At 36.7% G+C, this 57211-nt stretch carries 69 protein-coding genes (2 of these 69 only partly in view); 26 read left to right on the forward strand and 43 right to left on the reverse strand.

Translation table 11 applies throughout. The annotated features are described in order from the left end of the window. Together AAGS61_RS08620 and AAGS61_RS08625 are read right to left on the reverse strand one after the other, a co-directional pair. Nucleotides 1–104 carry the 5' portion of an XtrA/YqaO family protein gene (locus AAGS61_RS08620; protein WP_391370147.1) on the reverse strand. Its footprint begins 94 nt before the window's first position, so only the first 104 of its 198 coding nucleotides appear in the window; the start codon lies at nucleotides 102–104; its stop codon lies off the left edge, out of view. 85 nt (nucleotides 105–189) lie between these two features. Beyond that, nucleotides 190–408, reverse strand: coding sequence for a hypothetical protein (locus tag AAGS61_RS08625; RefSeq protein WP_391370148.1), 219 nt, complete (start codon nucleotides 406–408; stop codon nucleotides 190–192). A gap of 84 nt (nucleotides 409–492) precedes the next feature. Between AAGS61_RS08625 and AAGS61_RS08630 the strand changes: the two genes are divergently transcribed. Continuing rightward, a complete protein-coding gene (locus AAGS61_RS08630) occupies nucleotides 493–705 on the forward strand; it encodes a hypothetical protein (protein ID WP_391370151.1) in 213 nt (70 codons plus the stop codon). 207 nt (nucleotides 706–912) lie between these two features. Here the strand turns inward: AAGS61_RS08630 and AAGS61_RS08635 are convergent, their stop codons facing one another. From AAGS61_RS08635 to AAGS61_RS08680, 10 genes are all read right to left on the reverse strand, one after another. Then, nucleotides 913–1413, reverse strand: a complete 501-nt coding sequence (locus AAGS61_RS08635) for a hypothetical protein (protein ID WP_391370153.1) — start codon at nucleotides 1411–1413, stop codon at nucleotides 913–915. Beyond that, nucleotides 1413–1862 carry a hypothetical protein gene (locus AAGS61_RS08640; RefSeq protein ID WP_391370156.1) on the reverse strand — a complete coding sequence of 150 codons (450 nt, stop codon included), beginning with the start codon at nucleotides 1860–1862 and terminating at the stop codon, nucleotides 1413–1415. The genes AAGS61_RS08635 and AAGS61_RS08640 overlap by 1 nt, the downstream gene beginning before the upstream one ends. A 36-nt stretch (nucleotides 1863–1898) precedes the next feature. Continuing rightward, a complete protein-coding gene (locus AAGS61_RS08645) occupies nucleotides 1899–2171 on the reverse strand; it encodes a hypothetical protein (RefSeq protein ID WP_391370159.1) in 273 nt (90 codons plus the stop codon). 142 nt (nucleotides 2172–2313) lie between these two features. Continuing rightward, nucleotides 2314–2433: a BH0509 family protein gene (locus tag AAGS61_RS08650; RefSeq protein WP_391370162.1), complete on the reverse strand. Its 120-nt coding sequence runs from the start codon at nucleotides 2431–2433 to the stop codon at nucleotides 2314–2316. A 20-nt stretch (nucleotides 2434–2453) separates the two neighbouring features. After that, a complete protein-coding gene (locus tag AAGS61_RS08655; RefSeq protein WP_391370165.1) occupies nucleotides 2454–3323 on the reverse strand; it encodes a DnaD domain protein in 870 nt (289 codons plus the stop codon). Further along, a complete protein-coding gene (locus AAGS61_RS08660) occupies nucleotides 3320–3961 on the reverse strand; it encodes an ORF6N domain-containing protein (protein WP_391370168.1) in 642 nt (213 codons plus the stop codon). Before AAGS61_RS08660 ends, AAGS61_RS08655 begins: the two co-directional genes overlap by 4 nt. 54 nt (nucleotides 3962–4015) lie before the next feature. Next, nucleotides 4016–4192 (reverse strand): hypothetical protein, encoded by a 177-nt coding sequence (locus tag AAGS61_RS08665; protein WP_391370170.1) that lies wholly within the window; start codon nucleotides 4190–4192, stop codon nucleotides 4016–4018. A gap of 93 nt (nucleotides 4193–4285) precedes the next feature. After that, on the reverse strand, nucleotides 4286–4651 hold the full coding sequence (locus AAGS61_RS08670) for a hypothetical protein (RefSeq protein WP_391370172.1): 366 nt from the start codon (nucleotides 4649–4651) through the stop codon (nucleotides 4286–4288). Nucleotides 4652–4667: 16 nt separating this feature from the next. Next, complete coding sequence (locus tag AAGS61_RS08675) at nucleotides 4668–4934, reverse strand: helix-turn-helix domain-containing protein (protein ID WP_391370175.1); 267 nt, start codon at nucleotides 4932–4934, stop codon at nucleotides 4668–4670. Nucleotides 4935–5108: 174 nt separating this feature from the next. Continuing rightward, nucleotides 5109–5372, reverse strand: a complete 264-nt coding sequence (locus AAGS61_RS08680; RefSeq protein ID WP_391370371.1) for a DNA-binding protein — start codon at nucleotides 5370–5372, stop codon at nucleotides 5109–5111. A gap of 96 nt (nucleotides 5373–5468) precedes the next feature. Between AAGS61_RS08680 and AAGS61_RS08685 the strand changes: the two genes are divergently transcribed. Continuing rightward, nucleotides 5469–6011 (forward strand): hypothetical protein, encoded by a 543-nt coding sequence (locus AAGS61_RS08685; RefSeq protein ID WP_391370178.1) that lies wholly within the window; start codon nucleotides 5469–5471, stop codon nucleotides 6009–6011. Here the strand turns inward: AAGS61_RS08685 and AAGS61_RS08690 are convergent. From AAGS61_RS08690 to AAGS61_RS08705, 4 genes are all read right to left on the reverse strand, one after another. Beyond that, on the reverse strand, nucleotides 6008–6184 hold the full coding sequence (locus AAGS61_RS08690) for a hypothetical protein (RefSeq protein WP_391370181.1): 177 nt from the start codon (nucleotides 6182–6184) through the stop codon (nucleotides 6008–6010). The two genes, AAGS61_RS08685 and AAGS61_RS08690, sit on opposite strands and share 4 nt — an antisense overlap. A gap of 223 nt (nucleotides 6185–6407) precedes the next feature. Beyond that, the gene (locus AAGS61_RS08695; RefSeq protein ID WP_391370374.1) at nucleotides 6408–6827 is read right to left on the reverse strand and encodes a class I SAM-dependent methyltransferase; all 420 of its coding nucleotides are present in this window, start codon (nucleotides 6825–6827) and stop codon (nucleotides 6408–6410) included. Nucleotides 6828–6891: 64 nt separating this feature from the next. Then, nucleotides 6892–7062 carry a hypothetical protein gene (locus tag AAGS61_RS08700; protein ID WP_391370183.1) on the reverse strand — a complete coding sequence of 57 codons (171 nt, stop codon included), beginning with the start codon at nucleotides 7060–7062 and terminating at the stop codon, nucleotides 6892–6894. Nucleotides 7063–7131: 69 nt separating this feature from the next. Beyond that, nucleotides 7132–7347, reverse strand: coding sequence for a helix-turn-helix domain-containing protein (locus AAGS61_RS08705; RefSeq protein WP_391370185.1), 216 nt, complete (start codon nucleotides 7345–7347; stop codon nucleotides 7132–7134). A 156-nt stretch (nucleotides 7348–7503) separates the two neighbouring features. On the opposite strand from AAGS61_RS08705, the gene AAGS61_RS08710 reads away from it, so the two are divergent. The 3 genes from AAGS61_RS08710 to AAGS61_RS08720 all read left to right on the forward strand — a co-directional run bounded on the left by AAGS61_RS08710 (nucleotide 7504) and on the right by AAGS61_RS08720 (nucleotide 10282). Next, on the forward strand, nucleotides 7504–7872 hold the full coding sequence (locus AAGS61_RS08710; protein WP_391370187.1) for a helix-turn-helix domain-containing protein: 369 nt from the start codon (nucleotides 7504–7506) through the stop codon (nucleotides 7870–7872). Between the two features lie 90 nt (nucleotides 7873–7962). Continuing rightward, nucleotides 7963–8226 carry an excalibur calcium-binding domain-containing protein gene (locus tag AAGS61_RS08715; RefSeq protein WP_391370190.1) on the forward strand — a complete coding sequence of 88 codons (264 nt, stop codon included), beginning with the start codon at nucleotides 7963–7965 and terminating at the stop codon, nucleotides 8224–8226. Nucleotides 8227–8353: 127 nt separating this feature from the next. After that, a complete protein-coding gene (locus tag AAGS61_RS08720) occupies nucleotides 8354–10282 on the forward strand; it encodes an ATP-binding protein (RefSeq protein ID WP_391370193.1) in 1929 nt (642 codons plus the stop codon). A 21-nt stretch (nucleotides 10283–10303) separates the two neighbouring features. Here the strand turns inward: AAGS61_RS08720 and AAGS61_RS08725 are convergent, their stop codons facing one another. Next, the gene (locus tag AAGS61_RS08725) at nucleotides 10304–11530 is read right to left on the reverse strand and encodes a DNA cytosine methyltransferase (protein WP_391370196.1); all 1227 of its coding nucleotides are present in this window, start codon (nucleotides 11528–11530) and stop codon (nucleotides 10304–10306) included. Nucleotides 11531–11694: 164 nt separating this feature from the next. On the opposite strand from AAGS61_RS08725, the gene AAGS61_RS08730 reads away from it, so the two are divergent. The 3 genes from AAGS61_RS08730 to AAGS61_RS08740 are packed head-to-tail and all read left to right on the forward strand — an operon-like array spanning nucleotide 11695 to nucleotide 13774. Beyond that, nucleotides 11695–12198, forward strand: coding sequence for an ImmA/IrrE family metallo-endopeptidase (locus AAGS61_RS08730; protein WP_391370199.1), 504 nt, complete (start codon nucleotides 11695–11697; stop codon nucleotides 12196–12198). Between the two features lie 45 nt (nucleotides 12199–12243). Further along, a complete protein-coding gene (locus AAGS61_RS08735) occupies nucleotides 12244–12633 on the forward strand; it encodes a helix-turn-helix domain-containing protein (protein ID WP_391370202.1) in 390 nt (129 codons plus the stop codon). After that, entirely contained in the window at nucleotides 12614–13774 is a 1161-nt protein-coding gene (locus AAGS61_RS08740) for a tyrosine-type recombinase/integrase (protein ID WP_391370204.1), read from the forward strand. The genes AAGS61_RS08735 and AAGS61_RS08740 overlap by 20 nt, the downstream gene beginning before the upstream one ends. A 208-nt stretch (nucleotides 13775–13982) precedes the next feature. Here AAGS61_RS08740 and AAGS61_RS08745 read toward each other — a convergent pair whose 3' ends face one another. The 3 genes from AAGS61_RS08745 to AAGS61_RS08755 all read right to left on the reverse strand — a co-directional run bounded on the left by AAGS61_RS08745 (nucleotide 13983) and on the right by AAGS61_RS08755 (nucleotide 17206). After that, a complete protein-coding gene (locus tag AAGS61_RS08745) occupies nucleotides 13983–14837 on the reverse strand; it encodes a phage terminase large subunit family protein (protein ID WP_391370206.1) in 855 nt (284 codons plus the stop codon). Next, nucleotides 14806–15387: a hypothetical protein gene (locus AAGS61_RS08750; RefSeq protein ID WP_391370209.1), complete on the reverse strand. Its 582-nt coding sequence runs from the start codon at nucleotides 15385–15387 to the stop codon at nucleotides 14806–14808. The genes AAGS61_RS08745 and AAGS61_RS08750 overlap by 32 nt, the downstream gene beginning before the upstream one ends. Nucleotides 15388–15727: 340 nt before the next feature. Next, the gene (locus AAGS61_RS08755; protein ID WP_391370212.1) at nucleotides 15728–17206 is read right to left on the reverse strand and encodes a P-loop ATPase, Sll1717 family; all 1479 of its coding nucleotides are present in this window, start codon (nucleotides 17204–17206) and stop codon (nucleotides 15728–15730) included. A 676-nt stretch (nucleotides 17207–17882) separates the two neighbouring features. On the opposite strand from AAGS61_RS08755, the gene AAGS61_RS08760 reads away from it, so the two are divergent. Then, nucleotides 17883–18857 (forward strand): hypothetical protein, encoded by a 975-nt coding sequence (locus tag AAGS61_RS08760; RefSeq protein ID WP_391370215.1) that lies wholly within the window; start codon nucleotides 17883–17885, stop codon nucleotides 18855–18857. Nucleotides 18858–19299: 442 nt separating this feature from the next. Here AAGS61_RS08760 and AAGS61_RS08765 read toward each other — a convergent pair whose 3' ends face one another. From AAGS61_RS08765 to AAGS61_RS08790, 6 genes are all read right to left on the reverse strand, one after another. Next, complete coding sequence (locus AAGS61_RS08765) at nucleotides 19300–19884, reverse strand: tyrosine-type recombinase/integrase (protein ID WP_391370218.1); 585 nt, start codon at nucleotides 19882–19884, stop codon at nucleotides 19300–19302. Beyond that, on the reverse strand, nucleotides 19881–20324 hold the full coding sequence (locus tag AAGS61_RS08770; RefSeq protein WP_391370221.1) for an ArpU family phage packaging/lysis transcriptional regulator: 444 nt from the start codon (nucleotides 20322–20324) through the stop codon (nucleotides 19881–19883). Before AAGS61_RS08770 ends, AAGS61_RS08765 begins: the two co-directional genes overlap by 4 nt. A gap of 13 nt (nucleotides 20325–20337) precedes the next feature. Continuing rightward, nucleotides 20338–20517 (reverse strand): hypothetical protein, encoded by a 180-nt coding sequence (locus tag AAGS61_RS08775; RefSeq protein WP_391370223.1) that lies wholly within the window; start codon nucleotides 20515–20517, stop codon nucleotides 20338–20340. 130 nt (nucleotides 20518–20647) lie between these two features. Beyond that, nucleotides 20648–21268 (reverse strand): hypothetical protein, encoded by a 621-nt coding sequence (locus AAGS61_RS08780; protein WP_391370226.1) that lies wholly within the window; start codon nucleotides 21266–21268, stop codon nucleotides 20648–20650. 39 nt (nucleotides 21269–21307) lie between these two features. Beyond that, a complete protein-coding gene (locus AAGS61_RS08785) occupies nucleotides 21308–21490 on the reverse strand; it encodes an XtrA/YqaO family protein (protein ID WP_391370229.1) in 183 nt (60 codons plus the stop codon). Between the two features lie 281 nt (nucleotides 21491–21771). Further along, entirely contained in the window at nucleotides 21772–21939 is a 168-nt protein-coding gene (locus AAGS61_RS08790; RefSeq protein WP_391370232.1) for a hypothetical protein, read from the reverse strand. A gap of 741 nt (nucleotides 21940–22680) precedes the next feature. Between AAGS61_RS08790 and AAGS61_RS08795 the strand changes: the two genes are divergently transcribed. Further along, nucleotides 22681–23547, forward strand: coding sequence for a hypothetical protein (locus tag AAGS61_RS08795; RefSeq protein WP_391370235.1), 867 nt, complete (start codon nucleotides 22681–22683; stop codon nucleotides 23545–23547). A gap of 20 nt (nucleotides 23548–23567) precedes the next feature. Here the strand turns inward: AAGS61_RS08795 and AAGS61_RS08800 are convergent, their stop codons facing one another. Beyond that, the gene (locus AAGS61_RS08800; protein ID WP_391370238.1) at nucleotides 23568–23726 is read right to left on the reverse strand and encodes a hypothetical protein; all 159 of its coding nucleotides are present in this window, start codon (nucleotides 23724–23726) and stop codon (nucleotides 23568–23570) included. A gap of 995 nt (nucleotides 23727–24721) precedes the next feature. On the opposite strand from AAGS61_RS08800, the gene AAGS61_RS08805 reads away from it, so the two are divergent. From AAGS61_RS08805 to AAGS61_RS08815, 3 genes are all read left to right on the forward strand, one after another. Further along, nucleotides 24722–25408, forward strand: a complete 687-nt coding sequence (locus tag AAGS61_RS08805; protein WP_391370241.1) for a YetF domain-containing protein — start codon at nucleotides 24722–24724, stop codon at nucleotides 25406–25408. Between the two features lie 375 nt (nucleotides 25409–25783). Further along, nucleotides 25784–26206 (forward strand): ferritin-like domain-containing protein, encoded by a 423-nt coding sequence (locus AAGS61_RS08810; RefSeq protein ID WP_391370244.1) that lies wholly within the window; start codon nucleotides 25784–25786, stop codon nucleotides 26204–26206. A gap of 120 nt (nucleotides 26207–26326) precedes the next feature. Beyond that, entirely contained in the window at nucleotides 26327–26539 is a 213-nt protein-coding gene (locus tag AAGS61_RS08815; protein ID WP_391370247.1) for a hypothetical protein, read from the forward strand. Nucleotides 26540–26638: 99 nt separating this feature from the next. Here AAGS61_RS08815 and AAGS61_RS08820 read toward each other — a convergent pair whose 3' ends face one another. Then, nucleotides 26639–28051, reverse strand: a complete 1413-nt coding sequence (locus AAGS61_RS08820) for a polysaccharide deacetylase family protein (protein ID WP_391370250.1) — start codon at nucleotides 28049–28051, stop codon at nucleotides 26639–26641. A gap of 275 nt (nucleotides 28052–28326) precedes the next feature. On the opposite strand from AAGS61_RS08820, the gene AAGS61_RS08825 reads away from it, so the two are divergent. Both AAGS61_RS08825 and AAGS61_RS08830 read left to right on the forward strand, forming a co-directional pair. Further along, a complete protein-coding gene (locus AAGS61_RS08825) occupies nucleotides 28327–29094 on the forward strand; it encodes an NRDE family protein (RefSeq protein ID WP_391370252.1) in 768 nt (255 codons plus the stop codon). Nucleotides 29095–29106: 12 nt separating this feature from the next. Then, complete coding sequence (locus AAGS61_RS08830) at nucleotides 29107–29877, forward strand: ABC transporter substrate-binding protein (RefSeq protein ID WP_391370255.1); 771 nt, start codon at nucleotides 29107–29109, stop codon at nucleotides 29875–29877. A gap of 142 nt (nucleotides 29878–30019) precedes the next feature. Here the strand turns inward: AAGS61_RS08830 and AAGS61_RS08835 are convergent, their stop codons facing one another. After that, complete coding sequence (locus tag AAGS61_RS08835) at nucleotides 30020–30901, reverse strand: TetR/AcrR family transcriptional regulator (protein WP_391370257.1); 882 nt, start codon at nucleotides 30899–30901, stop codon at nucleotides 30020–30022. A 158-nt stretch (nucleotides 30902–31059) separates the two neighbouring features. Between AAGS61_RS08835 and AAGS61_RS08840 the strand changes: the two genes are divergently transcribed. Beyond that, nucleotides 31060–32532 carry a DHA2 family efflux MFS transporter permease subunit gene (locus AAGS61_RS08840; protein ID WP_391370260.1) on the forward strand — a complete coding sequence of 491 codons (1473 nt, stop codon included), beginning with the start codon at nucleotides 31060–31062 and terminating at the stop codon, nucleotides 32530–32532. A 40-nt stretch (nucleotides 32533–32572) separates the two neighbouring features. On the opposite strand, the gene AAGS61_RS08845 is transcribed toward AAGS61_RS08840, so the two are convergent. The 6 genes from AAGS61_RS08845 to AAGS61_RS08870 all read right to left on the reverse strand — a co-directional run bounded on the left by AAGS61_RS08845 (nucleotide 32573) and on the right by AAGS61_RS08870 (nucleotide 40164). Beyond that, nucleotides 32573–33238, reverse strand: coding sequence for a hypothetical protein (locus AAGS61_RS08845; protein ID WP_391370263.1), 666 nt, complete (start codon nucleotides 33236–33238; stop codon nucleotides 32573–32575). Nucleotides 33239–33515: 277 nt separating this feature from the next. Then, nucleotides 33516–35093 carry a Na/Pi cotransporter family protein gene (locus AAGS61_RS08850; RefSeq protein WP_391370266.1) on the reverse strand — a complete coding sequence of 526 codons (1578 nt, stop codon included), beginning with the start codon at nucleotides 35091–35093 and terminating at the stop codon, nucleotides 33516–33518. A gap of 114 nt (nucleotides 35094–35207) precedes the next feature. Then, on the reverse strand, nucleotides 35208–35414 hold the full coding sequence (locus AAGS61_RS08855; protein ID WP_391370269.1) for a thymidylate synthase: 207 nt from the start codon (nucleotides 35412–35414) through the stop codon (nucleotides 35208–35210). Nucleotides 35415–35468: 54 nt separating this feature from the next. Next, on the reverse strand, nucleotides 35469–35996 hold the full coding sequence (locus AAGS61_RS08860; protein WP_391370272.1) for a tubby C-terminal domain-like protein: 528 nt from the start codon (nucleotides 35994–35996) through the stop codon (nucleotides 35469–35471). A 464-nt stretch (nucleotides 35997–36460) separates the two neighbouring features. Further along, nucleotides 36461–37819, reverse strand: coding sequence for an aspartate kinase (locus AAGS61_RS08865; protein ID WP_391370275.1), 1359 nt, complete (start codon nucleotides 37817–37819; stop codon nucleotides 36461–36463). 272 nt (nucleotides 37820–38091) lie between these two features. Next, on the reverse strand, nucleotides 38092–40164 hold the full coding sequence (locus tag AAGS61_RS08870) for a DNA topoisomerase (protein ID WP_391370278.1): 2073 nt from the start codon (nucleotides 40162–40164) through the stop codon (nucleotides 38092–38094). Nucleotides 40165–40270: 106 nt separating this feature from the next. On the opposite strand from AAGS61_RS08870, the gene AAGS61_RS08875 reads away from it, so the two are divergent. From AAGS61_RS08875 to AAGS61_RS08885, 3 genes are all read left to right on the forward strand, one after another. Next, complete coding sequence (locus AAGS61_RS08875) at nucleotides 40271–41890, forward strand: MFS transporter (RefSeq protein WP_391370281.1); 1620 nt, start codon at nucleotides 40271–40273, stop codon at nucleotides 41888–41890. 202 nt (nucleotides 41891–42092) lie between these two features. Continuing rightward, entirely contained in the window at nucleotides 42093–42491 is a 399-nt protein-coding gene (locus AAGS61_RS08880; protein WP_391370283.1) for a glucosamine 6-phosphate synthetase, read from the forward strand. 127 nt (nucleotides 42492–42618) lie between these two features. Then, nucleotides 42619–42921 carry a hypothetical protein gene (locus AAGS61_RS08885; protein WP_391370286.1) on the forward strand — a complete coding sequence of 101 codons (303 nt, stop codon included), beginning with the start codon at nucleotides 42619–42621 and terminating at the stop codon, nucleotides 42919–42921. A 124-nt stretch (nucleotides 42922–43045) separates the two neighbouring features. Here the strand turns inward: AAGS61_RS08885 and AAGS61_RS08890 are convergent, their stop codons facing one another. Continuing rightward, nucleotides 43046–43552, reverse strand: a complete 507-nt coding sequence (locus AAGS61_RS08890; RefSeq protein WP_391370289.1) for a sigma-70 family RNA polymerase sigma factor — start codon at nucleotides 43550–43552, stop codon at nucleotides 43046–43048. A 503-nt stretch (nucleotides 43553–44055) separates the two neighbouring features. Here AAGS61_RS08890 and proB point away from each other — a divergent pair. Then, on the forward strand, nucleotides 44056–45141 hold the full coding sequence (gene proB / locus AAGS61_RS08895) for a glutamate 5-kinase (protein ID WP_391370292.1): 1086 nt from the start codon (nucleotides 44056–44058) through the stop codon (nucleotides 45139–45141). Nucleotides 45142–45152: 11 nt separating this feature from the next. Beyond that, nucleotides 45153–46415, forward strand: coding sequence for a glutamate-5-semialdehyde dehydrogenase (locus AAGS61_RS08900; RefSeq protein ID WP_391370295.1), 1263 nt, complete (start codon nucleotides 45153–45155; stop codon nucleotides 46413–46415). 32 nt (nucleotides 46416–46447) lie between these two features. Here the strand turns inward: AAGS61_RS08900 and AAGS61_RS08905 are convergent, their stop codons facing one another. Then, nucleotides 46448–46759 (reverse strand): hypothetical protein, encoded by a 312-nt coding sequence (locus AAGS61_RS08905; protein WP_391370298.1) that lies wholly within the window; start codon nucleotides 46757–46759, stop codon nucleotides 46448–46450. A gap of 99 nt (nucleotides 46760–46858) precedes the next feature. Here AAGS61_RS08905 and AAGS61_RS08910 point away from each other — a divergent pair, with 99 nt between their 5' ends. Next, a complete protein-coding gene (locus AAGS61_RS08910) occupies nucleotides 46859–47761 on the forward strand; it encodes a DMT family transporter (protein WP_391370301.1) in 903 nt (300 codons plus the stop codon). A 169-nt stretch (nucleotides 47762–47930) separates the two neighbouring features. On the opposite strand, the gene AAGS61_RS08915 is transcribed toward AAGS61_RS08910, so the two are convergent. Together AAGS61_RS08915 and AAGS61_RS08920 are read right to left on the reverse strand one after the other, a co-directional pair. Beyond that, nucleotides 47931–48143: a helix-turn-helix domain-containing protein gene (locus tag AAGS61_RS08915; protein ID WP_391370304.1), complete on the reverse strand. Its 213-nt coding sequence runs from the start codon at nucleotides 48141–48143 to the stop codon at nucleotides 47931–47933. Between the two features lie 11 nt (nucleotides 48144–48154). Next, nucleotides 48155–48793 carry a DUF2975 domain-containing protein gene (locus AAGS61_RS08920; RefSeq protein ID WP_391370306.1) on the reverse strand — a complete coding sequence of 213 codons (639 nt, stop codon included), beginning with the start codon at nucleotides 48791–48793 and terminating at the stop codon, nucleotides 48155–48157. A 153-nt stretch (nucleotides 48794–48946) separates the two neighbouring features. Between AAGS61_RS08920 and AAGS61_RS08925 the strand changes: the two genes are divergently transcribed. From AAGS61_RS08925 to AAGS61_RS08935, 3 genes are all read left to right on the forward strand, one after another. Beyond that, complete coding sequence (locus tag AAGS61_RS08925) at nucleotides 48947–49651, forward strand: ABC transporter ATP-binding protein (RefSeq protein WP_391370309.1); 705 nt, start codon at nucleotides 48947–48949, stop codon at nucleotides 49649–49651. Continuing rightward, the gene (locus tag AAGS61_RS08930; protein ID WP_391370312.1) at nucleotides 49639–50379 is read left to right on the forward strand and encodes a hypothetical protein; all 741 of its coding nucleotides are present in this window, start codon (nucleotides 49639–49641) and stop codon (nucleotides 50377–50379) included. The genes AAGS61_RS08925 and AAGS61_RS08930 overlap by 13 nt, the downstream gene beginning before the upstream one ends. A 125-nt stretch (nucleotides 50380–50504) precedes the next feature. Next, a complete protein-coding gene (locus tag AAGS61_RS08935; protein ID WP_391370315.1) occupies nucleotides 50505–51935 on the forward strand; it encodes a bifunctional metallophosphatase/5'-nucleotidase in 1431 nt (476 codons plus the stop codon). 49 nt (nucleotides 51936–51984) lie between these two features. On the opposite strand, the gene AAGS61_RS08940 is transcribed toward AAGS61_RS08935, so the two are convergent. Together AAGS61_RS08940 and AAGS61_RS08945 are read right to left on the reverse strand one after the other, a co-directional pair. Beyond that, entirely contained in the window at nucleotides 51985–53499 is a 1515-nt protein-coding gene (locus AAGS61_RS08940; protein WP_391370317.1) for a hypothetical protein, read from the reverse strand. Next, nucleotides 53492–54019, reverse strand: coding sequence for a sigma-70 family RNA polymerase sigma factor (locus AAGS61_RS08945; RefSeq protein WP_391370320.1), 528 nt, complete (start codon nucleotides 54017–54019; stop codon nucleotides 53492–53494). Before AAGS61_RS08945 ends, AAGS61_RS08940 begins: the two co-directional genes overlap by 8 nt. Nucleotides 54020–54217: 198 nt before the next feature. On the opposite strand from AAGS61_RS08945, the gene AAGS61_RS08950 reads away from it, so the two are divergent. Next, entirely contained in the window at nucleotides 54218–55060 is an 843-nt protein-coding gene (locus tag AAGS61_RS08950) for a DegV family protein (protein WP_391370322.1), read from the forward strand. Between the two features lie 104 nt (nucleotides 55061–55164). Here AAGS61_RS08950 and AAGS61_RS08955 read toward each other — a convergent pair whose 3' ends face one another. Both AAGS61_RS08955 and AAGS61_RS08960 read right to left on the reverse strand, forming a co-directional pair. Then, nucleotides 55165–56286, reverse strand: a complete 1122-nt coding sequence (locus AAGS61_RS08955; RefSeq protein WP_391370324.1) for a conserved virulence factor C family protein — start codon at nucleotides 56284–56286, stop codon at nucleotides 55165–55167. 12 nt (nucleotides 56287–56298) lie between these two features. Continuing rightward, on the reverse strand, nucleotides 56299–57211 hold the end of the coding sequence (locus tag AAGS61_RS08960; protein WP_391370327.1) for an ABC-F family ATP-binding cassette domain-containing protein. Its footprint extends 974 nt past the window's final position; 913 of the gene's 1887 nt are visible here — the last part of the coding sequence; the start codon falls outside the window, past its right edge; the stop codon is at nucleotides 56299–56301.

Raw genomic sequence — 57211 nt, forward strand, 5'->3', positions numbered from 1 at the left:
TTGGCTTTGCCTTTTGACAATATAATCACACAACTGTCAGGCAATTCCATTATATCAAGTGCGAGCTTCCCATCAACATTTATTTTCAATTCTTGCATTCTCATACAGACACCCCTCTGATATAATTAAATTGACGCAATCAAAGGGTTGTCCTAAATCATAGCTACGGTTCCCGCCGTAGCTTTCTTTTTAACTGCTTACTAATAACCAACTCAAAAATTGATAGCAACCTATTTTATCCTTAAAGCCTAGGTGCACATCGTCGTTCTCCACTTCATAGAATTTGTCAGTTAAACGGACTGTGTGAGCATCTATTAGAATTTCATCATCTGGCTGGAGCTGCTCTAACTTTTGATACACGGGATCATCATGCAAACCAATTATTTCGTAAATATTTAGGTTATCCATTACGCTATTCCTTTCTTTGGCTTATTTGCTACAGACAATCAATTATTAAATAAATCAATAGTTATACTGAAGGAGGATTTTATTATGGCTACATATAAACAAATCCAAGAATATGTTAAGAACTATTCTGGATATACTCCAAAAACTTGTTGGATTGCACATATGAAAGAAATTTGTGGTTTACAACCAAAGATGTCAGCACGAAGATATTCTCCTGATTCACGAGTGCACCCTTGTCCAGAATCAAAACAAAACGATATAAAAGCAGCCTTCCGACATTTTAATATGATTCCATAATTTAAGGAGGATAATCCTCTTTCTTTTCCAATTCATAGTACCTATTAATTTTGCCTTAACACACTATGTTGTCCCCAAATCCCTGTCGAAATTTTAGGTAAACTAACTTTTTGCGATTGGTGGTTTAACATCTTTTCCCGTAGGAAATTTCTTAGTAATTGTTACTTTATTATTTGACATAAATAACCTCTTCTTTTGACGGAATGCTTAGTTAGCTTCATAACGAGCGACTTCTGTGATAATACAATCCGCTAAATTTGGGTAATCTGACTTGAATTTTTCAATGGCTTGTTGCTCGTTAGATGCCGAAACAAATCCATGCATACTATGGTTCGGGAAACCTTCTAAATGAAACGTCAATTGCCATCCCAATATGCATGATTTTAAAACCTGGAAGAAATCTTCTTGCGGTATATTGTAAAAGCGTTTAATTTCAGCTAAATTCGGATGATTATCTAGGATTAAATCCTCCAACGTACAAAGTTCACCATTTTCAACTTCGACAAAATCATTATCCATATCATATTTAATTTGATGAAATGCTTTCTCTTCCACGATGTACTCAGGTAACGTGTATGCATCATAAGCTGGACGTGGTAAATAAACCACATTACCGTCAATCATATAGCTAGTACACTTTTCTAAACCTGTGATTAAACATTTATCCGGTGCTGCATCAAGCGCCACCTTCATTTCTTCTGTTGACATTATTTCTTGCTCCCTTCATTTTCAGATTTTCTTTGTGCGTCAATACGTTCAAGAATTCTGCCATTTACAAACTTTGCACCATAAAATCTAGTTAACTCCGCCAACATAAACGGCTCGTCACAGCATGGACAAATTGGATGCATTTGATTGTTGCCAGCACGCGTCTTACTTTCAAGTTCTTTGATGATTTTTAAATGAGGCTTGTAATTGTCTAAATCTTTCTTTTGCTGTAAAGACTTTTCAAGTCGTTCATTTATTTCATCAAATCTTGCTCCCATCGCTGAAACCACTTCAAACGGATCTCTTTCAGCTTGGCAATGTTGGCAATATAACTTGCGATTTTTTGTATCAATTGTTACGTGCAAGCTGTTACATTCACACAACTTGTTCCTATTTCGTTCAAATTTTATTAAATCAATACTCATGACGTTCTCTGGTAACTGTTCCAAAAAAATCACTCCTTACTTACTCCACAAAATGTTTTATCAAAGTGCATTTTTTAACGTTTCTACAGCTGCATCTTCGTCGTAGCGTTCTGTAATTAATTCGATAGCTTCCTCAATCGCCTGCCTTAAAATACTTTTGTCAGTGCGTAAATCGAAATTATCCTCTTTTTCAGCCTGGAGTTCAGCTTTCAAATCACTTAATTCCTTGATCGCATCAATGCCTTTTTGCAATACAATAGGGATTAAATAATCAAACGCCTCGTTTTCTTTAATTAACTTTTCTAACACCTCAATACAGACTTGTTCGTCCATTTCGTCTGCTCCCTTCCTAAGCAAAATGTTTCTTATACCACTCATTATCTGAATAAATTTAACTGTGCAATTACCACCGTCTCACCACCTAGCAAACCCTATAAAAGAAACAATTTGGAAGTGCATTTCAAAAAAATATACGCTACACATCGTTGTACATCTTTAGCAGTTCTTCATCCGACATATTGCGTAACATTTCCTCTGCATAGTTTTTACGTAGAATGATGATTGCAATTAGCTCCTCGCGTTCTTCTTTAGACAATTCCACTCACCCCTTGGCTATTAATCTCCTAGCTTGGCCAACACCTTTTGACGTTCTCGTTCAAAGTCAATGTCTGCATTTGTTGCTATTCCCGAAGCAGGTGCAGCTGGTTGTTGTTCGTTACGATTAGCAAACCATTCTGGGACAACTTCTTGGCGTCCTTGTTGTTTACGTGGTGGCTGCTGCCTACGTTGTTGTTTTTGTGCCTCGTAACGAAGTTTATCGGCTTGGACATCGCTAATTGTTTTTAAGCGTTTGTTACTCCAGTCTTTTAAAATTGTTTCGACGTAGTTCCAGCGTATAGCATTGTTTTCTATCGCTAGTTTCATAGCATGTATGACAAGCTCCTCGGATAAATCATCTAACCAAGCATTCATTTTTTCTAGCACGTATGCAGATAAGGCACCGAATCCGTTTTGCTCGTAAAATGCAAATGCGTTTAATTTTTTCGGTTGTTGGGGCGTAGCCTTATCATCATCATAATTATTTAGTAAATTATTATTTAGTTTATTATTACTTATTAGTGACGAGTTTTCCGTTAACGGTTGTTCCGTTGTCGGATTTACCGTTAACGGATTTTCAGTTGACGGCTGTTTGTTTGGTGTTTCGAAAACTAAAAATACCGTCTGTCCAAATTTCCCGCGCTCGCTACGTGACTGCTCCTTCTGGATGTACCCTGCTTCCTGCAACTCCTTCACAATCGCTTTTGTGGCATCTCTACCGTTCTTGCTACGAGTGGTTAAGTCTGCGATGTTAAACGTCCAATCGTTTGGTAGCGAGAGCATATATGCAAGTAACCCCTTTGCCTGCCAACTGATCTGAGGATTATTTAAAAACCCCTTGTCTAACACGACAAAGTTTTCGGTCTTGTTGATTCTAAAAGTTGTCACAGTACGGCTCCCCCTTCCCAACTCGCAATAAAGCACAAAGCATCCTGCAATTGATGCTGCTTAATATCTCGATAGGAATCCACGTGGTATCTCACTTTGAGCGATGAGTATAGCTTGCTAAAAAGTGCCGGACGTTGTGAAGCTGTTTTACAAAGCTGATATACTCGCTCTCCTACTGCTCTTTGCACACGCTTTTGTTCACCTGAATGCAATGTCATTTGCTGCTCAATTTGTAATACACGATTTTCCAATGCAATCAACCTCTTTTCGTCATACGGCAATGCCTGTGTTTGTACTTGTTGCAGTTGCTGTGTCACCTTGTAATACTGTGAAACAAGCATGTTATACGCTTGCCATGCCTTATCCGTGTTCAAAGACTTAGCAAGTAAAAATGCTCCCTGTTCGGTCCACAAATAAAGCACTGATACGAATTTAAGGGTGGCGTCATTTTGTCGCTCGCCTTTGAATTGCTTTAACTCATCACCAGATAACGAAAAATAATGTAACCCATGCTCAAACCGATCTTTGTTGCGTTGGAAGTTGCGATTAACAGTTTTCGTCTCTGCTTCGTATGCATCAGCAATTTGAGCTGTCGTTAAAACACGCTGCCCTTCTCGCTCAATTACGTATAAATCCATGACAATCTCCTTTCTTGAAGGGTAACGACAATTCGTCGCCACCCCTGAAACGATTTATTTTTCTTCTAACATCGCAATTGTGTCTTTAATGCCTGAAACACGAGCCATTTGAACGCTGTATGCTGCTTTGGTTTTTGCATATTCAAAGTCCGTTTCTGCATTTGCAACATCCAGTGCAAGATCCGTTAGCAATTCCTGCTCATCAGCTAAAAATTGTTTAATTTTATCCATGGTTGTACCTCCATTAATGATTTGATATAATGGAAGAACATAGTATGAACTGATTCCTCGTGCAAAAGTTATCAGTCTGGCGCAAGTACTCCTCTAAAGTGCTTGTGCTTTTTTATGTTCTTCACTTGTTTTAAGCTCACATGCAGTGAGTATAATTCCATCAATAACAACACTGTAATGAATCCAACATTCTCCGTTGCTGTTTATTTCCCGTGTGTTTACATCCGTTAAACCTAAGGCATGGAATGCGCTATTACTAAAATGCACTTGTAGCCCCTCTAACCCTTCTATTATGCTAAGTATCCCGATTTCTCTAGCTCGATCCGTAACTTCATTTTGCAAACGGATATAAATTTGATGACTACTAAATAATTCGAGTTCCATCGACCTCTCAAAAGCTTCTTTAATCTGTTTTTTCATATCCTCTGCGTATTCAATAAATGCCTTAATTTCCTCCATCCCTATCACTCTCCTTTTATAAAAACCAAATTACTAGTCCACCAATAACCGGCAGTAATTGCTGTAAAATTGTGATCCCGTCCATACCATACATAAATGCAATAGCAACCTCTTGGGCATTCGTTTGACGGAACCAGTCAGCAAATGTAAGTGCATCAGGTACTTTATGGTCATTCTCAAACTTGGAAATACATGCTTGTGTACGATTCATCCGATGTGCCAACTCTTCCTGTGAAAGTTCAGCACGTTCGCGACAAGCCTTCATAATTGCGCCTAGCTTCACCGCATACACCTCCTTTCATTCCAAGTTGGAATACCATATTCAGTTCAACAAAGTTAAAATTTTTTATAAGAAGAAACTCTATATCCTCTAGATCCCTCTCAATAATTCCCGCATAAATACCCTCGCAAAAAACCATTTATATAGGGTTGCGACAAAGTGTCGTGCCCCTCCCCATTAACTAATTGCTTTAAACGACTTCGCATTTTTGTTAATCCATTGCGTATTGTCCTCAATCCATCGCATTAGCAAATGCGTGGGAATCAAGGTACCAGCTTCACGAAGTACTGGAAAATCAGCTCGGGCTAATAACTCTGCTGCTTTTGTATCTTTAATATGGAAAAGCTCTTTTAACTCTTCTTTTGTTAGCAATGGTGGCAATTCCTTAATCTGAATTGGTTTTTGAGCTGCTAGTCCGATTTGAACTTCTTCACGGATCATCTCGCGAAATGCTGTTGTATCGAATTGAAAATTAATCACTCCAACCACCTCCTTCCAAATATTTGCTATAATCACCTTGAAAGTGAGGTGATTATTTTGGAGTGGTTTAACAATTTGGACATATCAAATAAAATTGCAATTGTCAGTGCATTAGCAACTTTTTCGGTGTCTATTATCTCTACAATTATTGCTTTATTAGCACTTAGGACTACCAAAAAATCAATAACTGAGGCAAATAGACCCTATGTTGTTATAGCTATTGAAACCATTGAAACTGGCTTCTACGCAAAATATCTAGTTATAAAAAATTACGGAACAACTGGAGCCTATATAGATTTCGTGAAAACAAATCATGAATTTAAAAATACCTACTTTAATAACTTCATAAAAGATTTAACAACGAGATTTATAGCACCAGGCCAAAGTTTTGTCTCGTACTTAGATATAGAACCAGAAGAAGCTCAAATGGAATTTGAAATTCAATATTCAAGCCCCTTAGGGAAATATCAAGAACGGTTTACCTTAAATGAAAAACTGTATAAACATCAAGTTCGAAAAAGTGTTAATCAATCACAATTAAGTGAACTCTCAAACGTCCTAAATAATGTTTTTCATGCACAAGATAAATCAAAAATTTAGTTTTCTTGAACAAAATATCGTTTACTAATTTTAAATTGGATATTCAACTGATCTATATTTATTCGAGCTTCTTTTTGAAGCTCGTCTAAAAAGTCATTTATAATTTCACTAACACTCTCATTCACCCCAATGAGAAACTCTACATTAACATTTGTTGAAATTTTATTATTCATTAAAGTCATCCTCTTCACCCCTTCCAAATATTCAGTAGGATTCCCCATCCTATCGCCGAACTATGTTTAACAAGGATCGTGATTTCGTAATGAAACTTGTTTATAACGTAGTCGACAACCACAAATCTTTTTGGGTTACTGTTTCTTTCACAACTACCCGTTTTAAAGTTAGATGTACATGCCACAAAAAGACTGAGGAAAATCTTATATTAGCTCTAAAAATTCATTTCATAAAAACTAGCCAATGTGTTTTGCTGCGCTTATTCCCAAACAACGGTTTTTTATTGAAACATTTCAGTATATCTTTTAGAGATATTTGCTCCTCGTTCCATTTGAATATTAAAGTGCCGTTCGTTTTTAAAACCCGCATACATTCTGCAAATCCTTTTGTGATATCCTCTTGCCAAGTATGCTCATCTAACTTTCCATATTTCTTGGCTAACCATGAATTATCACCAACACGTATGAGATGTGGGGGGTCAAACACAACTAAATAGAAACTTTCATTTGGAAAAGGCATGTCTCTGAAATCGCCAATAATATCTGGTTTTACAATCAATTTGCGACCGTCACATAATTCAGTTTCTAATTCACGCTGATCCATAAAAACGGTGTCTCCATTTTCTTTATCAAACCAAAACATTTTGCTACCACAGCAGGCATCTAAGATTTTATCCAAAATATCCACCGCCTTTTTAAACTTCAAGCTAAGTATTTTTCACCAAATTCACTGCCTCATCTAAAGGCATCTTTTTTAAGTAACATTGGTAACCTAATTCAAGTGTCCATACAGTTGCTTCACTAAAAAGATAATCAGCTTGTATTTCTTCTAAAGTACGGCCACTATCTCTTTCCATCAAATATTGTTCAATTGTCATGCTCTCTCACCTCCTTCCAAGGTTGGCGACAAATTGTTGTTCACCCTAGACGATTACCAATTTGGTAATTTAAATTTCAAAAAAAAGCTCGTTAATTGAGACATTTAATATTACAGATATTTTAGCAATATCATCTGCACTCATTTTACGAATACCACTTTCTTTATAGTAGTAACCTTGATAACCTTTATAGCCCATAATTTTCGACATTTCTTCTATTGAAATATCATTTTGACTTCTAAGTTGCTTAATTAAATCAAGGTTAACTACCATTGGTTTTTTCATATTAAGCACCCCCCTAGAATTACCAATTCGGTAACCTTAAATACAATATATATTACCATTTAGGAAAAGTCAACAACATTTTACCTTTTTGGTAATACTCTTTTTTACCGCTTTGGTAAATGTTAAAATAGCAATATGATATGTGAGGTGTATATATTGACATCACTAGGAATTAGAATTAAACACTTACGTGAAAAAAATAATATTTCTCAAATTGACTTTGCGAAAAAAATAGGTGTTTCAAACACAGTACTTTCTAGATATGAATCAGGAGATAGAAAACCTGATTATGACACTTTACAATTAATAGCTGATTTCTTTGAAGTCAGCACCGATTATCTTCTTGGTCGCACAGACACCACAGAACCTACAACAAAGTCGCAAGATGATGAAAAAGAATTTCAAGCATTTATAAATGATCCTGAACTTGGTGTTTGGTACAAAGAGTTACCAAGATCTAGTGAAGAGGAATTACGTAAGCTACGTACTATATGGGAAATGATTAAAAGTGAACAAAAAAAATGAGAGCATGCTAATTAGCACGTTCTTATTTTTTACATACACAATGTAACAATTTAACTATTATGGATAATTTATTTTAGGAGGATTTTATTAATGAAAAAATTAGCTATGGCAGTTATTGCAGGCGCTGTATTACTTGGTGGCACAGTTGGCGCTCCAGCACAAACAGATGCTGCTACAAAAACTTATAAAAACTGCACTGAGTTAAACAAGGACTATAAAGGTGGAGTCGCAAAAGATGCAAATGTAAAAAATAAAGGTGGTAAAACAAAGCACGCCCCTTTCGTCTCAGCTGAGTTATATAAAGCAAATTCTTCAAAAGATCGGGATAAAGATGGCATTGCGTGTGAAAGATAAAAATTAGGCATGTTACTTATCTATATGGTAACTGATTAAAAATGAACAAAAGAAATAGGCATATCATTCAGATGGCTGCCTATTTTTCAAAAAACTGCTTTATAAAATTTTTATTAAAGGTGATTATATGACAATCTTACAAATGTCCTTTGACTTAAAAACTATCGATCATTTAGGAGTAAAATTATACAACACATTTCCTCCCGTAATTGCGGAATTAGTCTCAAATTCATATGATGCTGATGCGGAAAATGTAAAAATTTTCATTGATTATGAAAATAAATCTGCAAAAGTAGAAGATGATGGACATGGCATGACACTAGATGAAATTAACAATCAATTTTTAGTAATAGGTAGAAACAGACGATTATCTGAAAATAGTAGCTTTTCCAGAAAGAAAAAGAGGAAAGTTACTGGAAAAAAAGGGCTCGGAAAACTTGCTGTTTTTGGGATTACTGAAGAAATCGTTATTCACTCAGTTGCAAAAAATTTAAAGAATTCATTTTCTATGAATTATTCAGATATTAAAACAGTTGAAGATTCTACCTATTTTCCAAAAGAAATACATAAAAATATACCTGTAACTGATGAAATAGGAACTACTATCGAATTAAACAAAATTCGTCAAAAAACAATTACAGATATCCATACACTAGCGGAAGGACTCTCTTCCAGATTCCAGATTTTTGATAGTGAATTTAATGTGGAAATTATTAATGTCAACACAGGAGAAAGTGAAACTGTGACAAATGAAACCTTTCATTCTAAAGTAGATTTTGAATTCTCATGGAACTTTCCAGAAGATTTTTCATCTGCGATTACGTCAAGTGAAAATTTGAAATGGTTAAACGAGAAGGAAGTCACTGGAAAAATTTTAACAACCCCTACTCCTTTAAAAGAATCTCATAAAGGTATTATTATTTATGCACGAAAAAAATTAGTACAAGAAAAAACATTTTTTAACGATCGCTCTAACGACTTTTTTAATACTTATGCAACTGGTTATTTTATAGCAGATTTCATTGATGATAGTAACAGTGAAGATATTATTTCGACTGACCGAAAATCAATTTTATGGGATTCTAATGACGAATTAAGAAAGTTAAAAATCGCATTAGATGAGGTAGTAAGAAATACTTCTACTTCTTGGAGAACGAAAAGAGATAGTAAGCGAAAAGATGAAATAAAAAACTGCTTACCAAAAGACTTTTATGACGATATGACTAAAACAGATAAATCAATATTAAAAAATGTTGAAAGGCAACTTTTGACCAAACTCTCATCTGCAAATGATACTTTTCAAGCAGCTAATTTACTTCAAGCATTTAAACACCAATTTAAGTTTGAGAGCTTTAAAGATTATGTAGAAGAGATGCACGAAACAGAAATCACCATTGAAAACATGGAGAAATTAAGCTCCGATTGGGAAAAAATAGAAATAAATGAAATGGCTAAATTAGCTTTAGGTAGAGTTAAAACTATTCAAAGCTTTGAAGAATTCATAAATGGAAATGCTTCAGAAACAAAAGTTATTCAACCATTTTTAGAAAAATTCCCTTGGATTTTAGAACCGCGTATGTCTGTTTTCGATAGAGAGGTAACATTTAAAAAAATTTTAAAAGAAAATTTTCCAGATGAAGAATTACAAGAATCAAACCGAAGAATAGATTTCTTATGTTCAAATGTAAATGGTGATGTTGTAATTATTGAATTGAAAAGACCTAATATTAAGTTATCTTCTAAGGAAATCTCTCAAGCACGAAAATATGAAAGATTTTTACTAGAAAAAAGACAAAACCAAATAAAATCCATTAAAACTTACTTAATTAGTGATAGATACGATATGGATGAAGAGGCTAAAGATATGTATGAATCTCATTTAGCTTCTGGAAAATTATTCATTAAAACCTATACCGAACTTATCGATCAAGCTAAACAATATCATAAACACTTTATTGAAATGCAAGAAGATATAAATTCTTTGAAATCTGAAATGACTGCTGCACAAACTCAGATTCAACAAACTTTATCAGAAGTTGCTTCAACAGACAAATAATATAGAAAACATTCAACGAAATTAATATCGTTGAATGTTTTCTTTAATTATATGTGCTATCTCTTTTGCCATTAAAGGTGGTACTGCATTTCCAATTTGCTTAAACGCTGCTGATCTAGAATCTTCGAAGTAGAAGTCATCTGGAAACGACTGTATTCTAGCAGCTTCTCTTACTGTTAAAGATCTGTTTTGCTTTATATCAGGATGGATATAATAGTGACCATCTTTGGAGATATGAGCTACAATCGTGTGAGAAAGTGTATCATATTTTACGTTTTTGTATCTGTCTAAAAATATCTCGTCGTTTTTGTGTGTTTTTAAATCTTGTGGAAGCTCATTATACTTTAATGCCTTATTTTCATTGTTCCAAGCTTCTACAACTAATCTATAAATAGTTAAGTCTTTGTCATTATTTGGTCTTGCAATATGTTGAGTAAGGATATTCCAATTCCTTTGTCTGATTCCACTTATTGCTTCGTTGGTATCTATAACGTATTGATTCTCTCCACTCAAAGACTCACCTGCATTAATTCTTGGCAAATCTTCAAATAGAGTTCTAATAGTTGGGGGAACTAATTCAAGATTAAATTCTGGATATTTAAACGGTAAATCTTTTTTCCAACCAATAATGATAACGCGTTCTCTAAATTGAGATACCCCAAAATCACTAGCGTTTAATATTCGGTAGCCTACCTTATAACCAGCATTACTCATATTTCTTTTGATATTCTTAAACACTTTTCCTTCCTGAGCTGTCAAAATACCTCTCACATTCTCAAATACAAATATCTTCGGTTGATATTTCTTTAAAAATCGGACATAGTAGCGATAAAAATAGTTTCGAGGATCATCCTTCATTTTATTGGGGTCTCTAGCTTTACCAGCAGTTGAGTAAGCTTGACACGGTGGACCACCAACTACTAAGTCTATAGTTTCTTCACCAATTAATTCATCAATTTTTTTGAAAATCATTGGGATTGTTTTATTGCTTATTTCGGCCTCAATCACTTTATCCAAAATTTCTTTTGGAATAAAACTATACAATTCTTTTCTTGTAATATTCTGTAATAGATAATCTTTGTATATATTTAATAGATTTTGATTTTTTAAATAATAATATGCTTCTCTTGTTCTGAGAGTATTGCATGCACTTTTATCCATTTCTACGTGGGCAAGGATTTCATAATTTTCTTGTCTAAAACCTTCAGATAAACCTCCTGCACCTGCAAATAAATCAATTACTTTCACCTTGCTCACCTCCTAAAAAAATTATACCAGGTTTCGTAACATAAACAACTAATTATTTCAATATCTTTAGGTTTATACTATTTTCTTCTTTTATTTTATATTCCTATCAACTACAATATACCAAAGAACATTTGTTCTTATTTGGTATTAATGGAGTTGATTGGATGACACCTAGTTGGACTTACACAGAATCTTATGTAAAGGAGTTGTATGAAGCAATTGGTATTTTCAGCCCAGAACAGCTCGATTTTCAAACGATCGCCCATCGTTTAAGTGCTAACGTGTTTTACTGGCAAGAGACAAGTCAGGCACTGTTTTTTAATAATAGAGGGTATATCATGCTCGATGAGACCCTCTCCCCTCAACAACAATGGCAAGATTTCTGTCATGAACTTGCACATGTACTATTACATACTGGTAGCCAAAGTAGGTTACCACAATCATTTGTGGAGTATCAGGAATATAAAGCAAATCACTTTATGTATCACGCTGCCATGCCAACGTTCATGCTGCGTGAATTGCCATTACAAGATGCAACAACAAATAATGTGCGCCTAGTACAGCAACTATTTAATGTAGAACAGGATTTTGCTGAAAAAAGACTAACTACTTATTTAGAGCGCCAGCGCGATATGCTGAATTGGAATACCTATTTTTATAGCCGCTAATTATATTGGGGGTAACACAACATATGCATTCAGGAGGCGATAAAATTGAATCTACAAAAATTATTGGTTTCACTACGTGGTGAAGAGTCTATCCCAACTGCTGCAAAACGAATGGGATTGTCCATTGAATACTATCGTAGTATCGAACGAGGCTACTGTAAAAGAAGAGGCAATATCATAAACCCTTCCCCCACTACATTAAAGAAGATAGCAAAAGCCTATAAAGTGGATTATATGGTATTAGTTGAAGCAGCAGGGTATGAAAATGATATTAAATATAACCCTGAGCGAACAGTCATACCTTTTAGAGAATATCCAGTTATTCAGAAGTGGTATGAGTCTTTACCAAGTGAAAATATTGACGATATCAAACGACTACATGCAATGTGGCAACTATTGAAGGGCTGTGATATAGATGTACTTCGAACAGATTAATAAAAATACATGGCGATGTATTGCTGATGGCCCTAGACATCCTGTCACTGGAAAGAGAAAACAAATTAGCAGACGTGGAAAAACAAAAACAGAAGCTAAAAAGCGTGTAGAGGAGGCTATTGAGAAAATAAAAGGTTCTGTTGATTATAGCGAAAAAATCACCTATCAAGAATTCATGGAAGAATGGCTTAAGCTTTACCGGCTTAAAGGAAATAAAGAAACAACCGTCAAGCATCGGGAATACTGCCTTAGTTTAATGGGTAATCATTTAGGAAAATTAAAAATTGCAGAACTAACCAGCAAGCAGCTTCAAGATACACTAAACATGCTATTTGATAAAGGCACAGCCTACTATACATTAAGAGGGATTAAAAACGCATTGGACATGCTTTTTAAATATGCTTTGGAAACGGGGCTTATAGAGAGCAATCCAACCACTCCCCTTTTTGTTCCAAAAGAAAAATCGAAACTAGTGGATGAAATTAAAGATGAAACAGCTAAACTTTACTTGGAACCGTGGGAGCTAAAGAAATTTTTAGAGCTTGCAGACGCACATCGCAATGTTTTGTATAGAACGATGATTTATGTCATTGCATTTACTGGCATGCGCCCTGGTGAAGCACTCGCATTAAAGCTTAAAGATGTAGATTTAAAGAACAAAAAAATTCACATTACAAAGACTGTTTACGCCAAAGGTAGCTTACGTGGTGACTTTGAACTCACACCGCCAAAAACAAAAAACGCTATTCGTACAATCGATATTGATGATATCGTGATTGAAAAGATTCAGTACTTACTCGATTACAAAGAACAAAAAGATTGGATATCATCAGAATATCTATTTGGTGATGTAGATGGGATACCGCCAACCATAAAAATATTAAATCAACATATACGAAGACTCGGCCAAAAAACAGGTATCGAGAAACAATTCCGCACATACATTTTGCGTCATACTCATATTAGTTTACTTGCAGAGGCTGGTGTGGATCTACAGTTCATTATGGGACGTGTCGGTCATAAAAACTCAAAAACAACTACACAAATTTATCTACATGTAACTGAAGGAATGCGTGAAAATGCAGCACAAAAAATGCACACAAAATTCACCGAATTACTAAGCAAAAACAAAGAAAAATAATAGCAAGGGGAAATGTTGCCTTTTTGTTGCTTTTCGCATCCAAAGACGACATTTCTCCCCTTCTAATCGTTGATATATCAAGGCTTTTGTAAAATATGAGCGCTTATATTCTTCATAAGCGTTCATACTTTCGCCTTCTTTCATATTTATTCGCAAATGCTATTATAACAGGCTTTTTCCTACTTGTACAAAGATTGGATTCTCATATTTATTCGGATAGTTTCAGATTTTTTGTGACCTTTTCGTTACCTTTTTGAAATTGCCGCACTGCAAAAACAGCTAAAAAAATGTATGCTGGGTTTTTTGTAAGTTTACCTATCAACACAAAAATAAATGGTTGGAACATACCACAGCTCGGACATGAGACACTCCATTGCTCTTTCGTGCTTTCTTCATACTCAGCTTCAATACGCGACGCCCCTTTAATCGTTGGCTTTGAAACCGATATCTTCTTTCGATTCCAAAATGTCTTAGTACGCTTATGCGCTAAAGAAAGAGGGTCCCCCTCTGTTACAGCAGAAGATGGGAATCGATCTACTTCGTCAGCAAGCACAATCCGCACAGGTCGTGACGCTAAACTAGCTGGTGAATTGGCACCTACAAGCGTTAAATGACCGCCTGCAAACTTCTTTTGTAATAATGTATTATTTCCATCCTTTGCTTTTGGACTATTTACTTTTTTAGATAAAGAAGGGGTATCACGAATCATAGCAGCAATTCGGTCTTTCGAATACGCCTCCGCCATTTCTAAAGTAGGCTGCATTAATAACATCGGTGCAGGATCATAATCAATATGATAGCCAATGATGTTGTTTATAATTTCGGATTTACCTACTTGTGCTGATGACATCACAACGATTTCTTCATAATTTGGGTCATTAATACTGTCCATAATCTCGCGTTGATATGGCGCACGGTCTGTGTTCCACTTACCATGTTCCGCTGACGACTCTTTTGATAGTACCCTATTTTCATCTGCCCATTGCGAAACAGTTAACTTTGGTGGTGGAGCTATCATACTAGCTAACTTTTTAAACATCTTTAATGTGTGTTTTTTTGCCATCCCCTTCTACCTCCTCTCCTTCAATTTCAATAACATCCTCTTCACCTAATTCCACAAACATGCCAGGATCATATTCAGCTAATTCTTTAAGAGCCTCATGCACATCTCTTTCTAAAAGGGCCTCAATTAATTTCGGGTCACTTTTATTAATTAAAATAGATGCTGCTTTTGTTGGCAGAGAAAGAATCTTAGATCTAAATGCCATGACCATATGATTTAGTACTTTTTCAACATCTTCAGAACGATGCATTTCATGTCTTAAATGAGCTAGATCGATTTCGGCTTTCTCGCGTTTCGCTTTTTCATGTAGCCATTTCTCATATTCATAGGACTCTGCCACATCGTTTGAATCTAACGCTTCACTGGATAGTTTTAAAAACGTAATGTACTTGCTGACAGTATCAATAAGATTAAATCGACCATGCCCCACTCGTGGGATGACGCCTTCTTCAACTAATTGGCGAACTCGTCTTTCTGTTAAATTAAACATTCTTGCAATTGCTGTTGTATTGACTACAATCTCATCAACTTTCGCTTTTCCCGTTGACATGTTAAAACCTCCTTTGTTTTTGTTGATATAATTAACTTTTTTAATTCGGGTGGAAGGAACACTATTTTTCCGTTTATATCTAGACCGTTTCCGGGGCTCGCGAGACCCGCAGGCTTTTTATATTTCTCTAGGAGAACCTATATTTATTTTTACAGAATAATAACTGCAACAAAAAAGACGACACAGCATGAGCCGCATCGCCTGTCGATATGTTGTTTGATGAATATTACATACTACCATAATAGCAGGTTCATTTTGAAAAAGTGTGCCAACTTACTGCCACGTTTCTGCCATTTTCAATATAGATTATTTTGATAAATTACAATACAGTTCAATGTAATTAATTTATTTGCTGTATTGAATCTTCACGTCCTTGAATTAAATTTAAAGCTGGTCTATACATGAATGGAACCCAATATGAATCTGCTTTCTTTTCAAAAATACCAATTTCGCATAAATTTTCAACAATAACCTTTGCATTTTCTAAATCAAGTTCAAATAAATGCGCCAAATTCTCGAGCGACTGTTCTGCCTTTTGACCTTCTAGCTTTTTTATATATTTCTTTAAGCTAAAATATTCTGCATAAATGGTTTGTTCTAACCTTTTCTTAGAGACAGCCTCCAAGCCTTTTTTCAATGCTTTTCTTCCTATGAATTTTTCTAACTGTTTTTCAGTAATGTCTCCCGTCTCTAATTCCTCAATTTGTTTAATTTTTGCTTCATTAATTAGCTGAATAAGCTCTCGTGGGGCAACTACAGACAACCCATCTTTTACACGACTAAGCATCCAATTGAAAGTATTAGGTTTTCTTTCGCCAGAATCCACTTGATATGGGAAAACCTTATAGAACACTTCTTCTTGTTTATCAGCACTTCTTATAACTTCAGGTTTATCAATATCCCATAGTTCTGTAAAAATCTCATTGTCGATAATTCTCTGTACGATTAAATTCCTTAAATTTTCTTCATTCCATTTAATCGTTATACTCTTAGTAATATGGCTAGCTTCTCTAAAACCGCCATCAATTATTCTCTGCCAAATATCATCACGAATAAAGATTTTAAGTTTAATAAAATCGTAAGATTTGAGATCATTGTATACTTGAAATAAAGTACGTATTGCTACTCGTTCTACCTCAGGTTTTTCAGAAAAAGATACATCTAAACGATCAAAAATCACCCAAGTTTTTTTATTTATACTCATTAAAGCATCATTTGCAATATCAAGCAAATCATAAACAGAGATAATCCCAAGTTTTTTTTGTTCATAAGTGGGTTCACTTAAGGAAATTCTACCACTAAATCCCTCAAAACCTAGACCAGTCTCTATCGCCTCAATTCGTTTAAATATATTTATTACATAATCTTTTACATCACTAAGTAAACGTCTTATATTTCGCCCTTCAGCGAGGCCCTCTTCTTGTAACTTAGAAATAAATATTTTACACTCTTGAGTTTGATAATCATTTTCTTTAATATACTTCCCGATTAAAGCTAAAATGTACATATACCATAAATGCTTATAAGTACTTTCATTCAATTCTTCTGTTCCCAATATCGACTGAAAGACAGCAGCACCCGTAATATTCTCAGCTGCTACCAATACAATATTCTTATCATTTAAATAACTTTCATTCGATAATAAATTTTTATATAATGCACTCTTCCCAGATCCTTTTGGTCCATATACTATATCTACTTCATCTTCAATAAGCCTTTTCCAGCTATCCGTTTCAACAAAATATGCATCTAATTTAGCATCGTCTTCTGCTACACTTTCACCGAAATTAATAGTTTTTAAAACATCAATTTTATTCAAAGTTATCACCGCCACTTTATCATTTCAATCTATACTAATTATACCATATAAATCCACCCACAAAATAATTAAGTAGAAATTTTCTTTGCAGTTACTGATTTATACCGTTTACTTTTCAATTATCTACATTAACATATCTTATATTCTGTTAATCTCCTAAAGGCTCTTAAAAGCCTATTACATCAACACCTCAAACCTAATCTTTAATTCGAGCTTTACAAATTCTTATTGAGTAAATGTTATTCGTACATTAAAGTATGAAAGCAAATAAATTTCATATTCATTTCCTAAAAACAATAAAATAAAAGCATCTCGTTTTTTGAGATGCTTTACTTAATTTGGATAGCGTCAGAAAAATGCGGATTTATAACGATAAGAATTTAAAGTTATCAATAGTAGTAATATTCCAATTGTTTATATAGTTAATGAATTTGAACGTAAACAATTTATCACGAATTTATTAATGAAATATTCCCAAATACAATTTTGGGAACAGGATTGGAATATAATTAATGTTATAAAATGAGAGTTTAGGAATGTTATACTTGAACTAAAGAAACAGATTTATGTGTTATAGCAACACTTTAGGACAACTTTTTTAAAGGTTTCCTTAAAGCACAAGCACTATTTGCTTTACATGGAGCCTATCCAACATAAAATAGAATGGGGATATGATATGGAAAAGTTAACTCTAGAACAAAAAAAATACATTATTGATATAGCAAGAAAAGCATATAAAATTGTATTTGAAAAGAAACTAAAGGAAAATGATTTTTGGACACATCAAATTTATTTTAAAGAGAACTCCTATCAAGAAAACATATATTTTGAAGCGTGTGTAAATGTATCCAGTCTTATTCATTACATTATAAAGGTTAAATTCGGATTATCTGATAATGAAAATCAAATTATTGATTGCACTTTTTCAGCTAATGGATATCGATACAATCATACATACAATTTAGTATATGGCGAACCAATAGATGCTACTATTGATCAGTTTAAGAATAGAACTCATATAAATTTCTCTATATATGAAAACAACAATCAGTATTACGAAAATAATACCCCTAGCAATTGTTACTCAGAAGACGGTATTCAGCGAGAGATAGCTGCTTTTAATACTTTAGATAGGAAAATAAGTAAGGGCGACTTAGGCGTTAAAGCTGTAGCAAAATATGGAGAAGACTATTGCCTCAAGAAAAACAGCGAAACCATATTGAAAATAGGAGAGGTATTCAATTCAGAGCATGGATGTAGTTATTGTATTAAGGCTTCAGATACTCTTAAATACTATGAATACCCATATGCAATGAAATATTTAGAAATAGAAATATTGTCAGAGCCTTGGAAAGGCGACGATGAATATACATATTTTGCTAATGAAGTGAAAGTAATAAGAGAAATCCCCCTTAATGAATTAAGGGTAGATTCTATGTTTAATGATGCTTGTATCAGAAACGAACAGAAACAACAGGAAAATCAACACCAGTTCGAAGGTCAGATACAAGAAATAAGAGCAGATAGAGAGAGAAGAGAAAAAATATCTGAAATTAAACTTAAACATACTAAAAAAATTGCAATACTTTCTTTCTTTATTACAGTTGTTTTACTAATTATTTTACCTTTAGCATGGTTATTGATTAACTAATTTTTACCATCAAAAACTAATAAAAAAGAGAAATTCCATGTAAAATATAAGTTACGACACCAACTTTTACATGGAGAATCTCTCATGGCTAAAAAATAACTAAAATTTCAAAACTTTAGTTCACCTGACAAAACCATATGGATTCTCGCTGAATGTGGATTTGAAGATACAACGCGTAAATACAATGTGTCCACGCTTTTAAACTATTTAATTGGGGCTGCGGCGGCATTTGAGTGTATTATAGATACATATTTTATATAAAAAAGTTCCCAAATCAAGTTTGGGCGCACATTAATAAGCCACGAATGTTGTATTATCAACGTTTCGTGGCTTTCCTTATGAACGTTATCTATACACGTTTTTATGCAATTCTAGTCATAGCAACATTTCGTCGCATTTTTCTGACACTATCTCCTTTTGATTTAATTGTTTAAACTCCCGTTTATATCCTTAAATTATTGAGGGCATTGTATGCATTTTCAATCGCATCCTGATTAACCCCAATGTATTTCAACGTAATGTATGGAGCACTATGATTAAAAATATCTTGAAGCAACGCCACATCCTTTTCGTTCTGATAAACTAGAAAACCAAATGTCTTACGTAATGTATGTGTACCGATTTCTTTCAAGTCACAGTGATGAGCAGCTTCACGCAAAATATCATAAGCACGTACACGAGTTATCGGCTTATTCTTCCCCTGGCGTGATTTAAAAAGAAAATCATTTGGTTGTAATGTTGCGCAAAAGTCATTTAATAGACGCTGCAACTTCTTCACGATTGGTACACGCTTTCTCACAGTGTACTTCTTCCTCCTTTGCTTCGCTTTCTTTGTCTTCTGCTCCACGATATAAAAATGATCCTTGCCATATACATCCTTCACACGAATCGTTAAAATATCACTAATCCTTAATCCCGTATAAATACCAAAGCAAAAGAGTAGCTCATCTCTTTTATTCTTGCTGGCCAAAAACTCACGTACTTCAGAAATCTTTTCTAAATCACGTATCGGCTGCACAAAATTCATGAGGACTTCACCTCATCTTCCTGGTAAACCTCAACTCGTAATGCTAAAGTTAATTTATACAATGCCTGTGCCTTCATGCGATAAAAAGTGCGCTCACTCACATTCAATTCATTAGCAACTTGGTAATTAAACATTGGCACTTCTTCTAAAAATGCCATAATGATTATTTGGCGTTCCTTTTTAGTCAATTTGTAAAAGCCTCGGTTGAAGCGTTCAAAAAACTTTTCGGCTTGCTTATAATGCTCCACATTCTTAACAGCAGCGTTCTCTACTTTTGAGTTCACAGTTCCACCAAAAGACGGCATCTCTAATGTATATTTTGGTGTAATTGTCGGTAAAAGATCTTCCGGTGTCGTAAGTTGATATGTCCGATATTGTCGTAATACTTTTTCGATAGCTTTCTGTGTAGCCTTGCCGTCAATACTTTTTAAAATCTCCATTGTGTATGCCTCCTTATTTACGGCGAATAGCGCCATTCCGTCTTGTATAAGTGTCACGACGAACACCCATTAAATCCTCAATCTCCCGTTTACTAAGTTGCTCTTTCCCCTTATTAGGCTTGAGATAAATTGTCTTCACCTTTTTCTTTTGATGAAGATCATGCCGCTTAATCTCTGATTGAATCGTGCGCAATTGCCTCACCTCTTTCATTCCGAATTGGAATACCCATTTGAACAGTGATTCGATAAAATAAAAAAGAGGACAACAAAAGACGGCAGCTTAAAACTGCTATCAATTGTTGTCCTCCAGATGGCTGGTAGAACTATTTTTCAATTAAATCTTCATTGAAATGAAAATATAAAAAGGGTATTAAACATAGTAGATAGATTCCTAAAATAAATTTATTAATTGTACTATTTAATTCTGGTGCAATTATAATACTTACTAATAACGAAAGAAATCCAGCTAGAACCGTTCCAGCTTCTAAAACTTTATAATGTTGTTTATTTAGGACTATCATTTTTATTTCTTTAAATTCCATTTTGCGTAACAGATTAATAGCTAAATAAAATAAAAAATATGAAAGTATAAACCATAAAACAATTACTAATAACACCATTAACGCTGCATTTAATTCCTCATTTATTATCACATAATACTTCGAATTTAAAATAACATACTCTAATACCTTTAAAGCACCTAAGGTTGAATATAGTCCTATAATGACAGAAATAAGAGCTATAGACATAATTTGTGCCGTAGAAGAAATGAAATCTATAATCCCCTCTATTTTACTATTAATACCTAGTAAAAAAACTAAGCAAACAATTATTAATATTTTTTCTAGAATATCTATATTAGTCATCAACAAAATTATTAAGTAAAATATAGTATAAAAATATAATGTTATAATAAGTTCGCCAACTATATTAATAACTTTCACAATATACTCCTTTAATTGAATGAGCATGTTCTAATATTATTAAAACTCCTCACCCTCGTCCCATTTCACCCTTTTTACCTGTCCTTGGTGTATGAAGATTCTCGTTTCGGCAAAGGCAGGAAGCTCGGCGACTTTGGCTTTGCCTTGTGATAATATAATCACACAACTGTCAGGCAATTCCATTATATCAAGTGTTGGCTTCCCATCAACATTTATTTTCAATTCTTACATTATCATACAGAAACCCCTCTGATATAATTGAATAACGCAATCAGAGAGGTACCCTAAATTAAAGCTACGGTTGCCGCCCTAGCTTTTCTTTTTAGCTGTTTACTAATAATCCACTCAAAAATTGATAGCAGCCTATTTTATCCTTAAAGTCTAGGTTGCATTCCACTTCGTAAAGCCTGTCGGTTAAATTGACTGTGTGAGCGTCTACTAAGGTAATCCTCGTTTTGCTATAAAATCTCTCGACATATGTTGAGGATTTCTTATTAAGCTTCTTACCTTTTTTTAGAAGCATTTTCGCTTTGTTGTTTTGCTTTATGTGAATTCTTCATTTGTTCTTCCGTTAGGTCATTCTCTTCACGTAAATCTAAATCGTCAGGACCTAATTCTACTCCAAATTCTTCTCGATTTAATTCATTTTTATTTCGCTTTTCTTTTGCCAAAGTAATCACCTCCAATTAATAAATTTTCCCTTTTGGAGTGATTTATACTTGAATGTACTTTATTTCATCACTTCTGAAGTGTTTTTAAGGCATATTTTCGGCTAAGGATAACACCCTAGCTATGCTTCTTTCTCGTCTTAGTTGTTCCACTCCCTTACATTTAGCTAGGATAGGTTCATCTAACACCTTTATATGATCTAATTCCCAAGCATAACGACATTCTATATAAATAATCACCAAACGCTAATTCTAAACCATCTCCCGTTTTTCTTTGTGATAAAACTGACGCATTTCCTAAATCGCACCCTACTTTGTAACAGTCACAACCAAGTTCGTTATGGAGATTACAACGCCAGTTGGTAGGTCTTTATAAAATGTAATACTATGCTTTACTAATACACCTCTAATCAACAAACCTTCAAAAGCTTCCTTATTCACCGACTTACTAGCGTGAATAGCTAACGGGCCTCGATATTTCATCCGCCAGCTATGTGTTTCGAATTTCTTTTCACCTAAGGCAATCAGCGTTACCCAAGACTTGTTTCATCGTGATTGCTTTGATATATACACCTTCCTATGTAAAATTGACATATTGTTAAATAACAAATTTGATAAAACATAATTTTTTATTTTTTAAAAATTTAACCTATTTTTAACATTTATAACTTATATTTCCAATTAAGGTATTTATAAACTCAAGTTTGTTAATTCCTTAAACATTTATTATCAGGAGGTTTTTATATGTCAAATCAAGATTTACAGATGGAAAGCTGGTTAACAGTAAATGATGTTTCTCTCCACCAAAATATTCAAACGCCACTTTCTTTCAACCTTGCTGCATCTCTACAAGATGCAACGCCGGTCCAAGATACTATAAGTGGAGGCTTACTTATTGGTAACAAACAAAATGAAGCGATTGATGCCAATAATAATGTAAAAAATGTCCTTCAAACGTTCGGTCGTTTCAGTAATGAAGTCAAACAATCGGTTCAAGTAAGTCCCATTGTTGGATTAACAACTATACTTGATATTGCAAGAATCGTTTCCAACTACAATCCTGCTTTACCCACTGATAAAGAAAGTGATGAAACTAAAAAAGCAAGAGTAGTTGCGTACAACCAATATATTACTAAGGTACTACAAAATCCTTTAATGCACTTAAAAAGCAACTATGAAAAAAAATACACTAAACGAACGTCTAACTGGAACACGGCAATTGATGAAATTAGTAATTTATATGATGGCATCTCAGAAAGAGATAAAGAGAAAATTAAAACTAGTTTAAAAGCTTTAGCAGAAGCTGCCTCTTCGAGATCGAATACAGCGAATACAGAAAATATATTTGCCCAAAATGTCATTGTCTGCAATGATGAAGAAATTGAATTTTGTATTTATTCGAGCTCGGTTACCATGCTTTATAGTGGTGGTAAAAATACCGTAAAACAGGTTGAATTTACTCTAAACGAAACACACATTAGATTTACAAAAGAATTATGGAGTAAATACTCTGATGCTGTTTTAGCTAAACACTTAGCGTTGCTCGATGATTGGTTAACTGGTATTACTACACCTAATAGTGGCCAATCTACTCTTACTTGTTTAGTTTAAAAAATTTATCAAAAGGAAACCTAGAGAATTAACGGTTTCCTTTTTTCATCTTTAATGTTCATAATCCCCTGCGCTTCACTACGCAGGCGATAATCATCTAATGGGGCAACTTGATAGAAATACTGTTCTCTTTCTATTAGAAATTTCCCATTTTTTGTTAAGCAATATGTTTCAAGCACTCATTTCCTCTTACCGTGATAATATACCCACTCCACCAAAACCTTTGACACTCTTGTTCAACGTCAATCACTATATGTACTGCAGCTTTTGAAACTAGTGGAGCTTGTTCATTACGAATAAAAACGGATGTTAATACATTTTCTATTCGTCTACATCGGTTGGGTATATATACTGTACGCTCTAATTACGATGGAATCATATGCATCACTATATTACGTTTCTAAAAAGAGAGCACCTCTTAAAACAACTAGCCCGTATACTGACATTTTGCGTCCATCACTTTACTAGCAAGAGTGAATTTTTTACTTCCGTTTATTAAAACAGATTATTTTTCATGCCCTGATCGTGTCAGATAGCGAAATCCATATACAACTTAATTTAAAACAAGTGTTAAATTAGGTCTATTTACCTAAATAGCACTTATCCTCAGTTAAGTTGTATATCAAAATCGACAAATGGTGGTTTGGTCGATTTTTAAAGTGGATATGTCATTCTAGTTATAAAAAAATCACACGTCTTTATTTCTTTTTATTATGTTAAAGAGATAGTTATTGTTTTTTACGATTAACCACATCACAAAGGCGTGGTTGAATCAAGAGGGATTTTTCAAAAAAAGCCTAATTATCTTCATTTCCCATCAATAAAGGCACTTTTCTCATCCTCCACGCTAGCTCTCCTTTTAGTAAATTTCTCTTTTTCTTAACATAGCATCTACTCCTAGAGCGCTCCATTTCAAATGAAAACAGTCATTTTTTCGCCAAAATGGAAGCAAATTGAACGATTCGCTAGCAAGGTAGCGCTAGTTTCTCCTCTTTTGTTAAATAAGAAAAAACCTTATATTCAAAAGTTTCCTCACTTGCACAAAGATTAGATTTCCAGCTTTTTGTGCCCTTTTACCATTTGTTACCGTACACAATCCTGCACCGTTTTCATTGTTATGAATGTATTATTTTGTACATTTTGGATACTCTACGAATGAGATAGGAGTGGGGAAATGAATACAAGTTATTTACAAATCATTATGGAGACCGTTATTACGTTTTTCGTTTTGCTTGCATTTACGAGGTTTTTAGGAAAAAAGCAGCTAAGTCATCTCACATTTTTCAATTACATAACAGGCATTACAATCGGCTCCATTGCAGCGAATATGGTTATTATCGATACAATCACTTATACAAAAGAATTAACAAGCCTTGTCGTCTGGTGTGCACTCGCTACCTTTATTAGCTATATTAGCCTTAAATCAGGAAAAGTGCGGACAATCCTAGATGGACAACCGACGATTGTTATAAAAAAAGGGGCAATCGATCGAAAAGCTTTGTCCGCCACTAAAATTAATCTCGATGACTTAACGATGATGATCAGGCAACATCAAATTTTCTCCATTACCGAAATTGATTATGCCATTTTAGAGCCAAATGGTTCTCTTAGCATTCTAAAAAAGCCCCAATTTCAAGAAACACAAAAAAGCGATTTAAATCTCTCCCCTTCCCCTCCTCCATTTATACCGATTGAGGTAATTACAGATGGCAAACTATTAGAAAGAAATTTATTGGAGACGGGTATGAGTAAAGCTTGGTTGCAGGAACAATTGGCAAAAGCGGATGTACAGTCTATTGAAGAGGTGTTTTACGCGGAAATTCAATCTAACGGTCAGCTGTTTATTCAAAAAATGAATTAAATCTAACTATCTTCAAGTTGCCGCAGCATTTAAAAATGCGACGGCTTTTTGTACTTCTAGCCGCTCCAAAATCATGACAAATTTATCCCCTTGCTTTTGCCATAGCTTCTAATGCCTTCATAGTGTGTTCACGGTTTCCACCATGATGAAAAAGAATGGCATTTCCTTTATCTGCACTTAGCAATCTCTTATCTCTTGATGCAACGTTTGCCCTTCAACTAGGTTGGATGAAACAGGTGAATAGCTTGATTTCTGAAATTAACTTGGGAATAGTCATTTTTTACAGGCTGGATGTAAGCATCTTGAATTTCGATTGTTCAGGACATGTTACGTTATATGGCAAATGTAATATACTGACTAAAAAGGAGTGCAAATTTGCAATATCATTATCCACCGTCTTCAGAGAACAATATCATTGGTGATCTTACGAAAGCTATGAATGGGGAGTATACGGCTATACATTTTTATGAACAACTCGCTAAACTTGCCCCAACCCCCGAAGTGCAAAAGCGCATCCTTGAAATTAGAAAAGATGAAATACGTCACTATCATGGTTTTGCTACTATCTATACTAGCCTTACAGGACATCCCCCATCCCCACAAATAATTGAAGCATTACCTACTGATTTTAAGAGCGGTGTGCTAGCTGCATTTAAAGATGAACAAGAAGCTGTCGATTTTTATCACCGAGTAGCGAGGCAGTGTCATATCCCCTATATTAGTGAACAGTTTCGGTCAAATGCCGCAGACGAACAAAACCACGCTGTTTGGTTTTTATTTTTTATGACTCATGCTTAATGATTGGCACGTGTCATAGCGACACTCTCCGCTCGTTTTTGTCCAAATGCATACTACTAAGCTATATTGTCCCATTACCATTCTCTTAGAATAAATCATGTACTGAAAGGAGTAACTCTTATGCCATGGCCATATAAAATTGGCTACTTAATAGGTCAGCCCGTTGGCGTATCTCTGTCTAACGGGCAAGGAACTTCCGGCATTTTATGCGGCGTTTCAAATGGAAAGTTGCTTATCCTTGAATACTTGTATCAAAGCCAATTCGCCCTAAAGCAATACGACTTTCATATGATTCAAGATGTGAACGGATTTCCACCTTGTCATATTCAATGATTAGTTCAAAATAGCTTATACAAATCATTCACAAACATGAAAAAAATCCTCTACGAAGGAAAAGTCTTCGCAAAGGATTCAAAGTAAATTGAAATACACCTAGGAAACATGCCCAAAATGCGGGCCCGCGCCGTTTTCATGTTGTAACATGAGCAGTTCAGATACCGTTACAAACTGGTAGCCTGCTGCTTTTAATGTTACTAGCAATTCGGGTAACGCTTCCGCTGTGGACGCATGAATGTCATGCATTAAGACGATGGAACCATTTGTCACATTGTTTGTAACGATATCATTGATAGCAACTGGATTACGACTTTTCCAATCTAGTGAATCGACAGACCATAGAATCATAGAATAGTCATTCATCTTAGCATAGTGGACAACATCATTATTATAAGCTCCATAAGGTGGGCGAAATAATACCGGTTCAATGCCTGTAGCCATTTCGATTTTTTTAGTTGCTTCGCTCATTTCCTTGATCATTTCTTGGCTGGTCAGCTTAGTTAACTTTGAGTGACTATATGAATGATTCGCAATTTCGTGACCATCGTTTGCTACTTGTGCTGCAATTTGTGGATACGTTTCCACTTGCTTACCTAGCATAAAAAAAGTAGCTTTTGCACCGTGTTGCTTTAACGTTTTCAAAATCTGCGGTGTCACTTTAGGGCTTGGTCCATCATCAAAGGTCAGCGCAATATATTTTCCATGGGGATCTAATTGTGATTTTTCTATACTTATCATATGTTCTAATTGCGCATTATTTAATAGAGTAGGATGTAAATATGAACGTAATGCCTGAAGCGGGATTTTCATTTCTATTCCACCTACACTGCCGGCTGCCACTTCGTATGGATCAAAGAAAATATTCAGTGTTTGTTTACTTATCGACCATGTTAAATTATCAAGATCACTTAACTTTTCATTTAATACCTCTTCTCTTACATAGTCTTCCCACTCCATTAATTGATCTTTTATGAATGTACGAATTGTTTTTGAAGCTTCATCATTTAAATCGATGATGTCATGTAATTGTACGCTTTGGCCTGATTTCCTATTTACCGTAAACGTTTTAAAAACTTGTGTCGGCTTCCCTTTTCCAACGTATTGATAAGCGGTAAATAACAAACTATATAATTCACCCGTTGTTTCTACCTTTAAGTCAATCGTTAAATGCGCTAAATTGTCTGCGTTTAACATCTCACTGTTACGTTCTACTTCTTCTATAAATACACTTTTCTGCTGCTCCATCCATTCTTTTATAGGGAGATTTAAGCTTTTACTTTTGAATGTCGGCATACTAATCGACATTGTATATGTATCTGTCTCTTTTGTATCTGTTCTTATATTTAAACTAGCATCCTCGCTAATTTCTTCTACCTCAGCTGTATGATTAGTACCGCTAGAAGCTTCTATTGCAGGACTTACAAAATAGTAAATCGTACCGAATGTTACGACTGAAAATAAAATAAGTGCTACCCACCCTGCCCATTTAATTCGCTTAATAACCCGCATTTCCTTACACCTTTCACTAGTCTGTATTATTCTTCTATTAAATAGCTCCACCATGTCATATGTTTAAATACACCATCTTAACGATTTGATTGATAGCGCTCGATGCTTCATCTCCTAAAGGCTCCTTCCTTTTTCAGTATTTTATTGTCTATATAAGTTAGACGGATAACTGCTTGAAAAAGTTGAAAACAATCTTTTTATTTTTAGCGGCACATGAAGAGGGTTTACAAATGTAGCGGAATCCGTAATAGTAATGATAGAAAGGGCGTGAAAACATGTGTATTATCGCTTTTAGTTATAAGACACACCCAGACTTCCCGATCATCATCGCAGCAAATCGAGATGAGTTTTACATACGTGAAACGAAAGCCGCGCATATGTGGGAAGATGCAACGCACATTTTAGCTGGACGGGACGGCGAAAAAGGTGGGACATGGTTAGGTGTTAGTCAGTCGGGTCGCTTTGTTGCGATTACCAATTATCGAAATCCCCTGCTTTCGGACAAGGGGACCTATTCACGAGGACAAATTGCCACAGATTTTTTGAATAGTGATAGCCGTGCTGAACAATTTGCACTGGACTTACAAATAAAGCGGGATTTGTATGGACCGTTTAATGTACTACTTTATGATGGCGACAAATTGTTTCATTACAATAACGTGATGGATGACGTAACAGAAGTGCAGCCTGGCATGCATTGTGTGTCCAATGCGACACTTAATACCCCTTGGCCAAAAGTCGAATTGTTAAAAGCCCAATTCACAAACGTAGTATTGAATGACGATTTTTCCGACGATGATTTATTTTATATTTTAACAAACAAGCAGCAAGCGTCAGATGAGACATTACCGTCCACAGGTGTACCCCTTGAACTCGAAAGAAAATTATCACCGATTTTCATTCAATTTGAAGGCTATGGTACACGCTGCTCAACCGTTGTCCGATTCGATCAAACCGCATGGCACTTTACAGAACGCACATTTGAACAGGGAGAATATCATGCAAGCAAACAATTTCAATTCCCTATTGAAAAGGAACGATAAGGAGGTATTTATGTGAAGCATGTAGTAGACCATTTAGGCAGAAACGTGACGTATGCATTTCCACCAAAACGCATTGTTTCTCTTTGCCCGGCGATTACAGAAACATTATTTCATCTAGGCTTGCAGCAAGAGATTGTTGGACGTACAAAGTATTGTATATTCCCAGAACAACAAGTCGCCGATGTCCAAACAGTCGGCGGCACAAAGCAAGTCGATTTAACTACGATTCAATCGTTACAGCCGGATTTAATTATTATGGAAAAAGAAGAAAACACGAAAGAAATGGTGGACATGCTTGAAAAGCATTTTCCTGTCTATGTTTTTCAGGTGGAATCGATTTCAGAAGCACAGCGGATGGTTGAAGATGCTGGCCAATTAGTCAATCGAGTAGAAGAAAGTAAAGAGTTGGTCCGTCAAATTGACGCAGCATTCAAAACACTCCCTCAAAAAGCAGGAAGAGCAGCCTATATGATGTGGCGTAAACCCTATATGGTTGTCGGTGCTACAACTTACATTAATGATATGTTGGAAACGGTTGGCTTTGAAAATCCATTTACAGCTTATGAAGGGCGGTACCCTGTCGTCGATATCGAAGCATTAAAAAATGCCCAACTAGATTACCTATTTTTATCGACAGAGCCCTTTCCGTTCGCGCAAAAACATATTGAGGAATTAGCGGTGCATTTGCCGAATACTACTATCCAAATCATCGATGGTGAAATGTTTTGGTATGGGGCAAAAATGAAAGAAGCCGCCCCCTATTTGAAACAGTTTTGGCAGTAAACAAGAGAATTTTTATCCACTAAAAAGCTGTTCCGCAAATGAGTCGTTTACTCATTTCTGGAACAGCTTCGTCGTGTGAAGCGATGAATAAATATAATCCTTCGATCTCCTCTAAAGCCCCCATCATCGGAAGAGCTTCTTCTTACATTTTCAGTTGTTTCACCAAGTACCATACAACACTAGACAATTCTTTTACTTCATTTGTATACGGAGAATCTTTAAATTCATATGTAAACGCCCGCAATAATGCATGGACCACAATTTCACGAGGTGTCTCCTTCTTAATCTCCTCTAGTAAAGCATCTGTTACATCTTGCTGTGGCTTTGTAAAATGCGGTTGCGCTTGGAACGTCTCCAATTGCTCGAGCACTTCTTCTGCTGAGACTTCGACTTTCGTAAAGGAGCCGATAAATACGCTCACATTTTGAATATCAAATAAACCTGTTCCTTGATGAATGAGCATTGGCACAATTTCTTTCATGTATTTCATTGTAGAGGTAGCGACTGCTTTCACTTCTAGTGTATTTTGATGAATCAGCTTTCCTGTAAATGATAAATGCTGCATCATGCCATAATATAAAACAGCTGCTTCAAAAGCATAATCGCGAATGTCGTCACCAAAAACTTCCACGAATCGAGTGGCAAGCCAATCTAACTCTAACACGCGATATTTTAAAACAAGCTTTTTCAGCTCCATATCACCCGAGTGTAAAATTTCTTCAAACACTCGGTCTATGCCACGTGAACGATTAATGCTAGACAGCACCGTTATTTGTTCGATTAGTACATCGACATCTTGAGGGTCTTTACCAATCATAATTTCGCCACGTGCTAATGTAGCATCATAACGTGCTTGCTCTAAAATCGCACCAACACACTCATGCTTAGATGAAAAATAATTATAAAATGTCCCTTTGGAAATACTCGCTCGTTCTAATATATCCTGAATGGATGTTTGGCCAATTCCTTTTTCAACGAATAAGGACAACGCATGATCAACGACTAGTTTTTTACGTTTATTCATAGTGCCTCCTTCTTTTTTTCTTTGCCTTAAGTATAACATGATACGTTGACGGAAGTAACCAACTTATACTCACGTTATTTTTCTTTGATTTTTTTGGACTTATAGTATAAAATCTTTCAAGTGAAGAAAATAAAGAATAGAAATATAGGGGGAAAAGAATGAATACTAGCACTATAGAAAAAAAACCGCCATATTTAATGCTCGGCATTTTATTTTTTGGAGCATTTGTATCGTTTTTAAATAACTCATTGTTAAACGTTGCCCTGCCATCCATTATGGTTGATTTCGGTATGAAGGATTATGCTACGGTACAATGGCTAGCAACAGGCTATATGTTGGTGAGTGGGGTTTTAATTCCTGTGTCTGCCTTTTTAATTACACGATTTAAAAACCGTACACTCTTTATTACATCAATGGCACTGTTTACACTTGGCACAGTGATGGCTGCCATTGCACCAAGCTTCGGCTTTTTACTTGCTGGTCGCATGATTCAAGCAGCTGGTTCATCTGTCATGGGACCTTTACTGATGAATATTATGCTTGTGAGCTTCTCTCGTGAAAAACGCGGGGCAGCTATGGGGATTTTTGGTCTTGTTATGATTACCGCACCAGCCATTGGACCAACACTGTCTGGCTACATTGTTGAATACTATGACTGGCGTTTATTGTTTGAAATGATTATTCCATTTGCTGTCATTAGTTTAGCATTAGCCGTGTGGAAGTTAGAAAACGTCATGGATACACGTCAAACATCATTAGACTACTTCTCTGTTGTATTATCTTCTATCGGTTTCGGTGGTATTTTATACGGATGTAGTTCTGCGAGTGCGGCTGGCTGGTCAGATCCAGTCGTGATCACAACGCTTGTTGCAGGTTCGATTGGTTTAGTGTGGTTTATTGTACGCCAATTCCGTTTAGAGCAGCCTTTACTCAATTTACGTGTTTATAAATATCCCATGTTTGCTTTGGCATCGGTTATTGCCATGGTTAACGCCGCAGCCATGTTCTCTGGCATGATTTTAACACCGGCTTATGTACAAAGTGTGAGAGGGATTTCACCATTAGATTCTGGTTTAATGATGTTACCTGGAGCAGTAATAATGGGGATTATGTCGCCCATTACAGGGAAACTATTCGATAAATTTGGCCCACGTGCACTAGCAGTTATCGGTCTATCTATTACAACGTATACAACGTATTTATTATCTCAATTACAGCTTGATACAACGTATACACATATCGTGGTTGTTTATACGTTACGCATGTTTGGGATGTCCATGGTGATGATGCCCATTATGACCAATGGATTAAACCAATTACCAACTCGTTTAAATCCACATGGTACAGCCGTAAACAATACCGCTCAGCAAGTAGTCGGTTCAATCGGTACAGCATTATTTATGACGATTATGAATTCCGTTGCGACTTCTAAAGGAGCAGAATTAGCTACAACAATGGATATGACACAAGAAAATGCAATGGCGATGCTACAACAGCAAGCGTTACTAGAAGGGATTCATTTTTCATTTTTAGTCGCGACCGTTGTAACCGTCGTAGCACTAGTATTATCATTCTTCTTAAAACGTGTGAATGTTAGTCCAGAAGAAATTGAAAAATTAGAAAAGCAATAAAAACAGCGCGAGTGGTATTTCCACTCGCGCTTTTACTTATTTAATACATCGGAACCTTTAGCACAATCGGTTCACCTAATTCATCATAATTTTGGTCATAGACTGGGGCTATTTTCAATTGAATACTCGCAATATCTCGCGGCTTCGATGCAAAATCAATCATCACTGTGCCTTGCTTTTTCTCATTCGGTTCAAAATGAGCGCCAAATTTATGTGAAAATTTTGGGTTTAAAACAGTTGTTTCATTGCTATCCGCAATAACTTTAGCGTCGTCGAGGTTAAACAGCACTGGCTGTCCCCCATTGTTTTCTACTGTCACTTCTAACACGGCTAACGTTGCACGATCATGCCCTTCTACCGCTTTTTTAATTTGATCGTTTGCCGCAATTAGCTGCTCTAATCGTACTTCAGTTACTGTTAATTGAACTGGACCGGATGTAGCCGTATGAGCTACTGCTCCAGATTCAAATAAAATATCGTGAGTCCCTAACTTATCTGTCATCGTTTTTATGCCAACATTTGAATCTTCAATATGTACTTCTTCCTCAACTGGAACTACTGTTGCAGCAGTTGCATTTTCAAGAGGTGCCTCTTTTAACTTTTTAAGAGGGCTATCCTCGCTCATCAATAAAAGTGCTACAATGGCAATAGTTGATAAACAAACCGTGATGATACCACTTACTAGTACCATTTTACCTTTTCCCATATGATCACTCCCTATCATATTACTATTATAACTAAAAATATGTAATTTCTATAGATATAATTATCCAATGAATCAAAATATTTTTGCTTTAAAATAAAGTATCATATCGTAAATTCATCATATTTTAAAAATCAATAGTTATTTAGAATTATAATTCCCGAAAAAGTATTCACATTCATTTATGAAAAACAGCTTATTCATACTGAAATCACTTTTGACTAAAAGCCTAACACGATAAAAACAGGGTGCCGGAAAATTTTCACTTTCCGGCACCCTGTTATTTTACTTCTTGTTCTAAAGCTTGGAATTCTGCCATCCTCGCGGTTGCACGCCAATAATGATAGACGAGTCGATCGATCCATAGAAGTGCCTCTACCTTTGATACTGCTTCTTCCAATGCTTTTTCACTTGTTACGGAACGTTCGAAGTATTCCGCACGTTTAATACGACGTTCTTGCGCCATCTCTTGCGAAGTTTGTTCAAGTATAATCGAAATTTCTAATAACTTATCGTCATCATGTAGTACGTCTGTAATATCAGTTAAAATTGCTTGCCATTTAATCATTAATTTCTCTTGGAAATAAATCGCTTCCACCTTTTGTTGTTCTCTTAGCACTTTGATTAAACGGCTCAAATGATCCAACGTATGCAAAATGCAAATATGTTGATGCCGCTCTTTACTAGAGGTTGACTGGACTAAATTTAAGAAATCACGTGTTTGATCGATTGCTTCTTCTACTTCAAGCATCATCTTTTCATATTCAACCGTTACTTTCTTTTCCGCAATCAGTAATTTTAAAGCGCTCGTTAAATGCATCATAATATCTCGCAGCGTTTTATAGCTGACGTAAATCGCTACAGATGGTACTTGTATTAAACTATCATCCAGATTTTTCGTTAATGCATTTTCACGTTCAGGTATAATTTTCATCAGTACGTTCGCAAATACTTTCATAAACGGTAAGAAAATAAGCATCCCGATTACACTAAACATTGTATGGAAAATAGCAAGTGCCAGCGTTTGATCGAATTCTCCAGCAATTCTTTCTGTGATCCATTTTGCTACTTTGATAAAATATGTAAACCCAATTGTGACAAAGACAGCTGTAATCGCATTAAATAAAAAATGCGTCATCGCTGTACGCTTAGCGGATACAGATGCACCAATTGCTGCAAAAAGTGCAGTAGCTGTCGTACCGATATTTTGCCCAATAACTAAATAAGCTGCCTGGTTAAAGTCAATTGCCCCTGCAAATAAGGCGGTTAAGGTTGCCGCCATCGCCGCGCTTGATGCCTGCATAATTACCGTCATCACTAACCCAATCAAAATTAACAAAATAATCGAGATAAACGAATCAGCAGGAAGGGATTCAAATGAAATCAAGTCTTGTGCCGACCCCATCCCCTGTTGTAACATATCAATCCCAAGGAATAATAAACCAAACCCTGCCAGAACACTACCAAATTTTTTAATGTCATTTGGTGCAATTAACGACATAAATACACCGACACCAATAATCGGCAAGCTCATTGTTTGAAGGCTAATTTTAAAGCCAATTAATGAAATAATCCAACCTGTACTCGTGCTCCCAATGTTCGCACCGATAATGACACCAATCGATTGTAAAAATGTTAATAAGCCTGCACTAACAAAGCCGATTGTTAACAGCGTAGTAGCCGTAGAGGACTGCACTAAAACGGTCATGAGCGCACCCGTTATAATTGCTGTAAATGTCCCTTTTGTAAATGTATTGAGCCACCTTTTTAACGCTTCACCCGCCACTTCTTTTAACCCATTTGTCAGCATTGTCATGCCTAATAAAAATAAACCAATCCCACCAAAAATCGTAAGCATTCACACACCACCAATATTTACTAGTCAACTATTAAGTCTACCAGTTCTTTCATATAAAATTAACAATAAATTTACAATAAAACAACATTAAGTTAAAATTAAAAAGCTGTGCATTCACACAGCCTTTAAGTAAATCACAAGTTCTTGACGATATACACCATCCTCTAAGTAGTGATCTAAATTATGAAAATCATATTGGTAATTACCATGCGGGAATGTAACACTTTCCCCTTGTACTGCTGCTAAGAGACCTGCCACATCTGTTGAGACCATCTCTAAAACTTCTTCACCCGTTGCTGTTAAAACAAATACTATGTTCATAAGTCCTCCTTTATACCACATTCACAGTCTATGTGAACGACAAACACCTTCACTTTACGCACCAATAAATAATGTCGATTGTGCAATCGCTAAAAAAAATGCGGCATCTTGCACTGGACTTTCTGGCATGATTTCTAACGTCATACTAAACGTGTCCGATATTTCATCGTACACGGGTAGCCAACGAGCAACTAGTGTATCACTAATGAGAAAAGCTGACCAATCTTCCATTGCTTTATCGATTTTCATTTCGAGTGCAGTACCTTTAATAAACAGCTCAGGCACGCCAATTCGCCAGTTCTCATAGTTAATTACATATGTTTCATTCGTACGATAATCTGTTGCCTCATACCATAAGCGACCTTTCCGTTGTACTTTACGACACATAAATACGGCCTTGTCTTCCGTTGTTTTCACTACGTACTTTAAAAAGTAGCGATAATCAAAATAGCCGTCCAATAATTTTTTTAAGCCATTATCATATACACGATTTAGTGTAAACGCATGTTGACCTGCTTCCAAGACTGGTATATCTTCCGTGGCATTTAACCTTGCGGGTACTTCATATGTAAATACGTTCATTTGTTCAATCCTTTAAAAAATAACTTTTATTTTGGCTCTTCACCAAAATATGTACTTGACCGCACATTCCGTTACGGGCGGACGCTTTCCGCGGGCGAGGTCGAGCCTCCTCGTCGCTCATACTTCGCTCCTGCGGGGTCTCGACTTTCTCGCTTTTCCCGCTGGAGTCGCCGCCCTTCACTCCATGTGCTTTTAGAATCCTACTTTTTTAACCAAGAACATATTTTGGCATTAAACTTTTATTTTGTTCCAAATCTATTTAGAAAATTGAGCGACTGCATATAATGTACATCAAATGCTTGATATTCATCAAGTACCGATCTTTTGGAATACTGATAAAAAGGTGATTTGTTTGAAAAAAGTGAAACTAGCCTTGTCGGAAATAATCCAACAAGGCTAGTTTGGTAACAAGTGTTTGTTTAAGATGCAATTAAGCGAACGATTTTAGCGCTAATCGCTATTCGTTACATTTTCACTGCGGAAAAAAATTCGCTATATAACGCTTTTAAAATTTGGTCTTCAAATTGTTTGTTTACCCCAAACACTAGGCTTACTTCAGAAGAACCTTGATTAATCATTTCAATATTTGCGCCTGTCGAAGAAATCGCTGTTGTTGCACGCGCAGCTAGGCCTGTATTATTGCGCATCCCTTCCCCTACGATAACGATCATCGAGAAGCCATGACGGAAATGTGCATCATCCGCATGTAATTCTTCTTTTACGCGATTTACGATACGCTCTTCTTTTTCTGGTGTTAATTGATTCGAACGCATAATAACTGAAATATCATCTAAGCCAGATGGCGTGTGTTCATAAGAAATATTTTCTTCTTCAATAATTTGAAGCAGTTTTCGTCCGAAGCCAACTTCACGGTTCATTAAATATTTTGATACATATAAAATGGAAAATCCACTATCTGCCGAAATCCCTGTCACCGAGCGACCTTGCTCTGAACGAGTAGGTACAATGCGTGTACCCGGCGCGGATGGGTTATTTGTATTTTTAATGTTCACTGGAATACCTTGTCTATACACAGGCATTAATGCTTCATCATGGAAAACAGCAAAGCCTGCATATGATAACTCTCTCATTTCTCGATAAGTAATTTCTTTAATTTCTGCTGGGTTGTTGATTACTTTTGGATTTGCTGAAAATACACAGTCTACATCCGTAAAGTTTTCGTAAAGGTCAGCACTCACAGCTGAAGCTAAAATTGACCCTGTAATATCTGAACCACCACGGTCAAATGTACGTAAAATACCGTCTTTAGTATAGCCGAAGAAGCCAGGGAAAATCACAACTTCCTCTGTATCCTTTAATACGCTTAATTTTTCATAAGCTTCAGATAAAGCATATGTGCGTTCAGGAAGATCATTAACAAGTAACCCTTCCTTCGGGCTGACATAACGCGCTGGTAAGCCCGCTACATTAAAGTAAGCGGCAATTAGCTTTGCATTATTATCTTCACCACTTGCTTTTAAATTATCGATAAACAAATCTTTATTAGACTTATCGCCTGCAACACGCTCACGTAAATCTGCAGCGATAATTTCCGACATCGTCTGATCTAAACCTAAACCACTTGTAATATCTTCATATCGATTGACAACAGCATTAATTTTTGACTCAACATCACCGCCAATAAGTGCCGTTTCCGCTAGATCGATTAATAAATCCGTAACTTTAATATCTTCACTTGAACGTTTTCCAGGAGCTGAAACAGCAACTACTTTGCGTTCAGGATTCGATTTAACAATGTTAAATACTTTTTTAATTTGCTCTGCACTTGCGACGGAAGTACCGCCAAATTTACATACTATCATTTCACCAGATCCTTACTTAATAATGTTGTTGTACTTCTAGAAAAAACATTTGATTTCCCACAGTGTACAAACTATAGGCGTAAACGTCAAGAGAATTCTAAAAAATCAAACGAATCATCCAAATAAAAAGTGACTAATTTCCGAACTTGTTTGTTTATTATATGTAAATTTGATTGAAATGGTAAGTTATTTTCATTTTCAAAAGTAAAATTTACATAATGAATAAAAATAGTATCACCATATACTTTCAACGTCTAGTTAGCATGCGTATATTATTTTTTTTGTTGTCTACTAGGGGTAAAAAGAAATTCCAGTTTCTCACCGTTTAGCTTTAATTTTGCCTTTCCTTTTTTACCGCTTTTCCATGTAAACAAAATCTCTCGCGTTTCTTTCCCCGCGAGTAACTTTTTCATATCAGTAGGCGTAATTTTGCCTTTCATGAGTGATTTGCTAATATAGAATTTACAAGATTTATTTGTACAATTGTACCCTTTAAATCCTTCTACTACTGAATCCCCACATGTAACACATTTCCCTACAATCACGACTTCTTTTTCTGCAACGGTCATTTCAAGTGCTTTCATTTTTGCGGTTGTATCGTGAATAAATTGCTGCATGTCTGTATAAAACTGGCGCGAGCTAAGAGAGCCGTCCACAATATCCTTTAACTTCTTGCTCCACACAGCCGTCAAAACAGGTGAGACAACATCATGATTACCAAGCGACCTAATAACATCAATCCCGAAATCGGTTGCCGCAAGCGATTTTCCTTCCCGCATCATCATACCGATTGAAAGAAGTTTTTCCATAATTTCTGCTCTCGTTGCACTTGTTCCAATGCCTTCAGCGTCTTTTAAGATGGCCTGGAGTGTTTTATCTTCCACAAAGCGACCTGCATGAAACATCGCATCGAGCAAAGTACTATCTGTATAACGAGCTGGTGGCTCTGTCATTTTCGATAAGATTTGGCTACTATGAACGTTCAGCTGTTGCCCTTCTTTTAGTAGCGGTAGCGGTCGTTCTTCTTTTCGCTTTTGCGCTTCGTAAAGAACTGTGTAGCCTTTATCAATCACCGTATTGCCACTTGCTTTAAAATGATGCTCCCCACATAGTAGCATGACATTCGTTTTATCTAATACATAAGGAGGTAAAAAAATAGCGAGCAGTCGTTTGACAATTAACTCATAAATTTTCACTTCTGCCGGTGTTAAAGTTTTCTTACCGACAGCTACATCCGTAATCGTAATTGCATGGTGATCGGTTAATTTTTTATCATCCACATATCTTTTCGTATACATCGTCTTTTGTATATGTGCTTCATTACTTAAAATGTGTTTGGCTACTTGTTCAAACTGTGGTAGAGTGGCCGCTACTTGTAATTGATGAGCAATCGTTTTAGCAAATGCAGTTGGTAAATGTTTGGACTCGGTACGGGGATACGTAATAAGCTTTTTTTCATATAAGCTTTGGGCTATTTTTAGCGTCTCTGCCGACGTAAAGCCGTAAAACTTATTTGCCTCTTTTTGTAGTTCTAGTAAAGAATGCAAACTCGGCGCAAATATTGTTTTTCGTTCTGTTTCAATTTGCTTCACGAATGCAGTAGGTGCTAACTTCGCCTGAATCACTTGTGCGGCTTCCAATGAATCGATTTTGTTTGTTTTGGCAATCGGATCGAACCAAAGTGCTTTCAATTCACCTGTATCTAACTCAAGCTGGAAATACGGCGTTGGAACGAAATCTCGAATTTCTAACTCTCGTTTTACGACAATCGCTAAAGTGGGTGTCATGACACGCCCTACTTTAATCGTACGTCCGCCTTTTACGGTTGCGGCACGTGTTAAATTTAATCCTACAAGCCAGTCAAAAATCATTCGGTACATGGCAGCGTTGCGTAAATTCCGAATCATTTCATCGTTTTCATCAATTAAATGCTCTAAAGAATGACGAATAGCAGCGTCTGTCGTTTGTGATGTCCAAAAACGCTTTACAGGCAGTGCACATCTAGCTTTTTTATAGAAAGAGTAAAAGATATTTTCTCCTTCCATCCCTGCGTCACAAGCATTAATAATAAAGTCATATTGATTTGTTTTTAGCAATGCTTCAATGTCTTTATATACTTTATAGGCACTCTTTTTTACACGAAATTCATATTTAGCTGGCATCATTGGGAGAAGATCTAAACTCCACTTTTTCCATTCTGCATGATACTCATGTGGCTCTTTTAACTCTACAACATGCCCGACAAAAGATGTAAAATCAATTGTATACGGTAGTGTTATTTTGTTATAAACCTTTTGGATATCGCGCATTAGGGAAGGTTTTTCGGCGATTAATAACGCTTTCAATTCATCCCCTCCTTTTACTCGTAAGTATAGTAAAGAACGTATGTTTTGTAAATGTGGATTCATGTGATGGGGGCAATAACTCAATTATTTAGAAGGAGGCTTATACATGAAGAAAAACGTTTCTTCACAAACTTGGGCACTGACTCTTTTTGCAATCGGTGTATTTATGGCTGCACTCGATAACGGGATTATTAGTGCAGCACTCACAACGATTAACAGTTCATTTGACGTTTCTCCTAACTGGGGGGCTTGGGGAATCACAATATACACACTCGGTTTAGCCATCAGTGTACCGATTATTGGGAAGCTCTCCGACCGCTACGGACGAAAAAAATTATTTATTATTGAAATTGCGATTTTTGGCATTGGTTCATTACTTGTAGCACTTAGCCCAAACTTTACGTTCTATTTAATCGCACGCTTTATTCAATCAATGGGTGGTGGCGGTATTTTCATCATTGGTAGCTCACATATACTGAGCACCCTCCCTGCCGAAAAACAAGGGAAAGCACTTGGCATGCTAGGTGGGATGAACGGCATTGCTGCTGTATTAGGGCCAAACGTTGGTAGTTTTTTAATAGATGTAACGGGTAGCTGGCATGTGCTCTTTCTCATCAATGTACCAATCGCTATCTTTCTCATCATTTTTGGCTTACTAAAACTAGAAGAAACAAGCGAGCCAAATCCAGGCAAACTCGACTTATTCGGCACAGTTCTATTATCACTCGCCATTTTAGGGATTATGTATGGACTCACGAATATCGAGGGTGTTCACTTCTTTGCCAGTTTACTTGAACCAACTGTATATGGCTTTATTCTTGTAGGAATTGTTCTATTTATTGGCTTATTATTTTATGAAAGTCGACTGGAAGCTAAAAATGGAGACCCTATTTTACCCTTTAACTTACTAAAAAAACCACCTTACTTATTTACATTACTTATTGGATTGTTCTCGGGCGCACTATTAGCGGCCATGATTTTTATTCCTGCGTTTTCTGAACAAGTATTAGGTATCCCTGCAGAAAAATCAGGCTACTGGATGACACCACTTGCCATTGCTGCGGGGATTGGCGCTGGAGTTGGCGGTGCCTTCGTCGATAAAAAAGGACCGATTTTCGCGATTATCTTATCAGGGATTCTTTCCATGATTGGATTTTTCCTCTTCCCATTTTGGATTGAGGCAAAATGGCACTTTATCGTGGCATCTATTGTAGCAGGTGTTGGCATGGGGATGATTCTCGGTGCACCGCTCAATATTTTAGCAACGGAAGGGATCAAAAAAGATAAAGGGACATCTATTGCGACGCTCTCTTTAGTTCGGCAAATCGGGATGACGCTTGCACCAACGATCTATGCTGGATTTATCGCCCGCGGTTTTAATGACATGCCTACTCTTTTTGCAACAGCGTTTCCTGAAAAACTGCAAGCAAACTTAAATCATGTAACACTATCTAATGAAGCGCAAGCTGAAATGGGGCAATTTGCACAACGTTTTACAGATGGCACTGAAATCTCTCAAGAGACAATAAGTACAGCCATCGCGAATATCCAGGACCCAACGCTAAAAGAACTCATTACATCTACTGTAACAGACATGACAACAATGGCTGCACAAAACGGATATGGTGGATTGTTTATGTCAGCTAGTATCATCTCCATTCTGATTTTAGTAACAGCATGTATTTTAGCGTTGATTCGTGAAAAATATATCTCTTCCACTTCTTAAAAAAGTAGACGAATCGTTATAGCGATTCGTCTTTCTTATTTCCTGGGCAATTTTCTCATTATTTCGATAATTAAAGAGAAATAAATGATTTTATTTCCAAAATACAATTTACGTGCATAAAACAGAAAATATTATATTAATCTAGAAAATATATACATATCAATGTTATAATGCACTTATATATAGCTAGGGGGAATGGAAGATGAAAGTAACGAAAAGAACCGTTTTATGGATTGTCCCAATACTTCTCATTGGTGCATTTTACTATTTTTACGGACCTAAAGATGCGATTACAGAAAACGCGTATATTGACTATGTTAAGAGCCAAACATTAGTGGACAATAGTAATTTAACAGTGGAACAAGCCTTTAATAACTATTGTGAAGTAAGTGACTGGGTGTTTTTCGAGACACAACGTGGACAAAAAGTAGTGGAATTTAAGGGGAAATGTCCTGTTGAAGAAATAACACAATCGGTTAATTTACAATTCCTTGTTGATGATGAACAGACTGAACATACAGTTGGCGCAATGTTACTCAATGATGTTAAGCAATCATCTGAAGAGCGGGATACATTTATTCAAACCATTTATAAGAATTAACTCCTACAGAAAAAAATGGTCTCTTCTCCTATAGAATGAGATCATTTTTTATATGTTTAGTTATCTTCTTTAGGAAAAAATCTGAAACTCAATAAGGTCTGATTCGTATAATAAATGAGGTGATTCCATGAGTACGTGGCTTTCTTTTACTATTGTGATTGTTACGGCAGTCGTAAATTACATAAGATATCGTGAAGCTTTTAACGAGCTGACCAAGAAAGAGTGGACACAATATATCGGCAGTTTCTTCTTAGCATGGATTGTAGCGATCATCATCATTATAGGCGGAAAAGAAATACTAAACCCATTACCATTAACAGGCTCGTTTGAAAAGGCTATTGAGTGGATGCTCATCATAGTAGGTTTAATGTTGGCATTGCGAATTATGTACAGTATGATGCCTAAAAAACTGAAGGATGCGTTTGAGTGAAAAGAGTAGTATGTATTTTGCAAGAATGGACCTTTAAACGAACTAAAAAGCGCTCATTTTCATGCTTGTTTTTTATATGAGCGCTTTTCTAGCCTATTTTTACTCCCATTTTTTCAAAGCAACATTAATCATGACATTTTAATTCCGCTACCTTCCCCTGAAATGTATGAATCAATTTCTGACGCAAGCGATGTTTACGTTTTCGTATTCCCTCGACCGAAATGCCGTACTCCTTTGCTAGTTGCTCATTGGATTGATCCTTTATAAACACATCGTGGAGTAGCTTTTTTTCCGCCGCCTTTAACTGCCCTGCTACCTTTTCAAACAGTGAATTTTCGGAAATGACTTGTTGTTTTTGTTCCACATAAAAGGTCATTTTTTCATCTGTTGTCGCAATAAAGCGCGCCTCTTTTTTCGCATTTTTGCGCAAAGCATCAATGACGTCGTACCACATTTGATTATACACATACGCCTTTAAGTCATATTTACTCGCATCATATGTTTCCCATGCTTGCCATAACGCGATAAATGCGATCTGTTTATACTCATCTCGATTTTTATAAATACGACATTTGGACAATAGCTTCTCTATGACAGGCTCCATTTCAGTAACTAGCTTTTCAAACTCCATTACCTTGTTCGTCCTTCTAGATCATGCATGCTCTGTTTATTCCTAGGTAATGTAAACGTACTGAAAAGCATAGACAATCTCAAAAAGGATTTTCTATAAAAAAAGAACGTAAAACGACTTTACTACTTGATTTTGCTTTATCGAATACGCTAATTCCCTATTATTTTTACGTTTTATATCCGTTTTATTTTTACAAATTCAAATACGCTGTTGACAAAAGTTCAATTGTCAGGCATTCTTATACACAAATAACCAAAAGCATAGCGAAGACTAGTAAGCGTGACTTAGCTGCATTAGAGAGCGACACCCATAGGCTGAAAGGTGCGTGCAGAAAAAGACGTCTGAACCTACTTCGACCAAGCTCCTAGCAAAACTAGGCGCCGACTCAGCGTTAAGAGAACAAGTGGAATGCAGTTGCATTCAATTTAGGTGGTACCACGGAAAGCGTTTTTCGTCCTATTAATTTAGGCGAAAAGCGCTTTTTTCTATTGGAGGAATTCATTATGGAGAGAAAACGAATTGTCGTCAAAATCGGAAGTAGCTCACTTACAAATGCAAAAGGTGAGATAGACTCCCAAAAGTTTATGGATCATATTGAAGCGATTGCCAAGTTAAAGCAGCAAGGTCACGATGTACTCCTTGTGTCATCAGGTGCTGTAGCAGCAGGGTTTCGTAAACTTGGCTATTCTTCTCGACCCGTTACAATCAAAGGCAAGCAAGCAGCTGCGGCTGTTGGTCAAAGTTTACTCATTGGCCGCTACACAGAAGCATTTAGCGAATATGATATGGTCGCTGCTCAAATCTTACTTACACGTCACGACTTTAGTGAAAAGAAGCGTTATAAAAACGCACATGCTACGTTTTCAGAACTTTTAGAACGTTCAATTTTACCAATTATTAATGAAAATGATACAGTATCAGTAGCTGAGCTCACATTTGGCGATAACGATATGCTATCTGCGCTTGTGAGTGGTTTAGTCCATGCCGATCAACTCATTATCTTAACGGATGTCAATGGTTTGTATGACGCAAACCCATTAAAAAACCCTGATGCTAAACGCATCGACCACATCGAAGAGATTACAGATGAAATGCTCGGCTTTGCTTCTGGTGCTGGCTCAAAAGTCGGGACAGGCGGGATGCAGTCCAAGCTTTTGGCAGCCAAATATGCGATGAATGCGGGTGTGAAAGTATTTATTGGAAATGGTGCTGGTGAAGATAAGCTCATGACTATTTTAGATGGACATGGGGACGGCACATACTTTGAAAGTAAATGTTGCACAATTTTGCCCATGAATAAGCAATGGTTAACCCTTACGGAAGTGAGTGGGAAGTTATTCATTGATGAAGGTGCCGTAAAAGCGTTAACGACGGGTGGGAAATCCCTTCTTCCTGCAGGTATTTATGCATTGGAAGGACATTTCGATAAAGGAGACGTCGTGGAAGTATATGACCGCCACGTATTAATTGGTCGTGGTGAAACATTATACTCCAGTGAAACAATTGAAAAAGTAATGGGGAAACGAACAGATGAACTTGACGAACCAATTGAAGTCGTCATTCATCGTAATAATTGGATTCAAGCTTAAGGAGGAATATGATGAGTACAATCGTGGAGAATGAAGTAATTGAAAAAGGAAAGCGCGCGAAAGTAGCGAGCTTTACAATGAATACAAAATCAACAGCTGAAAAAAATGAAGCGTTGCTAGCTATTGCTGATCAACTGTTAGAAGATCAAGCTATCATTATCGAAGAAAACAAAAAAGATTTACAAGACGGGAAAGAATCAGGTTTACCAACTTCAACACTTGACCGCATTATGTTAAATGAAGAACGTATTCAAGCAATGAGCGATGCCATTCGCCTACTTGTTGATTTACCAGATCCAGTTGGCGAAGTATTAGAAGAGATTACAAAAGAAAACGACTTAAAAATCGTAAAAAAACGCGTACCACTTGGTGTAATTGGGATGATTTATGAAGCGCGCCCAAACGTAACAATTGACGCGGCTACCCTATCGTTAAAAACAAGTAATGCGGTACTGCTTCGTGGTTCTTCATCAGCGAAGTATTCGAATATTGCGCTTGTTGCTTCCATCCATCGTGCATTAGAAAAAGTTGGCTTCCCACAAGATGCGGTCTTACTAATCGAAGACACATCGCGTGAAACAGCGAAAACATTATTCAACTTAAACGACTACTTAGACGTACTCATTCCACGCGGTGGTAAAGGCTTAATCGATTTAGTTGTACGTGAAGCAAGTGTACCTGTACTAGAAACAGGTGCTGGAAACTGTCACGTATTTGTCGATGCATCAGCTAAATACGACATGACAACAAAAATCATCTTAAATGCTAAAACACAGCGCCCTTCTGTCTGTAACGCAGCAGAAAGCTTACTATTACACCAAGATTTCTTTACTGAACATGGGGAAGCACTGTTAGCTACATTATCGGATGCTGGCATTAAGATTTACGGGGACGAAAAAGTATGTAGTGCCCTGCCAACTGCCTTAAAAGCAACAGAAGAACATTATGCTGAAGAATTTTTAGACTTAACATTAAGTGCTAAAGTGGTAGATTCTGTTGAAGAAGCGATTTTACACATTAACAAATATGGTACAAACCATTCAGAGGCAATCGTTACGGAAGATGCACACCATGCAGCGATGTTCTTAAATTCGATTGATGCAGCGGCTGTGTACCATAATGCCTCGACTCGTTTTACGGACGGTTTTGAGTTTGGTTACGGTGCTGAAATTGGCATTTCAACACAAAAATTACATGCGCGCGGTCCAATGGGCTTACCTGCGTTAACATCAACAAAATACTACGTGTACGGCGAAGGTCAAACACGCGGATAGCAAAAAACGTAAGAATCTCATTCTGCAGATTCTTACGTTTTTCTCTGTTCCTCTACCTTCAGTAAATACGGTAATAGTAGTTGAATGAGTAGTAGCGCCACACCTACGCTTATCATTACCCAGACTACTTTAAAAATCCATGAAAAAAATTCAATATGTATCAAATGGGCCATATATTTACCTGGCCCCATTATTAATCCTACCGCCACATACAGTGACAACAAATACAACCACGCGAGCCCCATTTGACGAAAAAACGATAATCTGTTAATCGTTTCTCTATGTTCAATCGATTTAAGCATTATAATCATCGTTACATAGGCAAATGAAATGATTGGTCCCAACAATATGTCCCCCTCCTACGAGTATAGTTTAACACGCCATTTCCCTAAATTACCAAAAGCCTATGTTTCTCTTTACGTGAATTTGTTATATTGATATACATGGGGGGAACAATTTTGAATATCGCAGCAATGATTAAATTAACGATTTCGATGGCTATTTTCGGCTCTATCGGCTTTTTCACGATACATACAGGTATTCCTGCTGTTGAACTTGTCTTTGTACGGTGTATTTGTGCCACACTTTTCCTAGGCGGCATGTGGCTTGCTACCGGTGGACATAAAACAGAAAAATGGGCGAAAAAAGAAGTAGGTAAAACGCTTCTTTGTGGCATTTTTATCGTGTTGAATTGGGTATTTTTATTTAAGGCTTTCGAAGAGATGTCCATTTCGATTGCCATATCAATCTATAATTTAGCGCCTATTTTTGTCTTAATATTAGGGGCTGTATTACTTGCTGAGAGAATGACAATCGGTGCTATTTGTGCAACGGTTGTATGCTTTATCGGTAGTATTTTCATCATTGGCATCAACAATTTCACATCACTTGATAGCTTTTTTGGCTCTGGGTTTGTATGGGCACTTCTTTCAGCCGTTTTTTATGCTTTAACGATGTTTACGAGTAAAACCATTACCGGCTTATCCTCTTATGCCCTAACATTTATCCAAACGATTGTTGGTATTTTTATGTTAGCACCATTTTGTGACTTCACGCTATTTGACGGGCTGACAACATCAAACTGGCTCTACATTTTAGGAACAGGCTTAATTCATACTGGGTTTGTGTATTACCTATTCTTTGATAGCATCCGCAATCTTTCAACGATTGTCGTGTCAGTACTCGTATTCGTTGATCCGGTTGTCGCGATTTTGCTGGACGTCGTACTTTTATCATTCCGTCCAACATCACTCCAAGTGTTTGGTATTTTACTAATTTTCGGTGCCATTTTATATACAATATATCAACCACAACAAAAGGTCGTTGTAGTAGATCAGCAAACATAGACTCACGTTAAAGCATGTCTTATTATTTAGGGCATGCTTTTTTGTTTGAGTAATTTTTTTGTTTTGCTCGGATAGCTAATCGTTTTGCTCGTTCCGAATTTTTCTCATTCAATTATTATAAATAAAAAGAGCATTGCCACAAAATAGCAATGCCCTTGTCTGTTATCCTCTATTCATCCTCTTCAACATACTCTAAAATATCGCCCGGCTGACAGTTGAGTGCCTTACAAATGGCATTCAGCGTGGAAAAACGGACAGCTTTTACTTTTCCTGTTTTTAAGTTTGATAAGTTGACGATGGAAACGTCTACTTTTTCTGCCAGTTCACTTAGTTGCATTTTTCTATCTGCAAGCATGCGGTCTAATCGAATAATGATGGTCATACGTTCACTTCCTATACTGTGGCATCATATTCTTCTTGTAAAAATGAGCCATATTTAAAGATTCGGCTAATCGTCCAAACTACTAAACCACATAATAGCATACTCCAGTGAATACCGAAAATTTGATAGTTCACCGATTCAATCCAATCTGTTTGTTCGAACTGCAATTGCAATTGAAATAATGTACTAATCGCATAAATGACATAAGCTTGCATCGAATGAATGGTTAAACTTAATACGACAATTGTATACCCGATATACGCCATTCGTTTACTATTAGCTACAGAAAATACCTCTCCTTTTACGATACCTTTTAACATATTTTTCACTAAAAACACGATAAAAGTAACCATCGTTATGTTAAATAAAGATAGAATGAATATCCATAATACAGTCGATTTATCGTACACGAAGTTTTGAATAGCTGACTGATTCAAGGCTATTTCTAGCCCAGAAATATGAAGCGTAGCAGACAGTTGCCCCTTCTCCATCACATTCATCACACTTTCAGCAGGTATAACCCCTACTACAATACTTAATCCAATAAACACGACCATCGATAAACAGAGCATCACAAATAAAAAAGTAAATAAAACATGTAATCCTTTTATAACTGCTTGAAATTCTTTTTTCTTAATACTTTGTTCCATTTCAGCTCTCCCCTTCCTACTAATAGGATACCCTTTATCTTAATCCTTTTCAATAATTATTTAACGTTTATCATTAAAAATTTATTGATTTAATTTAAAAACCATTTTATAGTAGCAGTATCCGGATAATTTCAATACAAAGGAGGAGTTTAAGTGGAAAACATACTTTCAATCGAAAATATGTCAAAACATTTCAGAGGGAAACAAGTATTACAAGGTATTTCTTTTTCATTACACTCAGGTGAAATTGTCGGACTACTAGGAGCAAATGGCGCTGGAAAAAGTACATGTATGAAGGTGATTGCAGGGCTTTATAAAGCAACAGAAGGAAAAGTATCTTTATTACACCATGAACCATTTACTGAATGGGGACATTTATACAATCAAGTAGGTATTTTATTGGAGCCTTCTATCCCGTTACATGTAACAGGTATTGAATTTTTAAAACAAATTGCTTGTCTAAAAAATGATCACACAACTGACCTTCAAGCATTACTTGTGACGTGTGGACTAGCACAAGCTGGAGGGAAAAAAGTAAAACATTATTCATTCGGCATGAAACAGCGGCTCGGATTAGCTGCAGCGCTGATTGGGAACCCGCGCTTTCTTATGCTAGATGAGCCTTTTGTTGGCTTAGATCCGATTGGCATTCGCGATTTACAGCAACTTCTTCAACAGTTAGCTACACAAGGGATTACGATTTTGCTATCTAGCCATCAGTTAGCTGAAATAGAAACTATAACAGAACGAATCCTTTTCTTACATGATGGAAAAGTTTTACACGATATCCCGAATGGACCAAATGTTAATTTAAAAGCATTATTTGAAGAAAATGAGGTGGCACAATGCGTGAAATAAAAGTAGAACTGAGGAAACAATTTTTACAACCATATTTTTATTTAGCTTGGTTTATTCTCAATGGGATTATGGCTTTTCTCAGCTATCAGTTATGTAATGAAGGGGCTATTGTACGAATTGAAGGTTCAGAAAACGTTACTTATGATGAAATCATGACCTCTATAATTATTTTAGCCCACCAAGTCGGTTTAGTTGCGGTAGTCCTTGCCCTATTATGTTGGCAAACATTCGGCAAAGAAGCCGATCAGCGTTATATGACTTGTTATGTATTATCTACACGCAACAAATGGACGTATATTTTCGCCAAAGTCGCTGTTGTCACATTTAGCTTTACACTCATTATCATTTGTACAATCGCCACAATGATGGGCATTTATGAATTGTTACAGCCCGCTCACCTTTCTTTTGCGCTAAATGGACATACTTGGCTCACAATAATTCAGCAAGTAGCTGTCGTTATTTTATGTGGCATGATGTTTATTTCTTTAACAGCGGTTATTAGTCTGCGTTTTGGCGTCATCGGCGTGCTATTTACTACAGTTGGTTTAGCCATTGTATCGAGTATTTTCAGCCAAAATCTATATATAAAAGATTTTATTCCACTGAACCTTTTAACGATTTCTGAATCACAATCCTTTTTCCAACATGCTGGGTTACTTACGCTCTACATTTTCATTTGTTTAGTCGGATTACGTTTCTACACAAAGCATAAAGAAATAGCTGTTTAATATCAGTTTGCGCACGGAACTACATAACATTAATGCAGTTCCGTGCATTTTAAACAAACACGATCACCACTATGTTAAATCCCCCTCCCATGATACGATAGTAAAAAAAGCTAGGAGTATTTATCGTGATTACTATTTGTGTGACAAGTGATGTACACGGTCGCTTAGATCGTTTGGAACAGATAGCAAAAGAAATCGAGCACATTCAACCAGACATTCTGATCGATAATGGGGACTTCTTAATCGGAAGCTTAACGACCTATTATTATGACTGGATTCAACCAGCGCCTCACCCGATGCTGGCACTTGCCAATAAACTCAGCTATGACGCCGCCATCTTTGGCAATCATGAATTTAATTATCCGATTAGCTCTATTCAGGAGATGCGCAATCAATGTCATTTCCCTTGGATTGCAGGTAACATCGGGGACTTTGCAAAACCGTATATAGTAAAACATGTAAAAGGGAAAAAAGTGGCCATCGTTGGGGTTGTTACACATTTCACCCCACTTTGGGATGAGCAGCACTATACACAGGAACTCACATTTTCAAACGCGTATTCAGCGGCATGCTACTGGGTTCATTATGTAAAAGAAATGGAGCAAGCGGATATCATCATACTAAGCTATCATGGTGGCTTTACACGTGACCCAGAAACGAATTGGTTATACGCAGCGGATACAGGGGAAAATGAGGCCAATCAAATGCTTACGATCCCCGGGGTCGATGTACTGATTACAGGACATCAACATTTAGAAATCCACACTATTGTAAACGGGATTCCTGTGCTACAACCAGGGGCTAATGGACGCTGTTTCGGAATGATTCACTATGACATCCTGGGGCATCAACATGAAGTGCAGTTACACTATGTAGAGCATCTATCAGTATCTTATCCAGCGCCTATCCGTAACTGGCTTTCTCAAACAATCGGCTTTACCGAAGAAGATTTTACATACGAAGGCTACCTTTCATCACAATTACATAACATTCCTTATGTGGATTTACTACATGAAATCCAGCTTTCTACAACTGGGGCTGACCTTTCTGTCGTGGAGTTGTTCTATCATGAAAAAGGAGGCTTTACTGGGGCTATTACGAACGAAGATATACTAAAAAATTATTCACGCGCGAATACGTTAAAAGTATTGCAGTTAACAGGGGCTGATATTAAAGAGGCACTCGAGCAATGCGCGGCTGTTTTTGCGGTAAATACACAAGGTGAAATCGACTTTAGCTTAAACGTTTACCCGCATACGATTCAGCCATATGTGTATGATTTCTGGGGAGGGCTTGACTATGAGCTTGCCATTAATCAACCTGTCGGGGAGCGTGTAACGAAGTTTTCGTATAAAGGACAGCCAATCACGAAAGACATGGCATTTAAAGTCGTGATGAATAGCTACCGCGCGACCGGAACCGAATTTTCAATGTTTCGTGAAAAACCCGTTCTATTTGAAACAACAGAAATCGTTCCTGAAATCATCAGAAACTTCGTCAAACAGCATTCACCGCTACCACTTTATACACACGGTACATTTCAAGTCATTTACTAAAAAATAACGCCGAGAAGAACCGCCTTCTCCGCGTTATTATAAAAGTCATCTAAAATACAGTCGATTTAAACTTCACTTTCCAGCCATCATTTCGCACCATTTCCCAAGTAAATAGCTCCTCGTCACTCGTATTACTTTTTACGATTAATAGGCTACTATCTTCATTGAACGTCGATTTTCTGATCATATATGCGTAATAGCGAATAAACGAGTTTAAATTCTCATGCTTAATTTCATTAAAATAATTCACCATATGCTCATACGAAATGCCTTCCGTTAATAAATGAGCGGTTTGATAATCTGCCTGTAGCAATGCATATAGTTGAATTCTCGCTACTTCTTGCGGGGAAGCGTCTGCTAAAATCGCCGCTCCTTCTTGTTTCACCTTTTTATACACTTCTACTTCTGCAGCTGACCATTTCTCATCGACACTAGCAATGGAATAGCCAAGTACTTTACCTAAAATTCGATCTTTCTGAATATAACCACGCACCCCATCGCTGAGCCAGTTATCTGGATAGACGAATAATTCATCTTCCCCCATGACACCGTAATCAATCGATTGATCAACTTGGTAGTCTACATCTCCTTTAGCTCTAGCCCAGCCATACGGTTCAAGAATCCCCATATCATTCATTATTATTGAGCTTTCCTGTACCTTAATTGAAACCTCATGGGAACTCATATCATTTGTCGCTTGAATACGAACAACTTCCGGACCATCTGCGCCTTCAACTAACACGACATCTGGATAGTTTATCGGATTTTTTGTGTAATAATCTGGATCAATGACAATATCAAACTCCGTATATTCTTCACCATATACATGCATTGTATCTTTCGTATAACGGAGGGCATAGTCATCTCCTACGAGGGCATAAACAATAGGTGGCTCCAGTGAGGCTTCACTAAAGTTATACTGCGTAATACGCTTTTTCTCGCCATTCTTTACAGTATAAACAGGTGTTCCGCGGGAGTTGGCAAACGTCACCCATACACGGTCGCCATCAATAGTATACGTCTTCACTTCCTGATCTCCGACGAATATCGATTCTACACCATTCCCTAAAACACCAGCCAACATAACGTTCCTTTCCTGCATATAATCCGTATACCTAGCACCTAGGCGCTCCTCATCTACTTCCCTTGTCCCTCGAAAACCAACAGCACCGGATAAGCCGAATGTCCACTTCCCATTTTCAAACGTCATATGTTGAAAATAGTAAACATCCCCCTCCTCTTGCTCATAAATCCCGATAATAATCGCATCATTATTTCGTTCAAATGGGAGCTCAACATGTTTTATATCCACTTCCATATGATTGCGCTGTTCCTTTAAAAATTGTTCATATTCGTCAATAGCACTTGCTTTTGTAAAATTATCATTCGACTGGAATCCGTTGATCGCAAAAAATAAGCAAATCGCGGCAATACTTGCAACAATGAGTGATGGCATCCAATTTCGCCTCTTTTTCGGCACAGCTTGTATGACCCTCTCTTTTCGCTCGTCTGATAAACGTAACTGCCCAAAAATTTGCCGTTGCTCGCCTTTAAACTTATTCATGTGAAAGTACCTCCCACTCTGTATCGTCTAGTCGTTCCTTTAACATGCCGCGCGCTCGCCTCAGCCTTGTTTTGACCGTATTTTCAGACACCCCCAAAAGCTCCGCCATGACCGCTGTCGTAAATTCTTCATAATAAAACAGTAGTATGACTTCCCTATACATGACAGGTAATCGTAACACATGCTTTGTCAGTTCTGTTTGTTCAATAGAGGCAATAATCCTCGCTTCGATCCCTTTTTCTTGGTCTGGCAGTCGCTTTAATAAAGCTCTTGAAAAAATTTGCTTTTTATTTTTCCAGCTACGTAAATAGTCGTGGCATGTATTAATCGTAATGCGCGTTAAATATGTTTTAATCGATGCTTCTTCTCGAAATTGATTGGCCGCTTTGAAGTATTTAATAAAGCTCTCTTGTACTAAATCTTCCGCTGTCGCCCAATTTTTAACGTACATATAACTAATCTGCAATAAGTACCCGCTGTATGTATCCATGACATCATTCATTTCTCGATTTGAAAGCACACCCTCACCTCTTTTCTCACCGCTTAGACGGGATAGATATAGGAATAGTTTCATTATTTTTACTATTATTCAATTCTACTTGATTACATTATTTCATATAGATAGAAAGGCATAATTTCCAGCATAAATGATACATGTAAATTGACATCTCGTTTATATTTTTTACAATGAATAGTATACATATAGGAGGCGATGGATTTGAAAATTTTCACTGATAGCGGATGTGACCTACCAAAAAGCTTTTATGAAGAACAAAACGTCACACTATTTCCGTTACGTGTCCACCTAAATGGACAAGAATATGATGATGTATACGGAATCGAACCTGCAGAGATTTATAAAGCCATTGCGGCTGGTGCACAGCCTAAAACATCACAAGTGTCTCCCGAAGTGTTTTACGAAGCATTTGAACAAATCGCTCAAAACAATGAAGAAGCCATTTACATTGCCTTTTCTTCACAATTATCAGGTACATGTCAAACAGCGATGATGATACGAAATGAGTTATTAGAAACATATCCAAACTTAAAATTAGCGATTATTGATACGAAATGTGCTTCGCTAGGACATGGGTTTGTTGTGACAGAAGCGGTGAGACTACGGGACGCCGAAAAATCGTTCGATGAAATCGTAACAAGTATTTCTACGTATACTCATTCGATTGAACATTTATTTACAGTAGCCGATTTAGACTATCTCGCAAAAGGCGGTCGGGTCTCTAAAACGAGTGCCTTTGTTGGTGGCTTACTGAGCATTAAACCGATTTTAAACGTAGAAGACGGAAAGCTCATTCCATTAGAAAAAGTACGCGGACATAAAAAGGCGATTAATCGTATGATTGATTTGATGGTAGAGCGTGGCGGTGATTTTTCAAATAAAGTCGTTGGCTTATCCCATAGCAACGATGAACAGCTGCTAGCAGATGTTAAACGTGTCATTGAAGAGCGATTACAGCCAAAGTCGATTGAGGTCACAACAATCGGTGCAGTCATCGGTTCACATGTCGGCTTAGGCACGATTGCGATTTTCTTTACTAAATAATTTAAAAATGCGTCTCACCTAAAATAGTCGGAGACGCTGTATTTTCTTATGTGCACAAAAAGCTTGATGGGGTCCATCAAGCTTTTGTCATATTTTTCACTACTTTATAAACGTGCATCCGTCATTTGCTTCCAAACAGAGCCCTTTGCTTCTTCGCCTTGTTGGATACGAGCAATGGCCATTTTCACTTGTAACTTTACCTCAAATTCCGCATCATTTTCTGCTTCCTGTAGCGCTGGTAAACAAGCTTCCGTGCCACTTTCGTATAAATACATCGCTGCACGCCAACGAACTAGTTTATTTTTATCTTGTAATGCTTCAATCATTGCTGGCTCAAATTGTTCGAAACCAAGGTCACTCATACAGTCACCTGCTGTACGGCGAACAGCTGCACTTTTATCTTGTAGTGCTTTCGTTAAAGCTGGCACGACCGCTACATCTTCAATCATCCCCAGATATACGGTAGCTAAACGACGAATCGCCATTTGCTCGTCCTCTAAAGCGAGTGTTAATAACGGGATATCTGCTACCTCTGGATCTGGCATTTGGTCAAGCAACTGGAAACGCTGTTGCCAATCAGCCTGTGATGTAAATAATTCTGCCGTCACTTGTTGTTTTTCTAGTGATTGTACTTTTTGGCTTGCGTTCGTTGCTTCCACAATCGATTTTACACGCTCTTCTGGATAGGTCGCATGTACTTCCTGTAAAACGGCTTGTGCAATGTCTGCTTTTTCCCCATAGCGAACACCGTAATCAATCCATTTACGTTGATAAATATAGTTTTCATCTGCTGGTTTTACATTGATTGCATGAAACGCTTCTGTAAAACGCTCGCCTGTTGCAATACGGCTTTCTGACTCATTATCAAACACTTTAATTTGAAGCGGAATCCCTTTATATACTTGGACATGTACATATACTTCACCAAAATGATCGTTTACTGTTGCACCTGTTTCAGTATTTACATCGGTCTCCCCTAACGCTACACGTATACCTGATAAAATCTGTTCCCATGCAAATTTTGCATTTCGTTCGACTGCTAGGAAGTTAGCGACATGATAAACACCTTTTACACCTTCTACTTGAAAAATAGCTTGGATTTCAGCAGGTGCCCCTGCACTTGTTTCTTTTGTATAGTTATAGCTTTTGCCAAAAGGTAAATCTTGATCAATGACAATTTTCATGGAATTAGGACTCGGTGTTGGTTCAATCGTGATAATTTTCATCTTACTCTCTCCTTATCCGTTGACGATTTCTTCTAAGTAGCTCCAACGTTCAATTAAATATTCATATTGGGCGTTTAATTCATCGAGTTTTGCTGTTAGTTCTTGCAATTTCGTAAAGTCCGCGCCTGCTGTAGAAATGCCTTCTTCTGTTTGCATAATTTCTTCTTCTACATTAGCGATTGTATCTGCAATCGTTTCCCATTCTTTTTGCTCTTTAAAGCTTAACTTTTTCTTCTCTTGTTTTGGCTTTTCTTGCTTCGGTTTTTCTTGCTTCATTTCTTTTACTTCAAGCTTGTCTTGCTCCGCTTTTTTCATTAAATAGTCTGTGTAAACATCTAGGCTTTCTTCAACACGGCCTTTGCCGTCTAAAATCCATAGCTTTTTCGCAATACGATCGAGGAAGAAGCGGTCGTGGGAAATCGTTATGACAACACCTGGGAAATGTTCAATAAAGTCTTCTAATACACCGAGTGTTTCAATATCTAGATCGTTTGTTGGCTCGTCTAGTAGTAATACGTTTGGCTGCTCCATTAACAACCGCAGTAAATGAAGGCGTTTGCGTTCACCACCCGATAATTTGCTAATCGGTGTACCATGTGTATGTAGCGGGAATAAAAAGCGCTCGAGCATTTGTGCCGCTGAATAGCGTACGCCTTCTGCATCGGTAATATCATTCGATGCCTCGCGAATGTATTCAATCATGCGCTCATTTTCATTCATTTTAGGAAGCACCTGTTTGAAGTGTAATCGTTTGACTGTAGACCCAACGAATACTTCACCTACATCTGGTTCTAGCTCACCTGCTAAAATATTTAGCAGTGTCGATTTTCCATATCCGTTTGCCCCAATGATGCCGATACGGTCCCCTTGCTGTAACAGGAAGCTAAAATCTTTTAAAATAACACGCTCGCCAAACGCCTTTGAA

It is taken from the genome of Lysinibacillus sp. KU-BSD001, from assembly GCF_042920265.1.
Lineage (GTDB): Bacteria > Bacillota > Bacilli > Bacillales_A > Planococcaceae > Lysinibacillus_B.

Bases quoted from the DNA above. Each gene is read 5' to 3' on its own strand.
- AAGS61_RS08625 (WP_391370148.1), bottom strand. From the start codon at position 408: ATGGATAACCTAAATATTTACGAAATAATTGGTTTGCATGATGATCCC.
- AAGS61_RS08630 (WP_391370151.1), top strand. From the start codon at position 493: ATGGCTACATATAAACAAATCCAAGAATATGTTAAGAACTATTCTGGA.
- AAGS61_RS08635 (WP_391370153.1), bottom strand. From the start codon at position 1,413: ATGTCAACAGAAGAAATGAAGGTGGCGCTTGATGCAGCACCGGATAAA.
- AAGS61_RS08645 (WP_391370159.1), bottom strand. From the start codon at position 2,171: ATGGACGAACAAGTCTGTATTGAGGTGTTAGAAAAGTTAATTAAAGAA.
- AAGS61_RS08660 (WP_391370168.1), bottom strand. From the start codon at position 3,961: ATGGATTTATACGTAATTGAGCGAGAAGGGCAGCGTGTTTTAACGACA.
- AAGS61_RS08665 (WP_391370170.1), bottom strand. From the start codon at position 4,192: ATGGATAAAATTAAACAATTTTTAGCTGATGAGCAGGAATTGCTAACG.
- AAGS61_RS08670 (WP_391370172.1), bottom strand. From the start codon at position 4,651: ATGGAGGAAATTAAGGCATTTATTGAATACGCAGAGGATATGAAAAAA.
- AAGS61_RS08680 (WP_391370371.1), bottom strand. From the start codon at position 5,372: ATGATCCGTGAAGAAGTTCAAATCGGACTAGCAGCTCAAAAACCAATT.
- AAGS61_RS08690 (WP_391370181.1), bottom strand. From the start codon at position 6,184: ATGAATAATAAAATTTCAACAAATGTTAATGTAGAGTTTCTCATTGGG.
- AAGS61_RS08695 (WP_391370374.1), bottom strand. From the start codon at position 6,827: ATGTTTTGGTTTGATAAAGAAAATGGAGACACCGTTTTTATGGATCAG.
- AAGS61_RS08700 (WP_391370183.1), bottom strand. From the start codon at position 7,062: ATGACAATTGAACAATATTTGATGGAAAGAGATAGTGGCCGTACTTTA.
- AAGS61_RS08705 (WP_391370185.1), bottom strand. From the start codon at position 7,347: ATGAAAAAACCAATGGTAGTTAACCTTGATTTAATTAAGCAACTTAGA.
- AAGS61_RS08715 (WP_391370190.1), top strand. From the start codon at position 7,963: ATGAAAAAATTAGCTATGGCAGTTATTGCAGGCGCTGTATTACTTGGT.
- AAGS61_RS08720 (WP_391370193.1), top strand. From the start codon at position 8,354: ATGACAATCTTACAAATGTCCTTTGACTTAAAAACTATCGATCATTTA.
- AAGS61_RS08730 (WP_391370199.1), top strand. From the start codon at position 11,695: ATGACACCTAGTTGGACTTACACAGAATCTTATGTAAAGGAGTTGTAT.
- AAGS61_RS08740 (WP_391370204.1), top strand. From the start codon at position 12,614: ATGTACTTCGAACAGATTAATAAAAATACATGGCGATGTATTGCTGAT.
- AAGS61_RS08745 (WP_391370206.1), bottom strand. From the start codon at position 14,837: ATGGCAAAAAAACACACATTAAAGATGTTTAAAAAGTTAGCTAGTATG.
- AAGS61_RS08750 (WP_391370209.1), bottom strand. From the start codon at position 15,387: ATGTCAACGGGAAAAGCGAAAGTTGATGAGATTGTAGTCAATACAACA.
- AAGS61_RS08760 (WP_391370215.1), top strand. From the start codon at position 17,883: ATGGAAAAGTTAACTCTAGAACAAAAAAAATACATTATTGATATAGCA.
- AAGS61_RS08765 (WP_391370218.1), bottom strand. From the start codon at position 19,884: ATGAATTTTGTGCAGCCGATACGTGATTTAGAAAAGATTTCTGAAGTA.
- AAGS61_RS08770 (WP_391370221.1), bottom strand. From the start codon at position 20,324: ATGGAGATTTTAAAAAGTATTGACGGCAAGGCTACACAGAAAGCTATC.
- AAGS61_RS08795 (WP_391370235.1), top strand. From the start codon at position 22,681: ATGTCAAATCAAGATTTACAGATGGAAAGCTGGTTAACAGTAAATGAT.
- AAGS61_RS08805 (WP_391370241.1), top strand. From the start codon at position 24,722: ATGAATACAAGTTATTTACAAATCATTATGGAGACCGTTATTACGTTT.
- AAGS61_RS08815 (WP_391370247.1), top strand. From the start codon at position 26,327: ATGCCATGGCCATATAAAATTGGCTACTTAATAGGTCAGCCCGTTGGC.
- AAGS61_RS08820 (WP_391370250.1), bottom strand. From the start codon at position 28,051: ATGCGGGTTATTAAGCGAATTAAATGGGCAGGGTGGGTAGCACTTATT.
- AAGS61_RS08825 (WP_391370252.1), top strand. From the start codon at position 28,327: ATGTGTATTATCGCTTTTAGTTATAAGACACACCCAGACTTCCCGATC.
- AAGS61_RS08835 (WP_391370257.1), bottom strand. From the start codon at position 30,901: ATGAATAAACGTAAAAAACTAGTCGTTGATCATGCGTTGTCCTTATTC.
- AAGS61_RS08840 (WP_391370260.1), top strand. From the start codon at position 31,060: ATGAATACTAGCACTATAGAAAAAAAACCGCCATATTTAATGCTCGGC.
- AAGS61_RS08845 (WP_391370263.1), bottom strand. From the start codon at position 33,238: ATGGGAAAAGGTAAAATGGTACTAGTAAGTGGTATCATCACGGTTTGT.
- AAGS61_RS08850 (WP_391370266.1), bottom strand. From the start codon at position 35,093: ATGCTTACGATTTTTGGTGGGATTGGTTTATTTTTATTAGGCATGACA.
- AAGS61_RS08855 (WP_391370269.1), bottom strand. From the start codon at position 35,414: ATGAACATAGTATTTGTTTTAACAGCAACGGGTGAAGAAGTTTTAGAG.
- AAGS61_RS08860 (WP_391370272.1), bottom strand. From the start codon at position 35,996: ATGAACGTATTTACATATGAAGTACCCGCAAGGTTAAATGCCACGGAA.
- AAGS61_RS08865 (WP_391370275.1), bottom strand. From the start codon at position 37,819: ATGATAGTATGTAAATTTGGCGGTACTTCCGTCGCAAGTGCAGAGCAA.
- AAGS61_RS08875 (WP_391370281.1), top strand. From the start codon at position 40,271: ATGAAGAAAAACGTTTCTTCACAAACTTGGGCACTGACTCTTTTTGCA.
- AAGS61_RS08880 (WP_391370283.1), top strand. From the start codon at position 42,093: ATGAAAGTAACGAAAAGAACCGTTTTATGGATTGTCCCAATACTTCTC.
- AAGS61_RS08885 (WP_391370286.1), top strand. From the start codon at position 42,619: ATGAGTACGTGGCTTTCTTTTACTATTGTGATTGTTACGGCAGTCGTA.
- AAGS61_RS08890 (WP_391370289.1), bottom strand. From the start codon at position 43,552: ATGGAGTTTGAAAAGCTAGTTACTGAAATGGAGCCTGTCATAGAGAAG.
- proB (WP_391370292.1), top strand. From the start codon at position 44,056: ATGGAGAGAAAACGAATTGTCGTCAAAATCGGAAGTAGCTCACTTACA.
- AAGS61_RS08900 (WP_391370295.1), top strand. From the start codon at position 45,153: ATGAGTACAATCGTGGAGAATGAAGTAATTGAAAAAGGAAAGCGCGCG.
- AAGS61_RS08910 (WP_391370301.1), top strand. From the start codon at position 46,859: ATGGGGGGAACAATTTTGAATATCGCAGCAATGATTAAATTAACGATT.
- AAGS61_RS08915 (WP_391370304.1), bottom strand. From the start codon at position 48,143: ATGACCATCATTATTCGATTAGACCGCATGCTTGCAGATAGAAAAATG.
- AAGS61_RS08920 (WP_391370306.1), bottom strand. From the start codon at position 48,793: ATGGAACAAAGTATTAAGAAAAAAGAATTTCAAGCAGTTATAAAAGGA.
- AAGS61_RS08930 (WP_391370312.1), top strand. From the start codon at position 49,639: ATGCGTGAAATAAAAGTAGAACTGAGGAAACAATTTTTACAACCATAT.
- AAGS61_RS08940 (WP_391370317.1), bottom strand. From the start codon at position 53,499: ATGAATAAGTTTAAAGGCGAGCAACGGCAAATTTTTGGGCAGTTACGT.
- AAGS61_RS08955 (WP_391370324.1), bottom strand. From the start codon at position 56,286: ATGAAAATTATCACGATTGAACCAACACCGAGTCCTAATTCCATGAAA.